At 40.9% G+C, this 57,671-nt stretch carries 52 protein-coding genes, 1 rRNA gene and 1 other annotated feature (1 of these 54 running past the window's edge); of the genes, 42 read left to right on the top strand and 11 right to left on the bottom strand.

Translation table 11 applies throughout. The features are described 5' to 3' along the window. The 7 genes from rrf to cls all read left to right on the top strand — a co-directional run. Nucleotides 1-85, top strand: a 5S ribosomal RNA gene (gene rrf / locus CSV75_RS11590); the annotation flags it as partial. Between the two features lie 422 nt (nt 86-507). Continuing rightward, entirely contained in the window at nt 508-1,314 is an 807-nt protein-coding gene (locus CSV75_RS11595) for a YihY/virulence factor BrkB family protein (protein WP_099675957.1), read from the top strand. Beyond that, a complete protein-coding gene (locus CSV75_RS11600; RefSeq protein WP_099675958.1) occupies nt 1,311-1,982 on the top strand; it encodes a response regulator transcription factor in 672 nt (223 codons plus the stop codon). Before CSV75_RS11595 ends, CSV75_RS11600 begins: the two co-directional genes overlap by 4 nt. Continuing rightward, nucleotides 1,979-3,358, top strand: coding sequence for a sensor histidine kinase (locus CSV75_RS11605; protein ID WP_099675959.1), 1,380 nt, complete (start codon nt 1,979-1,981; stop codon nt 3,356-3,358). The genes CSV75_RS11600 and CSV75_RS11605 overlap by 4 nt, the downstream gene beginning before the upstream one ends. Nucleotides 3,359-3,432: 74 nt before the next feature. Beyond that, the gene (locus tag CSV75_RS11610) at nt 3,433-3,837 is read left to right on the top strand and encodes a hypothetical protein (RefSeq protein ID WP_099673394.1); all 405 of its coding nucleotides are present in this window, start codon (nt 3,433-3,435) and stop codon (nt 3,835-3,837) included. A gap of 148 nt (nt 3,838-3,985) precedes the next feature. Further along, entirely contained in the window at nt 3,986-4,642 is a 657-nt protein-coding gene (locus CSV75_RS11615; RefSeq protein WP_099675960.1) for a hypothetical protein, read from the top strand. A 573-nt stretch (nt 4,643-5,215) separates the two neighbouring features. Further along, nucleotides 5,216-6,700, top strand: coding sequence for a cardiolipin synthase (cls, locus tag CSV75_RS11620; RefSeq protein ID WP_369825380.1), 1,485 nt, complete (start codon nt 5,216-5,218; stop codon nt 6,698-6,700). Nucleotides 6,701-6,786: 86 nt separating this feature from the next. Here the strand turns inward: cls and CSV75_RS11625 are convergent, their stop codons facing one another. Further along, nucleotides 6,787-8,925, bottom strand: a complete 2,139-nt coding sequence (locus CSV75_RS11625; RefSeq protein WP_099675961.1) for a type IA DNA topoisomerase — start codon at nt 8,923-8,925, stop codon at nt 6,787-6,789. Nucleotides 8,926-9,147: 222 nt separating this feature from the next. Between CSV75_RS11625 and CSV75_RS11630 the strand changes: the two genes are divergently transcribed. Continuing rightward, nucleotides 9,148-10,035, top strand: coding sequence for a stalk domain-containing protein (locus CSV75_RS11630; protein WP_099675962.1), 888 nt, complete (start codon nt 9,148-9,150; stop codon nt 10,033-10,035). A 59-nt stretch (nt 10,036-10,094) separates the two neighbouring features. On the opposite strand, the gene CSV75_RS11635 is transcribed toward CSV75_RS11630, so the two are convergent. After that, nucleotides 10,095-11,474 (bottom strand): alanine/glycine:cation symporter family protein, encoded by a 1,380-nt coding sequence (locus CSV75_RS11635; RefSeq protein ID WP_099675963.1) that lies wholly within the window; start codon nt 11,472-11,474, stop codon nt 10,095-10,097. Between the two features lie 293 nt (nt 11,475-11,767). Next, nucleotides 11,768-12,006: a binding site (T-box leader), on the top strand. 59 nt (nt 12,007-12,065) lie between these two features. On the opposite strand from CSV75_RS11635, the gene CSV75_RS11640 reads away from it, so the two are divergent. From CSV75_RS11640 to paaX, 21 genes are all read left to right on the top strand, one after another. Further along, nucleotides 12,066-13,652: a 2-isopropylmalate synthase gene (locus CSV75_RS11640; RefSeq protein WP_099675964.1), complete on the top strand. Its 1,587-nt coding sequence runs from the start codon at nt 12,066-12,068 to the stop codon at nt 13,650-13,652. Nucleotides 13,653-14,159: 507 nt separating this feature from the next. Beyond that, the gene (locus tag CSV75_RS11645) at nt 14,160-15,488 is read left to right on the top strand and encodes a phenylacetate--CoA ligase family protein (protein WP_099673400.1); all 1,329 of its coding nucleotides are present in this window, start codon (nt 14,160-14,162) and stop codon (nt 15,486-15,488) included. Nucleotides 15,489-15,518: 30 nt separating this feature from the next. Then, entirely contained in the window at nt 15,519-16,397 is an 879-nt protein-coding gene (locus tag CSV75_RS11650) for a branched-chain amino acid ABC transporter permease (protein ID WP_099675965.1), read from the top strand. Beyond that, nucleotides 16,397-17,434 (top strand): branched-chain amino acid ABC transporter permease, encoded by a 1,038-nt coding sequence (locus tag CSV75_RS11655; RefSeq protein ID WP_099675966.1) that lies wholly within the window; start codon nt 16,397-16,399, stop codon nt 17,432-17,434. The genes CSV75_RS11650 and CSV75_RS11655 overlap by 1 nt, the downstream gene beginning before the upstream one ends. A gap of 4 nt (nt 17,435-17,438) precedes the next feature. After that, nucleotides 17,439-18,218, top strand: a complete 780-nt coding sequence (locus CSV75_RS11660; RefSeq protein WP_099632050.1) for an ABC transporter ATP-binding protein — start codon at nt 17,439-17,441, stop codon at nt 18,216-18,218. After that, on the top strand, nt 18,215-18,955 hold the full coding sequence (locus tag CSV75_RS11665) for an ABC transporter ATP-binding protein (protein ID WP_099675967.1): 741 nt from the start codon (nt 18,215-18,217) through the stop codon (nt 18,953-18,955). The genes CSV75_RS11660 and CSV75_RS11665 overlap by 4 nt, the downstream gene beginning before the upstream one ends. 17 nt (nt 18,956-18,972) lie before the next feature. Then, entirely contained in the window at nt 18,973-20,148 is a 1,176-nt protein-coding gene (locus CSV75_RS11670) for an ABC transporter substrate-binding protein (RefSeq protein WP_099675968.1), read from the top strand. Nucleotides 20,149-20,403: 255 nt separating this feature from the next. Next, nucleotides 20,404-21,438 carry an NAD(P)/FAD-dependent oxidoreductase gene (locus CSV75_RS11675; protein WP_099675969.1) on the top strand — a complete coding sequence of 345 codons (1,035 nt, stop codon included), beginning with the start codon at nt 20,404-20,406 and terminating at the stop codon, nt 21,436-21,438. Between the two features lie 36 nt (nt 21,439-21,474). After that, on the top strand, nt 21,475-21,714 hold the full coding sequence (locus CSV75_RS11680; protein WP_099670376.1) for a ferredoxin: 240 nt from the start codon (nt 21,475-21,477) through the stop codon (nt 21,712-21,714). A 121-nt stretch (nt 21,715-21,835) separates the two neighbouring features. Further along, the gene (gene paaA, locus CSV75_RS11685; protein ID WP_099675970.1) at nt 21,836-22,789 is read left to right on the top strand and encodes a 1,2-phenylacetyl-CoA epoxidase subunit PaaA; all 954 of its coding nucleotides are present in this window, start codon (nt 21,836-21,838) and stop codon (nt 22,787-22,789) included. A 16-nt stretch (nt 22,790-22,805) separates the two neighbouring features. Continuing rightward, nucleotides 22,806-23,153 (top strand): 1,2-phenylacetyl-CoA epoxidase subunit PaaB, encoded by a 348-nt coding sequence (gene paaB, locus CSV75_RS11690; protein WP_099632044.1) that lies wholly within the window; start codon nt 22,806-22,808, stop codon nt 23,151-23,153. Further along, a complete protein-coding gene (gene paaC / locus CSV75_RS11695; protein ID WP_199171355.1) occupies nt 23,150-23,959 on the top strand; it encodes a 1,2-phenylacetyl-CoA epoxidase subunit PaaC in 810 nt (269 codons plus the stop codon). Before paaB ends, paaC begins: the two co-directional genes overlap by 4 nt. Before the next feature lie 24 nt (nt 23,960-23,983). Continuing rightward, on the top strand, nt 23,984-24,487 hold the full coding sequence (paaD, locus tag CSV75_RS11700) for a 1,2-phenylacetyl-CoA epoxidase subunit PaaD (RefSeq protein WP_099675971.1): 504 nt from the start codon (nt 23,984-23,986) through the stop codon (nt 24,485-24,487). Between the two features lie 14 nt (nt 24,488-24,501). Then, nucleotides 24,502-24,807, top strand: coding sequence for an EthD family reductase (locus CSV75_RS11705; protein WP_099632042.1), 306 nt, complete (start codon nt 24,502-24,504; stop codon nt 24,805-24,807). Next, a complete protein-coding gene (locus CSV75_RS11710; RefSeq protein WP_099675972.1) occupies nt 24,804-25,580 on the top strand; it encodes an enoyl-CoA hydratase/isomerase family protein in 777 nt (258 codons plus the stop codon). Before CSV75_RS11705 ends, CSV75_RS11710 begins: the two co-directional genes overlap by 4 nt. Nucleotides 25,581-25,594: 14 nt before the next feature. Next, nucleotides 25,595-26,368 (top strand): enoyl-CoA hydratase-related protein, encoded by a 774-nt coding sequence (locus CSV75_RS11715; RefSeq protein WP_099675973.1) that lies wholly within the window; start codon nt 25,595-25,597, stop codon nt 26,366-26,368. 14 nt (nt 26,369-26,382) lie between these two features. Continuing rightward, nucleotides 26,383-27,897: an aldehyde dehydrogenase family protein gene (locus CSV75_RS11720; protein ID WP_099632039.1), complete on the top strand. Its 1,515-nt coding sequence runs from the start codon at nt 26,383-26,385 to the stop codon at nt 27,895-27,897. 93 nt (nt 27,898-27,990) lie between these two features. Next, a complete protein-coding gene (locus tag CSV75_RS11725) occupies nt 27,991-28,863 on the top strand; it encodes a 3-hydroxyacyl-CoA dehydrogenase (protein ID WP_099675974.1) in 873 nt (290 codons plus the stop codon). Further along, a complete protein-coding gene (locus CSV75_RS11730; protein ID WP_099675975.1) occupies nt 28,860-30,065 on the top strand; it encodes a thiolase family protein in 1,206 nt (401 codons plus the stop codon). The genes CSV75_RS11725 and CSV75_RS11730 overlap by 4 nt, the downstream gene beginning before the upstream one ends. Nucleotides 30,066-30,101: 36 nt before the next feature. Further along, entirely contained in the window at nt 30,102-30,878 is a 777-nt protein-coding gene (locus tag CSV75_RS11735) for an enoyl-CoA hydratase-related protein (protein WP_099636094.1), read from the top strand. A 95-nt stretch (nt 30,879-30,973) separates the two neighbouring features. Beyond that, complete coding sequence (paaX, locus tag CSV75_RS11740; protein WP_099632067.1) at nt 30,974-31,834, top strand: phenylacetic acid degradation operon negative regulatory protein PaaX; 861 nt, start codon at nt 30,974-30,976, stop codon at nt 31,832-31,834. Between the two features lie 58 nt (nt 31,835-31,892). Here paaX and CSV75_RS11745 read toward each other — a convergent pair whose 3' ends face one another. Continuing rightward, entirely contained in the window at nt 31,893-32,420 is a 528-nt protein-coding gene (locus tag CSV75_RS11745; RefSeq protein WP_099675976.1) for a gamma carbonic anhydrase family protein, read from the bottom strand. 63 nt (nt 32,421-32,483) lie between these two features. Here CSV75_RS11745 and CSV75_RS11750 point away from each other — a divergent pair, with 63 nt between their 5' ends. Then, nucleotides 32,484-33,431, top strand: coding sequence for an NAD(P)H-dependent flavin oxidoreductase (locus CSV75_RS11750; protein WP_099675977.1), 948 nt, complete (start codon nt 32,484-32,486; stop codon nt 33,429-33,431). Between the two features lie 288 nt (nt 33,432-33,719). Here the strand turns inward: CSV75_RS11750 and CSV75_RS11755 are convergent, their stop codons facing one another. Further along, entirely contained in the window at nt 33,720-35,084 is a 1,365-nt protein-coding gene (locus CSV75_RS11755; RefSeq protein WP_099675978.1) for a sigma-54 interaction domain-containing protein, read from the bottom strand. Between the two features lie 255 nt (nt 35,085-35,339). Here CSV75_RS11755 and CSV75_RS11760 point away from each other — a divergent pair, with 255 nt between their 5' ends. The 6 genes from CSV75_RS11760 (at nt 35,340) to CSV75_RS11785 (ending at nt 42,116) form a co-directional block, all read left to right on the top strand. Further along, the gene (locus CSV75_RS11760) at nt 35,340-36,374 is read left to right on the top strand and encodes an NAD(P)/FAD-dependent oxidoreductase (protein ID WP_099675979.1); all 1,035 of its coding nucleotides are present in this window, start codon (nt 35,340-35,342) and stop codon (nt 36,372-36,374) included. Nucleotides 36,375-36,399: 25 nt separating this feature from the next. Next, nucleotides 36,400-36,648 carry a ferredoxin gene (locus CSV75_RS11765; protein ID WP_099673416.1) on the top strand — a complete coding sequence of 83 codons (249 nt, stop codon included), beginning with the start codon at nt 36,400-36,402 and terminating at the stop codon, nt 36,646-36,648. A 48-nt stretch (nt 36,649-36,696) separates the two neighbouring features. Beyond that, entirely contained in the window at nt 36,697-37,791 is a 1,095-nt protein-coding gene (locus CSV75_RS11770) for an aromatic ring-hydroxylating oxygenase subunit alpha (RefSeq protein WP_099675980.1), read from the top strand. Then, nucleotides 37,784-39,229, top strand: coding sequence for an aldehyde dehydrogenase family protein (locus CSV75_RS11775; RefSeq protein ID WP_099675981.1), 1,446 nt, complete (start codon nt 37,784-37,786; stop codon nt 39,227-39,229). The genes CSV75_RS11770 and CSV75_RS11775 overlap by 8 nt, the downstream gene beginning before the upstream one ends. 17 nt (nt 39,230-39,246) lie before the next feature. Continuing rightward, nucleotides 39,247-40,329: a tartrate dehydrogenase gene (locus CSV75_RS11780; RefSeq protein WP_099676130.1), complete on the top strand. Its 1,083-nt coding sequence runs from the start codon at nt 39,247-39,249 to the stop codon at nt 40,327-40,329. Between the two features lie 125 nt (nt 40,330-40,454). Further along, the gene (locus tag CSV75_RS11785) at nt 40,455-42,116 is read left to right on the top strand and encodes a BCCT family transporter (protein WP_099675982.1); all 1,662 of its coding nucleotides are present in this window, start codon (nt 40,455-40,457) and stop codon (nt 42,114-42,116) included. A gap of 437 nt (nt 42,117-42,553) precedes the next feature. On the opposite strand, the gene yedF is transcribed toward CSV75_RS11785, so the two are convergent. Beyond that, nucleotides 42,554-42,793, bottom strand: coding sequence for a sulfurtransferase-like selenium metabolism protein YedF (gene yedF, locus CSV75_RS11790; protein ID WP_099627815.1), 240 nt, complete (start codon nt 42,791-42,793; stop codon nt 42,554-42,556). Next, on the bottom strand, nt 42,783-43,991 hold the full coding sequence (gene yedE, locus CSV75_RS11795) for a selenium metabolism membrane protein YedE/FdhT (RefSeq protein ID WP_099675983.1): 1,209 nt from the start codon (nt 43,989-43,991) through the stop codon (nt 42,783-42,785). The genes yedF and yedE overlap by 11 nt, the downstream gene beginning before the upstream one ends. 427 nt (nt 43,992-44,418) lie before the next feature. Between yedE and CSV75_RS11800 the strand changes: the two genes are divergently transcribed. Continuing rightward, on the top strand, nt 44,419-45,933 hold the full coding sequence (locus CSV75_RS11800; protein WP_233191665.1) for a BCCT family transporter: 1,515 nt from the start codon (nt 44,419-44,421) through the stop codon (nt 45,931-45,933). Between the two features lie 111 nt (nt 45,934-46,044). Here CSV75_RS11800 and CSV75_RS11805 read toward each other — a convergent pair whose 3' ends face one another. The 4 genes from CSV75_RS11805 to CSV75_RS11820 all read right to left on the bottom strand — a co-directional run bounded on the left by CSV75_RS11805 (nt 46,045) and on the right by CSV75_RS11820 (nt 50,146). Next, nucleotides 46,045-46,614, bottom strand: coding sequence for a nitroreductase family protein (locus CSV75_RS11805; protein WP_099675985.1), 570 nt, complete (start codon nt 46,612-46,614; stop codon nt 46,045-46,047). Between the two features lie 117 nt (nt 46,615-46,731). Continuing rightward, nucleotides 46,732-48,264, bottom strand: coding sequence for an AbgT family transporter (locus tag CSV75_RS11810; RefSeq protein WP_099675986.1), 1,533 nt, complete (start codon nt 48,262-48,264; stop codon nt 46,732-46,734). 315 nt (nt 48,265-48,579) lie between these two features. Next, nucleotides 48,580-49,422, bottom strand: coding sequence for a YitT family protein (locus tag CSV75_RS11815; protein ID WP_099675987.1), 843 nt, complete (start codon nt 49,420-49,422; stop codon nt 48,580-48,582). A 289-nt stretch (nt 49,423-49,711) separates the two neighbouring features. After that, complete coding sequence (locus tag CSV75_RS11820; protein WP_099675988.1) at nt 49,712-50,146, bottom strand: hypothetical protein; 435 nt, start codon at nt 50,144-50,146, stop codon at nt 49,712-49,714. A 132-nt stretch (nt 50,147-50,278) separates the two neighbouring features. Between CSV75_RS11820 and CSV75_RS11825 the strand changes: the two genes are divergently transcribed. The 5 genes from CSV75_RS11825 (at nt 50,279) to proS (ending at nt 56,470) form a co-directional block, all read left to right on the top strand. Beyond that, the gene (locus CSV75_RS11825) at nt 50,279-51,184 is read left to right on the top strand and encodes a DMT family transporter (RefSeq protein WP_099675989.1); all 906 of its coding nucleotides are present in this window, start codon (nt 50,279-50,281) and stop codon (nt 51,182-51,184) included. Nucleotides 51,185-51,339: 155 nt separating this feature from the next. Further along, nucleotides 51,340-52,614 carry a sensor histidine kinase gene (locus CSV75_RS11830; RefSeq protein ID WP_099675990.1) on the top strand — a complete coding sequence of 425 codons (1,275 nt, stop codon included), beginning with the start codon at nt 51,340-51,342 and terminating at the stop codon, nt 52,612-52,614. After that, nucleotides 52,611-53,486 (top strand): response regulator, encoded by an 876-nt coding sequence (locus tag CSV75_RS11835; protein WP_099675991.1) that lies wholly within the window; start codon nt 52,611-52,613, stop codon nt 53,484-53,486. The genes CSV75_RS11830 and CSV75_RS11835 overlap by 4 nt, the downstream gene beginning before the upstream one ends. Before the next feature lie 98 nt (nt 53,487-53,584). Then, nucleotides 53,585-54,874 (top strand): cation:dicarboxylate symporter family transporter, encoded by a 1,290-nt coding sequence (locus tag CSV75_RS11840; protein WP_099675992.1) that lies wholly within the window; start codon nt 53,585-53,587, stop codon nt 54,872-54,874. 159 nt (nt 54,875-55,033) lie between these two features. Continuing rightward, nucleotides 55,034-56,470 carry a proline--tRNA ligase gene (gene proS / locus CSV75_RS11845; RefSeq protein WP_099675993.1) on the top strand — a complete coding sequence of 479 codons (1,437 nt, stop codon included), beginning with the start codon at nt 55,034-55,036 and terminating at the stop codon, nt 56,468-56,470. Between the two features lie 272 nt (nt 56,471-56,742). On the opposite strand, the gene CSV75_RS11850 is transcribed toward proS, so the two are convergent. Next, nucleotides 56,743-57,671: the end of a DNA topoisomerase III gene (locus CSV75_RS11850; RefSeq protein ID WP_099676131.1), read on the bottom strand. It continues 1,264 nt past the right edge of the window; the window shows 929 of its 2,193 coding nt (coding positions 1,265-2,193); its start codon lies beyond the right edge, outside the window; its stop codon occupies nt 56,743-56,745.

Here is a 57,671-nt window from a genome sequence, read left to right on the forward strand (position 1 = left end):
TTCCCATACCGAACACGGAAGTTAAGCTCTTCAGCGCCGATGGTAGTTGGGGGTTTCCCCCTGTGAGAGTAGGACGTTGCTAGGCATGCGAAGCCATTCCCTTTGGGGAGTGGCTTTTTTGTGTTTAATTATGTAAATGAACTAAGACCGAATTTGGGTGGTCATGGATCTTTGTCAGTCGCTCAATTAATCAGAGCAAGCGCTCTATCGTCTCGCTTATCTGCTCAACGAAGCATATCAAGCGCTCTTTCGCACTGCCTAACCGCCCAATAAAGCACGCGAGGTGCTCTATTGCACTGCTTATCCGCACAATAAGTCACGACTAGCGGCCATATTAGTCCCAGGCAAAGTCACATCAACCAATTACTATCCACGCGCTCATCCTTTTCACTATTTCTTCTAATAAACAATAAATTTCAATATAAACATTTCATTTAACCTAATAGTCTATAGCTTGTTGGGGTATATTGATAGTAAGACACGTACGATAGCAGAGGAGGGGATTCTATGATCATGACGATAATTAAACGCTTCTTTAAAGAACGCTTTTTTGATCAAGCGGCGCAGAATGCTTATTACTTATTGCTTTCAGTATTACCCTTTTTGCTTGTAGTGCTGTCTATTGTGCAATTCCTGCCTGTGGAAGAGGCTAGTATTTTAGCGTTATTACGTCCATTTGTGCCAGATGAATCTTTTCAACTGATCGAGCAAAGCGTCCAGTCCGTACTCTATAAAAGTCATGGTAAATTGCTTGCACTCAGTGTGCTAGCTGCATTATGGACGACATCGGTCGCGGTACAATCATTTGCCCGTTCATTGGACATTGCGAATCGGAGGCTTCCTCAGCAGCCGCTATGGATGAGTATAATCCGGAATCTTGGCGTAACAATTCTTTTCATGCTAATCGTACCCATGTCGCTATTTTTACCGTTGATTGAAAATCTCATGCATACCGTTATCGCATATTATGATGTACTAGACGCATGGGAAGGTTGGTTGTACATTTGGCCTAATATAAAATGGGGGCTAGGTACATTCTTTTTACTTTTGTTCTTCTTGTTATTTTATCAACTTATGCCGACCGGAAAGATGAGATGGAAAGAAGCGTTGCCGGGTGCATTACTTTCAGCATTTGGCTGGCAGTTCGTGTCCTTATTATTCGGTGAGTATGTATCACGGGTGGATTATTCAAGGCTATATGGACAATTAGCCGGAATTATCATGCTCGTGTTATGGTTTTATTTAACGGCAGTGATTATTATTCTTTCAGGGTTGTTGAATGCAGAGTGTAAAAGAAAGGGACGGTCTAAATGAAGATCTTAGTAGTAGATGACGATATACATATTTTGGAGTTAGTCAGTATTCATTTACGACAGGCAGGGTATACCGTTGTGAAGGCGATGAATGGACTTGAAGCGCTTGAGGTGGTAGATAAGGAATGGCCAGACTTAGCGGTGGTAGATGTGATGATGCCGGGCATGGACGGCTATACGCTAACGAAGAGACTCCGTGAGGATACGGAAATTCCAGTTTTGTTGCTGACGGCTAAAGGTGAGATGGAAGATAAGGAGCGTGGCTTTTTGGCCGGATCGGATGATTATCTTGTGAAGCCGTTTGAGCCGAAAGAGTTATTATTTCGGATCCATGCCATTTTACGACGGTATGACAAAGCAGTGGATCGGATGATTCAGGTCGGTCCTTTGGTGATCAATCGACAGAGTTATGAAGTGGTGCTTGGTTCGAAGTCATTGCTACTTCCATTGAAGGAGTTTGAATTGTTGTCGGTACTGGCTTCTCGTCATAGTCAGGTGTTTACACGGGAAGTGTTAGTAGAGCGTGTTTGGGGCTTTGATTATGAGGGGGATGAGCAGACGTTGAGTGTGCACATCAAGCGTTTACGCGATAAGCTCGAGAAGCTTACGAATCAAGTGAAAATTGTAACGATACGTGGTGTTGGTTATAAGCTTGAGGTTTCGGAATGAAGTCGCTGTATGGGAAGTTTCTTGTTATAACGGTTGGTACTATGCTGGCGAGTGCGATTGTAGCATTTCTGGCCGTCAATACATACTATCATCGATACTTAAAGGGTGAGAACGATGCGAAGAATGTTAAAGTTGCCGAGGAGATTGCATTGTTCATTGAAGCGAATGATGGTATAGATTTGCCGGCATACTTCGATATGCTGGCTGGAGTGGGTTATAAATTGCTAGTCAAACCGCCCAACGGCAACTCGGCTGTCTATGGAGAAGCGTTTCGCGATGATAATCTTGAAGATCAAGCGATTCAGAAGGTCTTTAGTGGTGAAGTCTACCATGGAATGCGGGAGCAGAAGGCAGAGACATTTGTAACGGGTTATTTCTCCAATGAGTCCGCTAATACAGTAGGTGTACCTTTTATGTACAAAGGCCAGACGTATGCACTATTTTTGCGACCGGATATTAAAATGCTTTTTACGGAAATTCACTATTTACTTGGCGGCATGGTCATTGTCATGGCGATTATTAGTATTCTCACGATGCTAGTTGTGGCTCGTAAGTTGATTGCACCAATTATCGTGTTGACAAGGGCGACGAAGAAGGTCGGTGAGGAGCAGTTTACGAGCGAGCTGTCGATTGAACGACGTGACGAAATTGGGCAACTGGCAAAAAGTTTTCAACAAATGGTTGATCGTTTGAGTGACAACGACCAGATTCGAAAAGCATTTGTAAGTGATGTGTCACATGATTTTCAGTCACCCCTATTGAATATTAAAGGCTATGCAGACTTATTATCGGACGAAGAGCTGCCAGCCAATGAACGCATACATTATGCAGGAATTATTCAATCAGAAACAGAAAGACTTTCAACTTTGACAAAGCAGTTATTATTGCTGACGTCACTCGATCAACTAGTCTCACCACTGCAGAAAAGAGTATTCCGTGTTGATCAGCAAGTAAAGGAAACAGTTCGGAAGTTCCAGTGGTTATTGCAAGAAAAAGAGATTTCCGTCATGCTCGAAACTGAAGAGGTCACGTATAAAGGTGATCCTGCCTTTCTTGAGAAAGTATGGGAGAATTTATTGTCGAATGCATTGAAGTATTCACCGGATGGAGAAACAATTGATATCCGACTGACTGAGAAGGCAAATGAAATCTGTTTCTCTATTGAAGACACAGGAATCGGCATGTCATCTGAAACAAAGAACCGAATATTTGATCGTTTCTATCGTGCGGATCACTCGAGAACGCGTGAAGTAGAAGGAACAGGCTTGGGATTATCTATAGTTGAACAAGTAGTGCGACTTCATGACGGCCGAATAGAAGTAATCAGTGAGTTAGGTTTGGGTACAACATTTATCGTGTATTTACCTACACTGTAACAGTCCGTTCATCTTCCGTTCATCTTGGAGTGTTAAGATAAATGTAGTAAAAGAATGACAGGAGGAAATATAACATGCAAGAAAAGTGGAGTTTACGATTGATTCGTATTGCGGCGATTTTTGGTTTGATTGGAACAGTACTCGGTTCTCATATGGCGGGGGCGGGTTCATACGCATTCCGTCCGATTCACGCGCATATTTTACTTGTTGGTTGGTTGTCAGTGTTTTCATGGGGTGTGTTTTACAAGATTTACCGAGTCCGTGCTAGAAAGCTACTAACATTGCAAGGCTGGACAGGGATCATCGGTGCAATTGGTTTAACAGCGGGTATGTGGTTGCAGTTCATGCAACCCTTCAATGTTAATGAAGTATTCGCACTTATATTATACATCGTTGGTGGCACTGTATTATTAGTAAGTTTTGCTTTATTCGTAGTTGTAACCTTTATGATCGAGAAAACAACTGCTACACGTCAATAAAAAACCAGGAATCCGGTTAGCGCCGGGTTCTTGGTTTTCTTGTCGAATTATATAGAAATGTTTTTAAAAATAATCAGTTGTTTCAACAAATATTTTATTACTCCTGTGACATAATTGAGCGACCTAACAGATGAAGGAGCGAAAGACTATGACTGCTCGCAATCGGTTTCACCTCATAATGATTTGTTTTACTGTCTTAATCGCTGGGACGTTGTTAATTAAACAAACGGCGAGTTCAGAACAACAGAAGATTGAAACGATAGGAATAGATTATGCTCAGATGAATCAATCTGTAGAAAAAGTGCTAAAAGATATGCCTGAAATAAAAGGAGAGCTGGCGTCTATTCAATCCGGCATCCATACTAGCCAGCTAGACCAATCATTTTCAACAAATAAGACGGAGTTCCGTTTACGCGTGAAAAACAATTTAACTGGACAAGAGCACTCTTCTCCATTTCTAAGGGGGATCGCAGAGAAGCAAACGGATCACTATCAAGATGCTTTGGCAATCGCGGAAGAAGCTTATGGGATTACAGTGACAGAAGATGAAATTGATGCATACATTAAAGAAAATGTTTCAACGATTTGGGATGCGGAAAAAAGAAAGTACGCGAAATCGCTACAATTAACATTAAATGAACTGGACTATCAGTTTGATCGAGACATCTATGTGATGAATGTTCTATGGGAAAGGGTATTACCTATCGTGATGCAAGAGTTTCCGAGGCAGCGTGGTGAAAGTGGACATGCATATGGAAAACGATTGAAAGAAGAATTTTTTAGCGGTACAGAAGATTCCGCATAGAAATTCAATAATAATGTCATTCTATAAAGAAGGATTCAGTTTATTTTCTTATACCTTTATCATGTCTAATATCAATTGAAAAACATTGGCTATTGCTATATTATTTCTCGGGAAATTTATTTGAGATAATTACTATCCATATTATTTTATTCAAGTACTACACCCTTCTATACTCAAGCGATACGGAAAACCGGCTTGGTAGTCAGGGGTGGAAACTGATAATACTTCAATGATAGTTCCGAGTATTCGTAACTTTAAAGAGAAATAAAACGAAAACTGTATAGATTACCTTCTTTTTTCATATATTATCACACACTAACAGGTTAGAATAACCGGACGACAATTGATCCGTGAGTATTCCCTTTACTTTGATCAACATGCAACAAGGGCAAGATTCTTTATAATATGTATGAAAAAAATGAATAGACCTTTAACTTTTATCATTTTTCATTTTTGAAAGTGTTCTGATTGCATGTTGAATTCTCTTCTCGATGAAATTCATAGAAATGACGGTGAGAATTCGGGCTGTATGCTATATTAAAGACTACTTTCTAATGAAATGGAGCGCAAAAAATGATAGGAATGGAAGGGATGTTGATTGGTATACAATTTGGTCATGTCCTTACGCTGCTCTTATCTATTGTTACGATACTCAATATCTTGCTATTATCATGGGTTTTGTTTATCGAAAGAAGAGATGTAGGAAATACATGGGCGTGGATTATGGTTCTAGTATTCATTCCCATCGTCGGTTTCTTTATTTATCTATTCTTTGGACGCAGTTTAAAACAGAAAAATTTCTATAATCTTTCCATTGCAGAAAGAAAGGCTGAGAAAACGGAAGTTGATAAACAATTATTGCCAGAAAACTTAGCTATACTTGAAAACAACACCTTACTAAGAAAATATACAGAATTAATCCATATGAATCTGAAGTCATCTCATGCATTACTTTCTAAAGATAATCATATTGAAATCTTTGACGATGGACATAAAAAGTTTGCTGCATTGTTTAAGGATATTCGCTCGGCTACAAAAGAGGTCAATGTCCAGTATTATATTATTCAGTCTGATTCTCTCGGAACCAAGCTGCGTGATCTATTAATTCAAAAGGCGAAAGAGGGAGTTAAGGTCAGACTCTTGTATGATGAAGTAGGCTCCAAGAAAACTCCCCCCAGATTCTATAATGAATTACGTGCAGCAGGAGGTGGGGTGGAGGTATTCTTTCCATCACTGTTTCGTCTGGTAAACTTTCGGGTCAATAATAGAAACCACCGGAAGCTTTGTATCATTGACGGAGAAATCGCGTATATAGGTGGTTTCAATGTCGGAGACGAGTATCTAGGACTTGATAGGAAGTTTGGTTATTGGCGCGATACGCACTTCAGGATTAGAGGCGGTGCGGTCAACCATATTCAAGCGAAATTCATTTTAGATTGGCATCAGGCCAGTAAAAAGGAACCGGGGGATTGGGGAGATTACTTATTTCAAACCGAAAAACATATAGGCACAAGTCCAGTGCAAATTGTCTCAAGTGGGCCGAATTCCGAAACCGAACATCTGAAGAATATGTATATCAAGTTATTATTGTCTGCTAAAAAAAGTGTTTACATTCAGACACCGTACTTTATTCCAGATACAAGCTTTATGGATGCCTGCAAAATTGCGTTGCTGTCAGGCATCGATGTACAGATAATGATTCCATGTAAGCCTGATCACCCGTTTGTCTACTGGGCTACTTGGTCGTATGTCGGTGATTTGCTTGATTATGGAGCAAAGATATTATTATATGAGAATGGTTTCTTGCATGCGAAAACGATTGTAGTTGATGAAGAAGTGGCGGTAGTAGGTACTATGAATATTGATTCACGTAGTTTCCGATTGAACTTTGAAGTGACTGCGATTGTCTATGATGACAAAGTAGCAGCGCACCTGACTGAGCTGTTCCGTCAAGACTCGGAACGTAGTTCTAAGTTGACGAGGGAACGTTATGAAGAGCGATCCTTACTGATTAAGTTTAAGCAATCGATTTCACGGTTGTTGTCTCCCGTACTCTAAAGCCGTTAGAAATATAATATACGTAATGAGAATATAATAAAATAGAAGCAGCTTTGTGCTGCTTCTTTATCATGTCAGTATATGATTTACATAAAGACCAAGTTCAGTTTCCCATCTTTTAACTCCAATGAAGCATCAAACTTTTTCCCGTCAGCGGACGTGAAGCCTTTGATGACATTTGTTTGCCCTTTAGTACATAATAATTTCACTTGAGGCACAGTGAGTTTCTTTTTCAGGAAGAGTCCTGGGAAGGTTTGCTTGCAACCATTTTTATAATTACTACAGCCGTAGAATTTAGGGTGTTCAATAATATTGCCTTTGCCGCATCTTGGACAAGGTGCGACTTCAGTTCGTGTGTACGAGCCCTTGCCTGAAGGAGACCGAGGAGGCAGCACAATATCAATCGTTTGTTTCTCCAGTTGGACAGGTACGTCTTCAATCAGTTTTTGAATAAATTTCGATACACTGCTTAGAAAATGTTGACCTGTCCCTTCACCAGTACCTATTTTCTTCAAGTATGTTTCCCATTTCGCTGTCATGGAAGGGCTGGCAAGCAGACTACCTTCGATGGTCTGACAGAGCACACGGCCTTTGTCAGTGATCGATACTATATTTTTTGTCACGGAAATATACCCGTGTTTTTTTATCGTCTCAATAATACCGCTTCGTGTAGCTTCAGTACCGAGCCCTTCAATCTCCTTTAGAATATCCGTTTCGCTTTGATCTTCCACCAACTTCCCGCACGTTTTCATCATAGCGATCAACTGGCCTTCTGTATAAGGTTTTGGTGGCTGTGTCGCACCTTCTTTAATGCCAATTTCACTTTGCACACGTTCCTCTTTTTCAAGTGGTGGTAAAGCCGACTCCTCGGAATCCGTTGCCTTCTTTGGTACAGCAAAAAGTTCTTTCCAGCCTTTGTCGCGTTCTGTTTTGCCCGTTGTGAAGAATGGCAGACCGTTGACGTCGGTCGTTACTTTCGTTTCTGTATATAAGTAATCCCGATGGAACATAGCTAATGTCGTTCGAATGACTTCTTCATAAAGATTGCGCTCAAGCGGTGACAACTTTGTCAGTGCTGCAGGAGTCGGTAGCTTTTTTGTCGGGATGATGGCATAGTGTTCCTGTACTTTTGAGCTGTCAACATATCGTTTTTTCGGTGTGTGTGAAACGATTTCAAATGGATGCTCAATTAGTTTTTGATAGTCTTTCACAGCCGCTATTAAGTAGTTGAATTCACTTGGCGTGATATGACGTGTATCGGTCCGCGGATACGATACAAGCTTCTTTTCGTATAAAGTCTGCATTGTTTTCAATACAGTCGCAGGGCTTGCCTTCCATCGTCTGTTGGCAGTTGCTTGTAATGTTGAAAGTGAATGCAACTGTGGCGGTGGCGTACGTTTATCTGTATGGGTCAGCTCACTAATAATCCCAGGCGTTCGTTTTGTAATTTTGCGGCTGTTGAGTGCTTCCGCAATTAATTCACGCTTAGGCTCCTTAAGTTTTGCCTTTCCTTTATACGTACCGTGCTCTGCAGTAAAAATGGCTTCCGCTTCGAAAAAAGGTTCCGATACGAACGTCTCGATTTCGTGCTGACGTTGATAAATCAAATAAACGGTAGGTGATTGAACACGACCGATAGGGAATACTTCTTGAACTCCTTTGGCTTTCAACAGAAGTGTATAGAGCCGAGAACCATTCATCCCTACAAGCCAGTCACTTATTTGTCGCGCCTTGGCTTCTTCATACAGTTGTAGATCTTGTCGATTATCCCGTAGGTTCTCGAAGCCTTTACGTACTTCATCCGATTCCAGCGAATTAATCCATAGTCGCTCAATCTTCTGGTTGCGAGCACCCGTCATATAGTAGATGGAATAAAATATATTTGAACCTTCGCGATCCACGTCACATGCGTTGATGACGTGATCGGTTGCGCGAATAAGCTTTTTAACGACCTGAAATTGCTTGTACTTTCCTGGCGCAACTTGAAATTCGTAGCGTTCCGGTAAAATTGGTAAACTGCCGAGTGACCAGCGTTTCCAGGCAGGATTGTATGTATGCGGCTCTTTTAATTCCACGAGATGCCCGACGCCCCATGTGATGAAGGCTCCTTGAGGGAATATGTCGCACGGTTGAATTTCAGTATAGCCGTCGTGTTTACGTGTAGTGAATGCATCTGCATAGGCCTTTGCTTGGCTAGGTTTTTCAGCTAGGATGACCGGTTTCATGCAATCGCCTCCATTTCGTTCGTAGTACGTTCGTTCTGTTAGTCGTATTATCTCATATTTTGGGGTGAGTGGCTATTAGGCATGTAGTGGAAAAGAGAGTTTTTTAGATAAACGAAACAGGTAGAAGCTCAATATAAAATCTAAAAAGATGTATTTACCTGTAACCTTTTACCGTCTCATACGAACTATTGTATAGAACCCATAGTGAGGAGCGGAACTATCATGAAAATGAATAAAATTGTAACCTTTGCGATATTAGCTTTGCTTATTGGCGGCGTAGCAGTACCTCAAGCGGTTAGTGCGAGTGATGAAGTGAAGGCTGAAGTGACATCTGATGAAAAAGCTTTTATTAAAGTAGAAGGAACAATCGAAGGCATAGAAAAGTACGATGAGTTAACACTTTACACGATTAAAGGAGAAGAAGAATCGCCCGTATTGGCCATTACAGAAGAAACACTGCTATTCGATAATACCGGAAAAAAGATAGAATTGAAGAAAGGTGACAAAGTGTCTGCTTATACCCGTGCGGATAAACCAAGGATTATGATTTACCCACCACAGTACACTCCGGATGCTGTCATTGTGGAAACAGATAAAAAGAACACCGCAGTAGTTGGAATATTTGATGACGAATTGGTGGATTCGTACTTGAAGCTACAGTTGAATATAGATGACGGTACAGACATTTCCAGCGCTTCAGGTAATAAAGTGAAAGCTGATGACTTGAAGAATAAAGACTTGCTAGTATTCTACAAAGAAACAACGCGAAGTATACCAGCTCAGACAATGCCAGAGAAAGTAGTTGTACTAGACGGAAATCCAGTAGATGAAGATGCTACTGTAGAACAGATCATAGAAGATGATCATTATATGGTTGACGGTGTGAAGATGGTACCGCTTCGTTTGCTTGCCGAGAAACTAGGCTATGTAGTGGATTCAACTGGTGTCGGTGCGATTGTATCAAAAGGTGCTCCATCTTATACGATTACTCGCGGACAAAAGGAATATGACTACAATAAATCATTGATGAAGTTCGAAGCGGCACCGGAGCTACTGGAACCAAGGAAAACCTATGTACCGGTAGGGTTAATTGAAGAAATGATGAAGTAATGAAACTATATAAAAACCAGGCAGGCATCCGTGGACATCTGCCTTGTTTGCCATTTACATCAAGACTTCTTTTTCACTTGTTTCTTTTCTTTCGGATAGAGGTTTGTAAAGTAATCGTTCGTAATGTCCCGTACTTGTCCACTTAAGAATAGGACCGCAATCACGTTAGGAATTACTACGATTGCGAGTAATAGATCAAGGAACTTCCAGACGAACTGCAATCCACCAAGTGCTCCGATGATGATTGCCGCGATATATGCCACGCGTATTACGATGGAGAAGTTGGATCCGAATAAGAACTCCGCTTGCTTTTCTCCGTAATAAATAATGACTACAATCGTTGTAATCACGAACAAGAATAATACAATGGATATAATAATTCCGCCTAGGGAAGCACCAAATATTGTACTATACGCTTCTGTCACCATGTTCGCCGCGTTGTCTGCGTCAATGACTTTCCAAACGCCTGTAGTTAGTATGACGAGCGCAGTCATAGTACAAACGATCAATGTATCCACGACGACTTCAAAGACGCCCCAGAAACCTTGTTTGGCAGGATGACTATTCACTGCAGCTGCGTGTGCAATCGGTGCTGTACCGATACCGGCTTCATTGGAATATAATCCGCGGGCGAGTCCCCATCGAATAGCCGCTGCGACACCGGCCCCTGCGAAGCCGCCTGCCGCTGATATCGGTTGAAATGCATGTGTGAAAATCAAGCCAAATGCTGCGGGCACTGCATCGACATGAGCTCCGATAATAATGAGTGCTGTTAAAATATAGACCACGACCATGGATGGAATTAGACGTTCTGTTACACGCCCAATCGCTTTAATTCCTCCAAATGAAATGAGTGCAACCAGTAACGCGACGAGAATACCTGTTACGATTGGAGATAAACCAAATGAACCTTCAAGGGTCGTAGCGATGGAGTTAGATTGCACCATAGTACTCGCCATAACTTCTAACATGAGGGCGAATGCAAAGATATACGCAACCTTTTTCCAGCCAAGTCCCTTTTTTATGTAATACATCGGACCACCGACATAATCACCGGCAGCATTCTTTTCACGATATTTGATACCGAGCACGACTTCGGAATATTTCGTACCGATTCCGATCAGTGCCACAATCCACATCCAGAAGATCGCGCCAGGTCCACCTAGCGCGATGGCTACAGGAACTCCGACGATATTTGCTGCTCCCATCGTAGAGGCAAGTGCAGAGGTTGTTGCTTGAAAAGGGGTTAGCGTACCGTCCCCAGAACCTTTAGACATAATCCTTCCGAAGGTTTGACGAAAAATGTGAGGCATATAACGGAACTGGAAGAATTTCAGACGAATTGTGAGAAACAATCCGCCTCCCAGAAGTAAAATGATGATGGGTAATCCCCATAAAAAATCCGAGACGATTTCTACCCATTTCGTAAACGTATTCATTGGCAACGACTCCTTTTGTAGTTTGATACTATTCAAACATCTAGTTGTTTTGTTTCGGTTTACGAATTAGTTGTCTACTATACTAGTGAATGTATGGAAGAAATGTCAAATGAAATTAGAAATGTGCTCATTTTTAGTACTTGAGTCATCGTTGATAGATACACGATGAAACGTACATTTGAAAGAGATACGATAAGCCATTTTGCCGTATACTACTGTGCGAAATATATGGAATTGTTTGAAATCTGTTGACAGACGGCTAAAGACCATGTAGTATTACGTTCAATATTACATTGCAGACTAAGAATGGAACTAGTAAAAATGTTTATGTCTATGCAGAGAGCTGATGGTTGGTGGAAATCAGCAGACGTACATTTTGAACTCATCCATGAGTCACTCCCTGAAAGTTCTACAGTAAGGGAAGTCGGTTTCCTCCGTTAACGGGATAGACAGTAATTGCTGTCGATAAGTGGATTTGCCAAGTATGGTGAATCAATTAGAGTGGTACCGCGAGTATAACCTCGTCTCTATATTTCAATATAGAGATGGGGTTTTTTGTTTTTATTTTTTTAAAAAAAGGAGTGCAAAGGGATGAGCAGAAAAATTTGGGTTTTTGATACAACATTACGTGATGGAGAACAGGTACCAGGCGCTAAACTAAATCTTTATGAAAAAGTGGAGATTGCACAGCAATTAAAGAAGCTTGGCGTCGACATTATCGAAGCTGGTTTTCCTGCTTCATCCCAGGGTGATTTTGAAGCGGTGAAAGCTGTTGCGCAGCGGATAGGCAACACGGATGACATCATGGTCACAGCATTGGCGCGCGCGGTTCAGGCTGACATCGATTCGGTTTATCATGCAGTTAAGTATGCAGAAAACCCGATGATTCATATGGTGCTAGGCACTTCAGATATTCACGTGGAGAAAAAGTTCAACAAATCAAAGGACCAGATCCTTCAACTAGGCATAGATGCGGTGAAATATGCAAAAACCTTAATGCCTCAAGTTCAGTATTCAACGGAAGATGCATCACGCTCGGAATTCGAGTATTTATGGCATACAATCGAGTCTGTTATGAATGCGGGTGCGACAATGATCAATGTGCCTGACACAGTGGGCTTTGCAGAGCCTGAAGAATTCGGTGCGATGATTTATAAATTAAATGACCGCATGAAAAACTTGAATCCGGATGTCTTATTAAGTGTTCACTGTCATAATGACCTAGGAATGGCGACGGCAAACACCTTAGCAGCGGTCAAGAATGGTGCGGATAAAGTAGAGTGTACAATGAATGGAATCGGAGAACGAGCAGGAAATGCTGCTCTTGAAGAAGTAGTCATGGCATTGAAAACAAGAAGCTCAATTTATAATGTGCGTACGCAAATCAACACAAAGGAAATTATGAATACTTCTCGTCTTGTATCTAGCTTCATGGGATTGGATGTGCAGGTAAACAAGGCAATTACAGGTGATAATGCTTTTGCGCATTCGTCGGGTATACATCAAGATGGCTTATTGAAATCCCGTGATGCCTATGAAATTGTTCATCCGGAAGACGTTGGATTAGATGATATGGAATTGATTTTGACAGCACGGTCAGGACGACATGCTGTGAAAAACGCTCTTGAAAAGCTAGGCTTTACTCATATGAAGCCAGAGGAGTTTGAAGGGGTTTTTGAAGGATTCCTAACATTGGCGGATATGAAAAAGGAAGTATATGACCATGATTTATATATAATTGTGGAAAACTATTATGAAAAGCATGATAAGGAGAACGTGACGAATTACAGCGGTCATTTCTTTGAATTTGAAGACTTACAAGTCGTCAGCAATTCTAGCTTCCCTTCAGCCAGCGTCAAAATTCGTAAAGGGGAAGAAATCTTCCAGTCGAGTGCTGTTGGCACGGGTCCAATCGATGCGCTGTATTCAGCAATTGCAGAAATTACAAAGATACAAGTTAAATTGATTGGCTATGACATTAGCAGTGTTTCTCGAGGGAAAGATGCATTAGGAAAAGTGAAAATTACTATTGCACATGAAGGAGAAAATTATATCGCGAAGGCAGCAGACACTGATATTTTGAAAGCAAGTGCACTGGCGTACATCAATGCAATCAATAGTGTAATCGTAGCGAAAATAAAAGGAACTTCTGCACATAAGTTAGCCGTGAATATTTAATTTAAAATAAAGAGGCAGCTGTTCGTTTCTGAATAGTTGCCTTTTCTTATGTGTAAATTTGAAGTAAACCAAAGAAGAGTCCTTAACCTTGTGAATAATATGAAATAATTAAATATAGTTCATTAAATTAATCTAACCAAGTAAATTTGATTTACGGTATTATATTCATAGACTCTAGTCTTTTTTTATAACAAATAGTAAATACACTACTTTTAATAAAAAATCAATTACTATAACACAATCAACACGGTTAACTATTTATCGTTATCAATAAATATATTAATTTTAAGAAATAGGAGTTACGTGTAAATACCTTTACATATTTATTCTTTTGTTTGCTAAATTACTACCTAGTGAAGGGCGCCTGAATAGAATATTCTGAAATTAGTGTTGACTTAATGAAAAATATGTATTAATGTATTGCTATATATAACGAATAAAGGTGACGCCGTTCAATACGCGTTATATTCGTATAAAGTAATATGAGAGAAAAGGGAGGATTTATCTATGTATAACCCAGAAATTGAAAGCGCACCCATTTCTGAAAAGCGAGAACTTCAGCTCAAAGGATTAAAAAAGACAGTGGAAAACGTATATAAGAATGTAGGGTTTTATAGACAGAAATTTGATGAATTGCAAATTAAGCCTGAAGACATTCAATCGTTGGAGGATATTAAAAAGCTACCTTTCACCAAGAAAAAAGATTTCCGTGATCAGTATCCATATGGACTATTTGCTATTCCTGTGGATGATGTTGCAAGAATCCATGGTTCATCTGGAACAAGTGGAAAGCCAACTATTGTCGGCTACTCAGAGCGTGATCTTAAGAACTGGGGAATTTTAGTGGCACGTGCTATCGTTGCTGCTGGCGGTAGAAAATCTGATGTTTTTCATAATGCGTATGGGTATGGATTGTTTACAGGAGGACTTGGTCTTCATCAAGGTGCCGATGAATTAGGTGTAGCTACAATACCGATTTCTGGAGGAAATACAGAACGTCAAATCACAATCATCAATGATCTTAAGCCACGTGGAATATGTGGTACCCCGTCTTACGTCTTGAGTATCATTGAGAAGATGGAAGAACAAGGAATGGATCCACGTGAGACAAATCTTGCTTACGGCATATTTGGAGCAGAGGCTTGGTCTGAAAGCGTGCGTCAAAAGTTAGAACAGAAACTAGGAATAAAAGCTGTAGATATCTATGGATTAAGCGAAATTATGGGACCTGGTGTTGCGTCTGAATGTCATGAAGCGCAGGATGGATTACATATTGCAGATGATCATTTCTTTGTTGAAGTAATTAATCCCGATACACTTGAACCCGTTGCCGATGGAGAATTAGGAGAATTAGTATTTACTAGTTTGCAAAAGGAAGCGCTTCCAGTTATCCGTTACCGTACGGGAGATATTGCATCAATTACTCATGAGAAATGTAAATGTGGAAGAACAACGACTCGTATGTCACGTGTTAAAGGACGAACAGACGACATGATCATTGTTCGAGGAGTAAATGTTTTCCCTTCCGAGATTGAACGGGAATTACTTCAAATAGAAGGATTGTCACCTGTTTATCAAATTCAATTAGTTCGCAAAGGCGTTATGGATGCAATTGAATTACATATTGAGATTGAGATTTCTCTATATGAACAAGTTGGCTGTGACCTACTTCATGAATCCATCACGAGTATGAAGCGGAAGATCCAACATAAGTTGAAGAATTCGTGTTTAATTTCAGTGGATGTTGTGTGTAATGAACCGAAAGCACTTCCAAGATCTGAAGGAAAAGCGACACGTGTTGTAGATAAGCGTGAAAATTCACCTGTAAGCGTATGACAATAACAACTGGATAAGGGCGTGAAGTGAGTGCAAGATTTTTTACAGTTCACATTAACGGGAATTACGATTGGAAGTATTTATGCAATTGTCGCCCTCGGTTTTGTTACTATTTATAGTGTGACGAAAGTTATCAACTTGGCTCAAGGTGAATTCGTCATGCTTGGTGGATTGACCATGTTTTCACTCGTATCAGTAGGCGTGCCATATTGGTTTTCCTTTATTGCCACGATACTCTTTGTGACATTCATCGGGTGGCTAATGGAGTTCCTTTTGATACGTAGAGCCAAAGGTGCTGACGCGATCAGCTTAATCATTTTGACTATTGGAACTTCGATCTTCATCCGTGGAATCAGTAGTATGGTATGGGGAAAAGATCAACATACAGTAGCACCTTTCATGGAGAATACCCCTGTTACAATTGGAGGCGCTTCCATTACCCCCCAATCCATTTGGGTCGTTTTGATTATGCTGTTAGTTGTCGGTCTTATGTATATGTTTATCGACAAAACAATGCTAGGCAAAGCATTCCAAGCATCCTCTGTAAACCCGATGGCTGCAAGATTAATGGGAATAAGTCCAAAAAGAATGTCTTCCTTTTCCTTTGTTTTAAGCGCTTCTCTTGGAGCTATTGCGGGCCTTGCGATCGCGCCAATTATTTTCCCGGCATATGATATGGGTGCTATGTTAGGCATTAAAGGATTTTCAGCAGCAATTCTAGGGGGACTAGGTAGTGCCCCCGGAGCTGTCATTGGTGGTTTGCTAATTGGACTATTTGAATCCATGGGTGCAGGCTATGTTAGTTCAGGAATGAAAGATATTATTACATTTTCAATATTTTTGCTTATATTGATCATTAGACCCAATGGTATTTTGGGTGAAAAAACTATTGGGAAAGGAGGGTTGTAATGAAGTTACAAGGCGTACAGCAGACGAAGTGGTGGGGCGTAGTTGTATTCATTGCTGCCATCCTCGTATTTCCATTAGTAGTTACTCAATCATTTTTTATTACACAGGCGACATTTGCAGGTATATACGCTATTATAGCCATCGGTTTAGGCTTGTTAATGGGTTATGCCGGACAAATATCTTTAGGACAGGCAGCATTTTATGGAGTGGGAGCATATACCACGTCGATTCTGACAGCTACGTGGGGATGGAGTCCTTGGCTTAGCTTGCCTATAGCTTTACTCGTTCCCGCTCTTCTAGCTTTTTTCATGGGATATACGATGTCACGTTTAAGTGGATATTACTTAGCTATGGCAACATTGGCTCTTGGTATAATCGTTCATGGTCTTCTGGTTGAAGGCAAAGGAATTACAATGGGAGCATCAGGATTTTATGGGATCCCCCAGCTGTCATTGTTTGGCATGACAATCAACCAAGGAGTTCCATATTACTTTCTAGTATGGTTTTTTGTTTTAATAGTTTTAATTCTTTCACTGAACATTGTTCATTCTCGGGTTGGACGTGCACTCCGTTCTATACACGACTCAGAAATAGCCTCCAGCTCGATGGGGGTTAATACGGGCAGGTATAAAATGCAGGTGTTTATATTGAGCGCTGCATTTGCGGGGCTTGCCGGCTGGTTGTTTGCCCACATGAGTTACAGTATATCTCCTTCTGCCTTTACATTTGATGCATCCATTCTTTTCTTAGCAATGGTCGTTCTCGGAGGAAGTGGAAGTGTATGGGGGGCATTAATAGGGGCTTTACTAATTCGTATGATCGGCATTACCGTTCATACACTTGGTGAGCAATTCTCGTTTATCACTAGTGATTCGGAACACGTGATTTATGGATTAATCTTAATATTAGTCGTTATCTTTATGCCAAAAGGTCTGTTTCCAACAGTAATAGACTGGTTTAAAAATACATCCATAAAAAGAGTAGAAAAAAAATCATCTGTACCAGTCACACCGATAGAACGAAGTGTTTCAGAATGAGAGGATGATGACATTGTTGCAAGTAGAATCAATTACAAAAAGATTTGGCGGAGTTGTAGCAAATAGCGATGTCAGCTTCTCTGTCGATGAAGGGCAAATTGTTGGGCTAATAGGACCGAACGGAGCAGGAAAAAGCACAATGTTCAATATGATATCTTCTATTTTTCCACCGACCGAAGGAAATATTTTGTTTTGCGGGAAGAGGATTGATCTCCTCCCTTCATATAAAGTAGCTCCATTAGGCATATCACGGACCTTCCAAAACTTACAAGTGTTTAAAAATATGACAGTGATTGAGAATGTCATGGTAGGCCAGCATATGAGAACGAAGCAAAATCTTTCAGGAGTTGCTTCCATGTTACTTGGCATTGCAAAAAATGAGCGCAAAGTGTATGAAGAGGCAATGGATATCTTACGTTTCTTCAATCTAGAACTACTATACGATCAAAAGGCATCCAGTTTGTCATTAGGTAAATTGCGACTATTAGAATTTGCCCGTGCTTACGCTACAGAACCTAAACTTCTTCTGTTGGATGAAATTGCAGCAGGATTAAATCATAGTGAGACGTCTGAAATGAGTGAGTTGATTAAAAGAGTAAGAGACTCTGGAGTAACCATTCTAGTCGTTGAGCATGATATGGATCTAGTCATGAGCATTTGCGATAAACTCGTTGTTTTGGATCAGGGTATGAAGATTGCAGAAGGAGCCCCAAAAGAAATTCAAGCGAATGAAGCGGTAATTGCGGCTTACTTAGGTGCTGAGATCGAGGAGGAAGTCGTATGAGTGAACAAAAGCTACTTGAGGTACTCGACTGTTCTGTAAGCTATGGACCGATTCAAGCATTGAATGGCGTATCACTGTCTGTTAAACAAGGAGAAATTGTCGCTTTGCTAGGTGCAAATGGAGCGGGTAAGACAACTCTTCTACAAACCATGTCTGGACTACTTCGACCGACAAGCGGCCAAATTATTTATCAAGGTACGGATATTACAGGAATGGAAGCAGAAAAGATTGTTGAGAAACACCTAATTCATGTACCTGAACATCGTCAAATTTTTTCTACAATGACTGTGTTGGATAATTTATATTTAGGTGCTTACCATCATCGTAAAACTACTAACAAGCAGGCAATAGAAGAAAACATCAAAAGAGTTTTCGAATTATTCCCAATATTGAGTGACCGAAAAGATCAAATGGGTGGAACGATGTCTGGCGGTCAGCAACAAATGCTTGCGATTGCAAGAGGTATGATGGCAGAGCCTGACTTATTGTTATTAGACGAACCTACATTAGGACTAGCTCCACTTATAGCGAAGGACGTATTAGAACTAGTCGGTAATTTACGTAAGCAGTTTGGAACAACGATTTTATTAATAGAACAAAATTTACATGCATCCCTTAAAGTTGCTGATCGGGGGTATGTCATTTCTCATGGTGAAATCATTAAGAGCGGCAGTTCAAGTGAATTATTGAATGATCCGGAAGTAAAAGAAGCTTATTTAGGCCACACAGTACATTAATGATGGGGGATGAGAAGATGTTCAAAAAATTAACTATGCTATTTCTAGCAGGCATAATTTCATTGGTGCTAGCCGCATGTAGCGACACAGACGCGAATTCTGAAAATGGAGAACCGACAGAGTATAAGATCGGTGCAATTTATTCAAAAACGGGTCCAAACAGTCCGTTAGGCGAACCTGAATGGAATGCAGCAAAACTACTAGAAGAGAAAATCAATGCAGATGGTGGAATTAATGGCATTCCGCTAAAGATCATCTTGGCGGATGATGAATCCAGCCAGGAAAAAGCAACACAAGAAGCTAATCGATTAGTGAACGACGAAAAAGTATTAGCGTTACTCGGGTCTTCAGGTAGTGGTGAAAGCCTTGCTATGAAAGGAATCGCCTTGCAACAAAAAGTTACTATGATCTCGGCTGCAGCAAGTGCGCATGTCGTTGAACCTGTTGAAGATGCAGAATGGGTATTTAAAACACCGCAATCGGATAGACAAGCAGTTGAACGGGTTTATATGTATTTAAAAGAACAAGGAATTAAGAAAATTGGTACGATTAGTGATTCTAATGCGTTTGGCTCAAGTGGCTTAGAGCAATTGGAAGCTTTAGCAGATGAATATGATATTAAAATCGTAGCAAAAGAAAGCTATAATACACAAGATCCTGATATGAGTACGCAAGTGACGAAGATTAATAGTGCAAAAGCAGAAGCAATCGTCGTCTGGGGAACGAATCCCGGACCTGCCGTCATCGCAAAGAATGCGCATGATCTAGGAATTAGTTTACCGGTATTTGGAAGTCATGGCATTGCAAATCAAAACTTTATCTCTTTAGCGGGAGAGGCTGCAGAAGGTGTAGTAATTCCAACTGGAAAGCTATTATTCCCAGACCAGATTCCTAAAGATGATATACAGCACAGTGTATTATCAGAGTTCTACAATGAGTATACAGAAAAGTACGGCAGTGAACCGACTAACTTTGGTTCTTATGGCTATGACAATGTGATGTTGACAGTGGAAGCATTGAAGAATGGTGCTACTGATCGTGAAGCAATTCGAGATTATTTAGAAGAGAATATTAAAGACTGGATTGGTACGACAGGAGTTTATAATTACACAGCTGAAGATCATAATGGGCTTGGACCGGAGAGCTTTGTAATGGCGACTGTGAAGGATGGAAAATGGACATATATTGAATGATGTAAAAAGCACTGCGTCTTAGCAGTGCTTTTTGTATGAAGAGTTTTTAAACAACTACATATCTACTAAGTAAAATACGTCCGTGACGCAATGCTCTGGAATCTCGAAATGAAAATAAATTATTCTGAATATATTCTTGACAACGCTTACACATTGATTTAAGATACTAAGTATAACAAGAAAAGCGAACAACGTATTTTATACGTTATACTTGAAAGGATCGATTTTCTTTCGATAGAGAGGAGAAGCCAGCATATGAGTAATGAACAGAAAGTTTATGATATAACAATAATTGGTGGCGGCCCTGTGGGTTTGTTTACATCCTTTTATGCAGGTATGCGTCAAATGTCGGTAAATTTGATTGAGAGTCTTCCGCAACTTGGCGGTCAACTAACAGCTTTGTATCCAGAGAAGTATATTTACGATATTGCAGGTTTCCCAAAAATCACTGGACAAAAACTTATTGACAATCTAGTTGAGCAGATGTCTCAGTTTGAACCAACTATCACACTTGAACAAGAGGTACGTGAAGTGACTAAGCAAGAAGACGGGAACTTCAAAATCCAAACGAATAAAGAAACACATTATTCTAAGGCAATTATTATTACTGCAGGAAATGGTGCATTTCAACCTAGAAAGATTGAAATTGAAAACGCTGAACAATACGAGGGTAAAAACTTACATTACTTTATTAAAGATTTACAATACTTCGCAGGAAAGAATGTTCAGGTTTTTGGCGGTGGAGATTCTGCGGTAGATTGGTCTCTAATGCTTGAGCCGATTGCCAACAAGGTAACACTCGTTCACCGCCGCGATAAATTCCGCGCACATGAAGCTAGTGTTGAGAACTTAATGAATTCCAAAGTAGAAGTTAAAACACCATATATTCCATCATTATTTATTGGTGAAGAACATATTGAAAAAATCGTTCTAAGTAAAATGAAGTCAGACGAGGTAGAGGAAATCGCAATTGACGAAGTGATAGTCAACTATGGTTTCGTGTCTTCACTTGGTCCTATCAAGGATTGGGAACTAGAAATAGAAAAGAACAGCATTGTCGTTAATTCGAAAATGGAAACGAACATTGAAGGTATTTATGCTGTAGGCGACATTTGTACGTATCCAGGAAAAGTTAAACTTATAGCTAGCGGGTTTGGAGAAGCACCTACGGCTGTTAGTAATGCCAAGGTCTACATTGATCCAACGGCTAAAGTTCAAGCAACACATAGTACGACATTAATGGAGAAAAAGGAAAAGCAAGATCAGAAAAAAGTCCCGGTCAACTCTTGAACATTTGACTAATTAGAATAAAGGAGGACACCTTTTATGGCTACACATACTATTGTTGATCAATCAACTTGCATAGCGTGCGGTGCTTGCGGAGCAAGTGCACCTGACATTTTTGAATATAATGATGAAGGTTTTGCATTCGTACATCTAGATAATAATGAAGGTTCAGCAGAAGTCGATGAGGATTTATTGGATGATTTGGATGATGCGGTTGAGGGCTGCCCAACTGACTCCATTAAAGTATCAGAACATCCAATCGTTTTGGAAGAGGTCTAGTATTTTTTTGAGACCAAGTATAACAAAATTTATGAAAAGACGTTAAGTTTGTTATATTTTATCGCTTAAATACGTATCTTGTGGTATTAACTTTTCAAAATCTAAAGGAGGAATTAGATAAATGGTAATGATGACAGCGATGACCGCAGATGAAAAGATGGAGTATTTCATGGAACGTATAGAAAGTGGCGATAAGATCCAGGCAGATGATTGGATGCCCGAAGAGTATCGTCAAACGTTAATTAAACTCATTTCCATGCACGGAATCAGTGAAATTATGGGAGCGCTCCCTGAGAAAGAGTGGGTACCTAAAGCGCCTTCACTATACCGCAAACTTGGAATTATGGCGAAAGTACAAGATGAAATGGGTCACGGACAACTATTATTACGCGTAGCAGAAGATTTAATGAAGCCATATGGTAAAACTCGCGGTGATATCATGCAGGATCTATTCAATGAGGATCTGAAGTTTCATAATGTATTTCATATGGAAACAAAGACTTGGGCAGATGCAGGATTGATAGGTTGGTTAGTAGATGGGGCTGCAATCATTACACAAACGAATATGCTAGATGCATCTTATGGGCCGTATGCAAAGGCCTTACAACGTATTTGTGCAGAAGAAGTATTCCATGCGCAGCACGGAGAGTCGATTATCATGGCACTTGCTGAAGGAACAGAAGAACAGAAAGCAATGGTGCAAGACGCGCTTAACCGCTGGTGGCCAGCACTGCTTATGTTTTTTGGACCTCCAAGTAAAGCTACGACAGGTGCATCAAAGCAAGAAGCTACTATTAAATATCGTATTCGTAAGAACACAAATGAAGAATTACGCCAGAGCTTCTTGGACAAATACATCCCGAGAATTCTATCGCTCAGTTTAACAATCCCGGATGATACATTGCATTTCGATCAGGAGAAGAAACATTGGGTTTATCAGCAACCCGACTGGTCAGAGTTCAAAGAAATTATTAAAAATAATGGACCAAAATCACAAGCGCGTCTTAATCTTCGCCGTTCATCATATGAGAACAATGCGTGGGTACGTGAAGCGTTAAGTGCAATTGTTGAATAAAGGAGCGGAAGAGAATATGTCAGAGAAAACATTTTATCAAGAGTTTGAAGTATTTAGTAAGCGCACCCATGCTGCGTCATTCCAGCACCAATTCGATTTACTAGCACCAAATGAAGATATGGCACTTATGATGGCACAAGAAAACTTTATGCGTCGTGAGCCGGTCGTTGATATATGGGTCGTAAATAAAAAAAATATCCGAAGTATGGATGAAGAAGAACGTCTTTCTTTGAGTCGTTTAGATAACAAAGATTACCGTACTACAAAAGGTTATGGTTACTTACGTAAAAAATGGCGTAAATACGAACAAGAAATGCTCGATGAGAAGGAAATCCTATCTTGGGCAGGAGGTAAAGAAAAATGAGTAATGTTGAAAAAATGATGAGTACGGAAGAGAAAAAAGCAGTAGAAACGCTTTTATTTCAGTTAGCAGATGATGATTTCCTGTTTTCATATCGTGGCTCTGAATGGTTGGGTCTAGCTCCGCATATAGAAGAGGATGTTGCATCATCTTCTATCACACAAGATTCCATGGGTCATGCAGCTATGTATTATAAGTTGCTAGAGGACTTAGGATTAGGTAAAGCGGATGATCTAGCTCACTTACGTCCTGCACTAGAGCGAAAAAATAGCGTTTTGACTGAACGTATTAATGGTGACGGCTATTATATGGACACACCACAATATGATTGGGCTTATACAGTAGTTAGAAGTTACTTCTATACACAAGCGAAACGAGCGAAGATCAATTCACTCAAAGAAAGCTCATATGAACCACTCCAAGAGATTGCTGTAAAAGTCAGTATGGAACTCTATTATCATGTGATGCATTGGAAGTTATGGTTCAAACAATTACTAAGCTCCACAGAAGAAGCGAAAACTAAAATGATGAGTGCAATTGAATTGGTTGTTGCAGACATGGGAGATCTATTCTCTTATGGAGAACAAAAAGAACTGATTGAACGCTTTGACTTGATAGATTCAGAAGAAAAAATACAAAATGCTTGGCTTGAAGCATTACGTCCAACATTTGAAAAATTGGAATTGGATTTACCGATAATTCCTGAACCTAAGTTGAATGGACGTAATGGACAACACACAGATGAGTTGCAAGCGGCAATCGATACACTTTCTGAAGTGTACAGACTCGATACAGCCACTAACTGGTAATAGATAGAAAGAGGTGTTTTGGAAATGGTAGCTCTTATAAAAAACTCACAAAACTTGGAGGTATGGAAGGTGCTTGAAAGCGTCAAGGACCCTGAAATTGATACAGTCAGTATAGTGGATCTTGGAATGGTGGAGAAAGTGGAAGTTGAAACCGAACAGATCAAGGTAACGTTATTGCCTACGTTTTTAGGTTGCCCGGCACTTGAAATCATCCGAACGAATACTAAGAATGCTGTGATGGGGCTATCTTTTGCCAAAAACGTTGAAGTAGAATTTATTTTCAGTCCTCCTTGGACATCTGATCGTGTGACGGAAAATGGAAAAAAAGGATTGAAAGAGTTTGGAATCGCTGCTCCACCGCGTCATCTGGAAGAGGATGGATCGTGGCACGTAGATTGCCCGTATTGTAATTCAACCTACGTCACGATGGAAAATATATTTGGACCAACTGCTTGTAGAAGTATTTTATATTGCAAGAGTTGTAAAACGCCGTTCGAAGCAATGAAACCTGTATCAACAATAATGTAATTGGAGGATTTTAAATGGCTAAATTAATCGCACTTTACAAACACCCTGAAAACAAAGAGGAATTTGACGAGCATTACTTCAATGTTCATTCACCACTCACAGCGAAGATTCCTGGCTTGCGTGAAATGAAAGTAACGAAATTCACTGGTAACCCAATGGGTGGAGAACCACCGTATTACTTGATGTGTGAAATGATTTACGATGATGCTGCATCATTAAAAGCAGGTTTGAGCTCTGATGAAGGAAAAGCTTCTGGAAAAGACTTGATGGGCTTTGCAGGTAAGCTAGTTACTTTGATGATTGGTGAAGACAGCGAATGACAGCCTTCAAATTCATAGAAACATCGGTTGATCAACAAATCGGCATCATTGAATTGAACAGACCTAAGCAATTGAACTCTTTAAATCGTTATATGGTAGGTGAAATTCTAGAGGCGCTGCAAGCGTTTGATCAAAATGAGGAAGTACGTGTAATTTTGCTAGTTGGCAAAGGAAAAGCTTTCTCTGCTGGTGCTGATATAGAGGAGATGGCCGAGGCAGATTCAATGAGTCTTGAATTGTTGAATCAGTTTGCTGACTGGGATCAGATTCCTCTTATCAAAAAGCCCATCATCGGTGCAGTTCATGGATTTGTTTTTGGTGGAGGTTTTGAACTTGCCCTTTGCTGCGATGTCCTATTAGCCGCTGATGGCACAGAGTTTGCATTCCCTGAAGTGACGTTAGGTGTTATGCCAGGAGCTGGCGGGACGCAACGCTTAACTAAGTTAGTTGGACGTGCGAAAGCGATAGAGTGGCTGTGGACAGGTGAGCGAATCAAAGCTAATGAATTACAAAAATACGGAGTGATCAATCGAATCGTCTCTCCAGAGCTATTGCGCGAAGAAGCTTTACGGTTTGCAAATAAGATCGCTAGCATGCCGCCACTTGCTATCCGAATGATTAAGGATTCAGTTAACAAGGCGGTTGACTATCCACTATATGAAGGTATGCAGTATGAGCGAAAGAACTTCTATCTCTTGTTTTCATCGGAGGATCAAAAAGAAGGAATGCAAGCTTTTGTCGAAAAGAGAAAACCGGTATATAAAGGAAGATAAGGAGACGACTTTCTATGTTTGAAACAATTCAATACGAGTTGAAAGATGGTATTGCTTGGCTTACATTGAATCGTCCTGATAAATTAAATGCATTCGTAGCTCAGATGAATCGTGAAATTAAAGATGCGTTGCGTATGGCATCAAAGGACGACAATGTAAGATGCATCGTCGTAACAGGAGCGGGTAGAGCGTTCTGTTCAGGCCAGGATCTGTCAGAAGTTGATGAACAAATGGATCACGGGCAAGTACTAAGAGATCACTACGGTCCAATGATTATGGAGATAAAGAAATCGGAAAAGCCGATTATTGCAGCAGTCAATGGAGTAGCGGCCGGAGCGGGTTTTAGTCTAGCTTTAGCATGTGATTTCCGTTTGATGTCTGAGAAAGCCAGCTACATAAATGCATTCATACATGTAGGACTCATTCCTGACTCTGGCAATCTGTTTTATCTATCGCAATTAGTTGGTTCAGCGAAAGCAGCAGAAATTTCAATTCTAGGTGAGAAAATCTCCGCAGCGCAGGCATTGGATTTGGGTCTAGCAACAAGAGTTTATTCTCAAGAAGATTTTGAGGTAGAAGTGAAAGCGTTCGCAAAAGGTATTGCCACGAAGCCAACTAAGGCTATTGGACTAATTAAAAGAGGATTGAATGACGTTCAAACACTACCGTTTGAAGAATATCTTCAACGTGAAGCAGAAAGTCAGCGAATTGCTGGCTTAACTGAAGATCATGTAGAAGGTATCGAAGCATTTAAAAACAAAAGAAATCCTGAATTTATTGGAAAGTAAGAGGAGGAAATAAAATGACAAATGTTCAAGAGCAAGAAGTAGCACAAACGATGAAGCGTGATTTCTATAAATTGTTTATCAACGGAGAGCAAGTAGAGAGCAGCAATGGTGCTCGGACAAAAGTCTATAATCCCGCAACAGGAGAGCTCCTAGCGGAAGTCGCAAAAGCAACTCAAGAAGATGCACAACGCGCTATTGAAGCAGCACGTAATGCATTTGATAACGGGAAGTGGAAAATTACCCCAACGGGAAAACGTGCTCGTGTACTTAATAAAATTGCAGCGATCATGAGAAGTCGTTTTAGCGAATTAGTAGAACTAGAAGTACTGAATACAGGTAAAACTATTTCGGCAGCACAAGCACAGATTAATCAGGCTGTAGAAGATTTTGAGTTTTATGCAGGGGCACTAGTTTCACACCGCGGCTCTGTAAATAACGTACCTGGTCAATTCCACAACTACACAGAAAAAGAGCCGGTTGGCGTATGTGCGCAAATCATTCCATGGAACTATCCTTTAATGATGGCAGCTTGGAAAGTTGCACCGGCACTTGCGGCAGGATGTTCTGTAATTATTAAACCTGCATCTCTTACACCGCTGACAGCAATTATCTTAGGAGAAATTTGCCATGAAGCTGGAGTTCCCGAAGGTGTAGTAAACATCTTACCGGGATCAGGTTCTGAAATTGGAAACTATCTGGTTGAACATGATTTGGTAAACAAAGTAGCTTTCACAGGCTCTACACCGATTGGTAAAGATATTATGGCACGTGCTTCTGGCACATTGAAGCGTGTCACATTAGAGTTAGGCGGAAAATCACCAAGCCTAATCTTTGAAGACGCGGATATTGATCAAGCAGTAGATTGTTCTATCTATGGTATTTACAATAACACTGGACAGTCATGTGACGCACGTTCACGAATTTATATACATGAAGATGTGTATGATGAGTTCGTTGAGAAATTCGTTGAAAAAACTAATCGTATCGTTCTGGGTGATCCGTTCAGCAAAGGAACACATGTAGGAGCAGTAATTGACCAAGGACAATTGGATACTGTAAAAGAATATGTACAATCGGCAATTGATGAAGGGGCAGAAATTTTGGCCGGCGGTGAGCAAATACACCCTGAAGGCTTTGAGAAAGGTTTCTGGTATGCACCGACAGTTATCGGTAACGTGACGCAAGAAATGCGCGTAGTACAAGAAGAAATCTTTGGTCCTGTTGTTGTGCTTTCCAAGTTCTCGAATGAAAAAGAAGCGATCGCATTGGCGAATGACTCGGTGTTCGGTCTAGCATCATCTGTTTGGTCTAAAGATGGCGCACGTGCAACACGTGTTGCAAATCAAATCCAAGCGGGCATCGTCATGATCAACTCACCATTCTCTGCTTTCCCTGGAACACCATTCGGTGGATACAAGCAATCAGGATTTGGACGCGAGTTAGCTATTGAAACATTGGATCTTTACTCCGAGACGAAGAGTATCATGTCTTACTATGGATCTCGCCCATTAAACCCATTCGGACTGTAAAAAACATTACCTTAAAAGGAACAGGGGCTAGTTTGCATGCCTCTGTTCTTTCTTACTATAAATATGAAATAGCTATTTAAAGGGGGAAGTAAAATGATTAAAAATATAGTAGTTGTTGGTTCTGGCGTGATGGGTAGAGGTATTGCTTATGTAAGTGCATTAGGTGGATATTCTGTCACTATCGTAGATATTAATGAACAAGCATTGGCTAACGCAGAGAAAGAAATTGAGTTGATCATTACAAAAGGTGTGGATCGACAAAAAATCACGCAACAAGTAGCGAAAGAGCTTCGTACAAATCTTCATTTCGAAACGGAGTTAGCAATCGCGGCAAAAACAGCGGATCTAGTTATTGAAGCGGTACCTGAAATTGCAGATATAAAAAAACAAGTATTCCAAACGATTGAAGAAAATGCACCTACATCCTGCTATTTTGCAACTAATACGTCAACTATGAGTCCAACTGAAATTGCATCGTACGGTCAGCGTCCTGAACGCACTATTGCCATGCACTTTTTCAACCCTGTACATAAAATGCCACTTGTAGAAATTATACGCGGGCTAGAAACAAGTGATGAAACAGCAGAAGTCATTAGAAATGTAGCTGTAAAAATGGGGAAAGAAACGGTTGTCATCAATGAATTCCCTGGTTTTGTCACAAGCCGAATTAGCGCACTAGTCGGAAACGAGGCTTTTTACATGTTGCAAGAAGGCTTAGGCTCACCTGAAGAAATCGATAAAGCAATTAAATTGGGCCTAAACTATCCTATGGGACCATTTGAATTAGTAGATTTAGTCGGACTAGATGCACGCTTGAATAACTTGAAATATCTCCACGAAAAACTGGGTGAAAAATATCGTCCTGCCCCTCTGCTAGAACAGTACGTTAAAGCTGGACGTCTCGGCAGAAAGAGTGGAAAAGGAGTCTATGACTACACGGATAACAAGGAGATGGTGAAATCATGAAGGAAGTTGTAATCGTTGATGCAGTACGTACACCATTTGGAAGATATAAGGGGGCGCTAAAAGCAGTTCGTCCAGATGATTTGGGTGCAACAGTAATTAAGGCCTTAATTGATAGAAATCCAAATCTTCCAACTGAAGACATTGAAGAAGTGGTCTTTGGAAATGCGAATCAGGCAGGCGAAGATAATCGTAATGTGGCTCGTATGTCAGCCTTACTTGCCGGCTTGCCTATAGAAGTGGGCGGAACAACTATTAACCGCTTATGTGGATCGGGTATCGATGCAGTTATGTATGCAGCTAGAGCAATCATGGCAGGCGAAGGGGATGTCTTCATCGCAGGTGGTACGGAGAGTATGACACGCGCGCCATTTGTGATGGGGAAGCCTGAAGTAGAGTACCCACGTGGAGACATGAAAATGTATGACACAACTATTGGATGGCGCTTTACTAACAAGGAATTAGAGAAAATGTACGGATCTGACACTATGCCGAAAACAGCGGAAAATGTAGCACAACGTTATAACATTTCGCGAGAAGAGCAAGATGCTTTTGCATATGAAAGTCAACGCCGAGCAAAAAAAGCAATTGAGGAAGATGTATTCAGTAAAGAAATAGTACCGGTTGTATATAAAGATCGTAAAGGCAATGAAATCATTGTGGATCGGGATGAACATCCACGTCCAGAATCATCTGTCGAGGCATTGGCAAAACTACGACCGATATTTGAAGGTGGCACAGTTACAGCAGGTAATGCATCAGGGGTAAATGATGGAGCAGCAGCTCTTTTATTAATGAGTGCGGAGAAAGCGAAAGAACTCGGATTAAAGCCACTCGCAAAGTATGTTATAGGAGCAGTGGCAGGTCTTGAGCCAGCGGTGATGGGACTAGGTCCAATTGATGCATCGCGCAAAGCTTTAAAACGTGCAGACTTAACAATTGATGACATAGGCCTAGTAGAATTAAATGAGGCATTTGCTTCTCAGTCGCTCGAGTGTATTCGCCAACTAGAATTAGATACACAGAAAGTAAATGTTAACGGTGGAGCGATTGCGTATGGACATCCACTCGGAGCAAGTGGGGCACGAATTTTGATGACTTTAATATATGAGATGAATAAGCGTGATACGCAGTACGGCCTGGCAACTATGTGTATAGGTGTGGGGCAAGGTATAGCAATGATCGTAGAAAAGCCAGAAGTGTAAGATTTATTACGCTTCACGCATAAAGGAGCTTGTATAATGAAACCAGTTTTATTAGAAATTAAAAACCGTATCGCTTATGTAACAATTAATCGGCCGGAATCTTTGAATTGCTTTAATTATCCGGCCTTAAAAGAACTACAAGAAATCGTAGAGACCCTCCATATTGCTCCTGATGTCAGAGTTGTAATTTTCAAAGGGGCAGGGGAAAAGGCATTCAGTGCTGGAGCAGATCTGAAAGAGCGTAAAACTCTTAATGAATCGGAAGTACGCCGTAATGTAAAAGCTATTCGTGATGTGTTCAATAGTATTGCAGAATTACCACAACCTACAATCGCTGCAGTGAATGGCCATGCACTAGGTGGCGGTTTTGAATTGATGCTAGCTTGTGATTTCTCTATCGCGGTGACACATGCTACGTTAGGTTTGACTGAAACTAGTTGGGCAATCATTCCGGGGGCGGGAGGCACACAACGTCTGCCCCGATTAGTTGGAGTGATGAAAGCAAAAGAACTGATATTTACTGCCAAACGCCTGACTGCAGCTGAAGCATTGGAGCTAGGTATTATATTAAAAGTAGTTGCATCAGATAATTTAATGGCATCTTGCGAAGAATTGGCAGAAGCTATTATGAAAAATGGTCCTGTTGCAATTAAACAAGCTAAATATGCAATTAATGAAGGATTAAATACTGATCTTCGTACAGGACTCGCAATCGAGACGAAAGCATACGAATTAGTCATCCCGACCAAAGATCGCGTTGAGGCTTTACAAGCATTCAATGAAAAGCGTGAACCGGAATTCCAAGGCACATAAGCTTGTCATCATTATTGGCCAAAGGTTATAATGGAGAGAAGGAACCGAATAATTTAATTGAAAGAGTGGTTTTTTCTATCTCTAATACAAAGTCTATGATATTTACGATTTTCGGTGATTATGTTCGCCACTATGGCAATAAAATTTGGATTGGTAGCCTGATCCAGTTAATGAAAGAATTTGGCCATAATGAACAAGCTGTACGCGTTGTTCTATCTCGAATGATGAAGCAAGGATGGTTTGAAACAGAGCGTGTAGGAAGAAAGAGTTACTATTACTTAACAAAACGTGGGGTATCTCGTATCGAGGAAGCTGCATCGCGTATTTTTAAATTAGAGCCTCATGAATGGGATGGTCAATGGCGTATGTTGATTTACAACATACCTGAAGATAAACGGCAACTCCGCGATGAATTGCGGAAAGAGCTTTTATGGAGTGGATTCGGTACCTTTACGAATGGTTGTTGGATTACGCCAAATGATTTGGCGAAAGAAGTACGCTTATTAATAGCAAAATATGAGATTGAAGATCACGCCGACTTATTTCTCTCCGAGAACAGAGGACCAAGGTCAAACCAAGAATTGGTTGCCAAAAGCTGGCCTCTTGAAGAGATTGAGAAAAAGTATGAAGAGTTTATTTCGATATACAGTCATAAATTCGTCGTGTCTACAAGTGCAATGGAAAGTGGTTTGTTATCGGATGCCCAATGTTTTGTAGAACGCACCAATTTAGTGCATGAATATCGTAAGTTTTTGTTTGTTGATCCCGGTTTGCCAAAAGAACTTCTTCCTGAGATGTGGAGCGGAACACACTCAGCTCATTTATTTGCACAATATTATAAGTTACTTGCGGAACCCGCTAATCGATTTTTCGAACATATATTTGAAAAAGATAATGATATAAGTAGAAAAGACGCTACGTACGATGCTGAAGACAACCCGATGATTATAAAATGATAGAAAAAAGCCGTGAGCATTTTATTTTACGCTCATGGCTTTTCTTAATGATAACCTATCAAGCATTCAATTCGTTCTGTAAAATAAGGTTGAAGTCTTTTCCTTTCTCAACGTACGTATCTATAGACAGCTGAATCAGTTCAAGATCTTGGTCATTCAATTGTCTAACGACTTTTCCAGGAGATCCGATCACTAAAGAGCGCGGTGGAATAACTTTTCCGGAAGGGATTAAAGTGTTTGCGCCTATAATGCATTCTTCTCCGATGTCTGCATGATCAAGAATGGTTGAACCCATACCAATAATAGACCGTTTTCGGATTCTACAGCCATGTAATACTACATTATGTCCAACAGTTACTTCGTCTTCAATTTCAACAGGTGCATTTTCATATAGATGAATTGTAGAATTATCCTGTATACTGCACCGCTTGCCGATTACAATAGCACCCTCGTCCGCGCGTAATACAGAGTTGAACCATATCGTAGATTCTTCTCCAACTGTTACGTCGCCTATCAGATAAGCACCGGGGGCAATGAAAGCGGATTCATTAATCAAAGGACTTTTGTTATTGTAAGGTATAATCAAGAATTTTCTCCTCCTATCGATGTAAATATATGATAAAGTATAACATAAAAGGGAGTGCATTGTATGAATAGGTTATGTAAGGAATTGTCTATACGATATCCAGTCATTCATGGTGGGATGGGAAATATCAGTAGCGTAAATTTGGCGGCAGCTATTTCCGAAGCTGGGGGTTTAGGCACAATAGGTTGTGGAACATCCGGATTAGATGAGGTAGAGCAAAAAATTGCCGATTTGAAATCTATGACTTCACGTCCTTTTGCTGTAAATATTGCTATTAATGTAGCACCTCAAGTCGAAGAATTACTAGCATTAGTTATTAAGCACCGAGTACCTGTTGTATCGTTATCGGCTGGCAATCCGTCGCCATACATTCAAACCTTACATGATAATGAAATAAAAGTTATGGCTATCGTAGCTTCTGTAAAGCATGCATTAAAAGCGGAAGCGGCCGGAGCGGATATTATAGTGGCGGAAGGGTTTGAAGCTGCTGGTATCAACTCGCCTCTTGAATTAACTACGATGACATTGATTCCGCAAATTACTAAAAGTATTCAAATTCCTGTCGTAGCAGCAGGTGGAATCGGGGACGGAAAAGGTTTAGCTGCAGCACTTGCTCTAGGAGCTGAAGGTGTGCAGATGGGTACTCGCTTTATAGCCACTCAGGAAATGCAAGCGCACGAACTCTATAAGCAACGTCTACTAGATGCATCTGACATAGAAACGAGAATCATTGGTCGTGAAGTGGGTCGTGTGAGAAGAGTACTAACTAACGATTATGTAATGAACCTAGAAAAGCGTGTAAAAGAGGGAATGAAGCTAGGAGAGTTTAATGAAGCGACTACCGAGGTACAGCATGTGTTAGGTGCCATAAAGGGAGATATGCAGAACGGCTATATCAATAGTGGTCAGGTCGCTGGATTAATAGAAGATATTCCAACGGTCCAAGAACTATTGGAACGTATGATGATAGAAGCGAAGGAAGCGTGTAAACGCACTGCAAATTTACTGTGAATCAATAAATAACAGATATAAAGCACTTGCTTATAATTGTTGAAAAGCAAGAGCTAGTATATCTGTTGGTTATTAAAAGATAGCGAGACAAAATACCGTAGTTTTTATATTCACTTACCCGTTTTGCGAAGAAAGTATAGTTGTTCGATTGATCACTCCATGAAATAGAAAATAGAATTTCCAGGGAAAGTCCTATAAAAACAATAATAAAAGGCTACCGCTCGGCAAAAAGTTACTCGTGCCGAGTGATGCCTTTTTATTATTGTCAAATTCATGATAATAGTTCTTTTACTCTTCATCCCGACAATAATCACGAATCAATCGGGATGCTTTCGACTGGCTGATCTGGAGGTCTGATGCCACACCCCTCGTAGAACCAAACTTCTGATAGGATCTTCTGACCATGGTAGCTGTTACATTATCCAATGCCTGGTCGAGCGAATTGGAATAGGCGAGTTCAGGTATATCTTTTACTTTTTCCAAGATTACTTCGGGTAAATCTTCTAAAGTAATGACTGCATCACTTGTAATTACAAGCCGCTCTATCAAGTTTTCTAACTGTCGCACATTGCCTGGCCACGAATAATGATAGAGTACATTCAAACAATCTTCAGAAATTATTTTAGTAGAGTTGTACTTATTGTTAAAATTATTCAGAAAGCTATAAGTTAAAGGGATAATATCTTCTTTGCGTTCATCCAACCGTGGCAGTTCGATGTCAATGACATTGAGTCGGTAGAATAAATCTTCGCGGAAAGTCTTATTTTCTACCATTTTCGGTAAGTCTTGATTTGTTGCGGCGATAATACGGATATCCACAGTCTTGCTGACGTTGCTGCCAATCGGAATAAACTTTTTGTCTTGTATGACTTGGAGAACTTTTGCCTGAAGCGGCAAAGCCAACTCACCGATTTCATCCAAAAATATCGTGCCGTTATCTGCTGCCTCGAACAAACCAATCTTACCGTCTTTTTTAGCACCGGTAAATGATCCTGCCGTGTAACCAAATAGCTCCGATTCTAACAGATCTCCGGGAATGGCTGCGCAATTTACATTAAGGAAAGGACCATCCTTTCTTTTACTCAATTTATGCAATTGATAAGCGATGACCCCTTTTCCAGTTCCCGATTGACCATGGATTAAAATAGTAGAATCTGTAGGTGCCACCTTTTCACAAAAGCGCAGTATTTTTCGCATTTTTGCGTTGTTCGTAATAATCGTACTTGCAAAAACATCATCTACCGAGTTTGTAAAGTTAGGTTCTTCCTTTTTGACAAGCCGTTTAAAATCTTGTATTTCTGTTGCTGTGCACACAATGTATTCAATCTCATTGTTCGAGTTCAATATAGGGAAAGCCCTAGTCAGCAATTCAGCGCCAATATGGGTTTGTTGGCGTACTGAAACGGGAGTTTTCTTTTCCAGTACGAGTGGAACGACGGAAGGCGTCCAGTATCCATCGTTAAAAAAGTCATCATTATACTTACCGACAACATCATCTTTTGTCATTCCATAATGCTTTTCACAATTTCGATTTACATAGACGATCCTTATCTCTTTGTCCAATACATAGATTTCATCTGATGAATAATCCAGAATTTTAAGCAATGTTTCTAAAGATAGACTCGTTTTCTCTTGTTCGTTCTCATAGGACATATTATTTCACCTTCCTACTAATTATTTCGAGTTAATTTTAAGAATATTTATACTTTACTGAGTCGCCATTGACTCAATTGTGAATCAATTGTAACAGCGTTTTATAAAAAAGACGAGAACAATCGTATTCCCATGCAAATCTCAAAAGTTGGCATGATACTTGCAATAGTATTTAGTAACGCGGCAAGGATGAGGGGATTCCCTGATCGCCCCGTAACTATATCTTTTATATAAATGACAATGAGGAGGCACAATATGAACAGATCAGCCGAAGTTAGTGACATAACAATTATTGGAGGTGGACCAGTCGGCCTATTTACTGCATTTTATGCAGGACTTCGACAAATGTCTGTAAAAATTATTGAAAGCTTACCCCAACTAGGCGGTCAACTTTCTGCATTGTATCCTGAAAAATATATTTATGACATTGCAGGGTTTCCTAAAGTCAGAGCTCAGGAGCTAGTAGATAATCTAGTTGAACAAATGAATCAATTTGAGACTACTATCTGCTTAGGCGAGACGGTAATGGAAGTCTTAAAGGAACATGACGGTGTTTTCAAGTTGACTACAAATAGTGGAGTACATTATTCACGAACAATTATTATCACTGCCGGTAACGGTGCTTTTCAAGCAAGGAAGATGGAAATCGAAAGTGAAGAGAAATTCCAAAATCAAAACATTCATTATTTTGTTCAGAACATGAATCAGTTCCAAGGCAAGAAAGTGGCTTTGTTTGGTGGCGGCGATTCTGCAGTAGATTGGGCATTGATGCTTGAGCCGATTGCTGAAAAGGCTTCCATTATTCACCGAAGAGATAAGTTTCGTGCACATGAACACAGTGTAGAATTATTGAAACAATCCAAAGTGAATTGCTTGACGCCATATGTCCCAGTTGAATTGGTGGGGGACGAGAAAGTTGAAAAGGTCATCATCAAGCATTCGAAAACGGGTGAGTTAGAAGAGCTTGAAGTCGATGACGTATTGATCAACTACGGTTTTGTCTCATCGCTCGGTCCTATCAAAGACTGGAGTCTTGAAATAGATAAAAACTCCGTAGTGGTTAATTCAAAAATGGAAACAAATATTGAAGGAATATACGCGGTGGGGGATATTTGTACGTATGAAGGAAAAGTTAAGCTGATTGCATCTGGTTTTGGAGAAGCACCTGTTGCGGTGAGTAGCGCAAAAGTATATATCGATCCGACTGCAAAAATGCAACCGCTACACAGTACGAGCGTTATGGGTGAAGCGGAAGAAGTGCCAAAGAAAGCGAAGGTTGGAGTCAACTGATTAATTTTAGATAGGAGGCTAGGAAATGGCGCAATATACAATGGTGGAGCGAAGTACATGTATTGCTTGCGGGGCATGTAATCCTGTTGCCCCCGAACTATTTGACTACACAGCCGATGGATTTGCTTTTGCTTTATTGGATGACAATGAAGGAGTTACGGAAGTTCCAGAAGATCTGATTGAGGATTTGGAAGATGCATTTGAAGGTTGTCCAACCAACTCTATCAAAATGGCAGAGACTCCGTTCTCTTGTCAGAAAATTATAGCTAGTTAATAAAGTGATTGATGAATTACAAAATATAACTCTGAAGGAGAATGAAAAATGGCTTATAATAAAGTACAGAACGCAACGGATAGAACTTTTGAAAGAACGATGCCTTACAACCTATTTACGGATCCAGAGGTATTGAAAAGAGAAAGAGAATTGATTTTCGCGAAGAGTTGGCAATTAGTTGGCCATGTAAGCCAAGTTGAGAAAAAAGGTGCATTTTTTACTGCTGAGGTTGGCGATGATCCACTTATCATTATTCGTGGAACAGATGAAGTTCTACGCGCGTTTTATAATGTTTGTCCTCACAGAGCGACGAAGCTGGAGAAAAGTGATTCGGGCAAAAAGAAAATTCTACAATGCTCGTATCATGGCTGGACATTCAAAACGGATGGCGCTTTAAACAAAGCACCGAACTTCCGTAGTGAAGAAGATGCTGCTTGCGTTCAAGATGCGTGCTTGCGTTCCGTCAGAATGGAAGTAATCGAATCTTTAATTTTTGTTAACTTGGATGACAATGCAAAGCCATTGGCTGAATCATATGGCGATTTCTTCGATCGTCTAGGTAAATTTGAATTCTTAAAGAATCTACAGTTTACTCACAGGAAGTCCCGTCATATTAAAGCGAATTGGAAAGCATTTATTGAAAATTATCTCGAGTGTGATCATTGTCACGTAGCACACCCAAGTTTTATTGACACATTGGACATGGATGATTATCAAATCATTACGTGTGAGAACTATTCAATACAAGGTTCTATGGTGAAGCCTGATAAGAAATACGGCGAAGTAAATCTAGATGAAGCAGAAATGCAAGGCGGGTCATTCTTCTGGTTATGGCCGAACTTGATGCTGACAATTTATCCGGGACCTGCAAATATGGCAACTATTCAGTTAGTCCCGATTGACGAAGAAAATACTGAAATCGTGTATACGTACTACTTTAGCGAAGACAGCTTGGATAAATTGACACAAGAAGAGAAAGACTTGATGACGTTCGCGGAGCAAGTTCGCTTTGAAGATATCGAATTGGTTGAATTAGAGCAACTCGGCTTCAAATCACGTGCATTCGAGAAAGGCCGCTACTCACAATCTGAACAAGCAATTGTACAATTCCACGAAATGGTTCTGGAGGCGCTCAATGAATAAATTACTAGACAGAACAACTAATAAACAATTAATGATTAATGGGGAATATGTAGAAGCACCAAGCTACGCTCCACTATATTCTCCATACTCTGATGAAAAAATTGCGGATATTGCTATGGCGGATCAAGCATTGACGGAACAAGCAATTGAAGCTGCGTATAATGCTAGAAAAATTATTGGCAACATGCCAGCATTTCAACGTGCTGAAATATTAGAAAACGTTGCAAAGATCCTGGCGGAAAGAGCGGAAGAAGCAGCGACTGTCATTTCAACTGAATCTGCCAAGCCTATCATGTTTGCTCGGGCGGAGGTTTCAAGAACAGTTGAAACATACAAATTCGCTGCAGAAGAAGCGAAGCGCATTCACGGAGAAACGATTCCATTTGATGCTGCTTCAGGCGGTGTAGGACGTATCGGTTATACATTGCGTGAACCGATTGGCGTAATCGCAGCCATTACGCCATTTAACTTCCCAATGAATTTAGTGGCGCATAAAGTTGGCCCGGCAATTGCTGCAGGGAACCCGATCGTTTTGAAACCGGCTTCCCAAACACCTTTATCTGCCTTATTCATTGCAGAAGTATTTAAAGACGCTGGTCTTCCACCGGGCGTGCTAAATGTCATCACGGGACCGGGCGGTGTGATCGGCGACGTTCTTGTCATGGATGAACGTGTTAAAATGGTTACGTTTACTGGAAGTCCAAGTGTCGGAATCGGAATCAGCAATAAAGCTGGATTGAAGAAGACGACATTGGAGTTAGGATCCAACTCTGCATTGATTATAGATAAGGATACGGATATTGACACGATTATCGATCGCTGTGTTATGGGAGCCTTCTCAAATCAAGGTCAAGTGTGTATTTCAACACAACGAATCTACGTCCACGAAGAACTATATGAAGAATTCGCGACTAAATTTGCAGCTGCCGCTAAACAGTTGAAGATAGGTGATCCGCTTGAGGAAGATACGTATATCTCATCGTTGATTTCAAAGAAAGAATTGGAGCGCACACTTAGCTGGATTGAAGAAACAAAGAATTATGACGCAGAAATTCTTGCAGGTGGCCATGCGCAAAATGGTGTCCTGGAACCTACAATCATTGCAAATGCAGATCATGCGCTAAAAGTTTCTTGCCAGGAAGTGTTTGCACCAATTGTCGTGGTGAATAAAGTAGATTCCGTGCAAACAGCTGTTGAGTTAGTCAATGACTCTCGTTTCGGTTTACAAGCGGGAATCTATACAAATAATGTGCAACATGCTCTGTATGTTTCGAAAAACTTGGAAGTGGGCGGCGTAATTATTAATGACGTACCTACTTATCGAGTGGACCAAATGCCTTACGGCGGTGTGAAAGAGAGCGGAACAGGACGCGAAGGCCTAAAATATGCCATTGAGGAAATGACAGAAATGAAACTCGTAGTCTGGAATCAAGGATGAAAGTGGTGGATCCGAAAATGAAAACGTATAAAATTGCAGTTATTGCAGGAGATGGTATCGGTCCCGAAGTTATTGACGAGGGGATTAAGGTATTAAAGAAAACTGCCGAACTAGACGGCGGCTTCGCATTTGATTTCACCTATTTCCCTTGGGGTTGTGAATATTACACGCAACAAGGACGGATGATGGCGGAAGATGGGATTGAGCAGCTAAAGGAATTCGATGCCATCTATTTAGGGGCAGTTGGTTTCCCAGGTGTTCCTGATCATATTTCCTTGTGGGATCTTTTGTTGATTATCCGCAAGAGTTTCGATCAGTATGTCAATATACGTCCTGTGACGTTGCTGGAAGGGGCACATACCCCACTGCAGAATATCGAACGTAAAGATATTGATATGCTGTTCATTCGTGAAAATACAGAAGGTGAATATTCGGGAGCTGGAGATTGGCTGTTTAAAGGTCAGGAGCATGAAGTGGTTCTGCAAAACGGTGTATTCTCCCGCAAAGGTACAGAAAGAATTATTCGCTATGCTTTTGAAACAGCTAAAAAACAAGGCCGTAGCCTGACAAGTATCAGTAAAGCGAATGCATTAAACTATTCGATGGTCTTCTGGGATCAAGTATTCGAAGAAGTGAGTGCAGAATACCCGGAAGTCAAAACTGCATCTTATTTAGTGGATGCTGCTGCGATGCTAATGATCACAGATCCAAAACGTTTTGAAGTAGTAGTTACTTCGAATTTGTTTGGTGATATTTTAACCGATGTCGGCGCAGCAATCGCAGGCGGAATCGGCCTGGCTGCAGGTGCAAACATTAATCCGGAGGGTACATTCCCTTCCATGTTTGAACCTGTACATGGCTCGGCTCCTGATATTGCAGGCAAAGGAATCGGTAATCCTTTAGCTACCATCTGGTCTGCGAGTCAAATGCTCGATCACTTCGGTTACGAACAATACGGCAAAATGGTTGTAGATGCCATCGAGCAATTATTGGTTGACGATGAAGTTCTCACGCCTGATATGAAGGGCAGTGCTTCTACTTCTGAAGTGGGAGACCGGATTGTAGATATCATAGGGAATTTGCAGTCAGTTAAAGCTTAAATTCGATTTAATCGGTGTTATGCAAATAACACCGATTAAAATTTAACAAATGCCCGCTCGTTTGGCTGTGTGTGGGGATACTCGACACATCCACACAAGTGGGTCTTTGAAATAGGAGCGGTAATATGAGAGATAAAAAAACAGTGTTTTATTCTTCATTGGCTGTTAGCTTAGTTTTAATAAGTATCGGTATTTTTGCGCCGAAGCAGCTAGAAAACTTCTCAAATTCCTCACTTAGTTTCATCTATAATAATCTAGGTTGGTTCATTTTGGGAAGCGTTTTCATTTTCTTCGTTTTTTGTATTTATATCGGGATGTCCAAATTCGGTCATATCCGGTTGGGAGATGATGACGATCGGCCGGAATATAAGACGGCCACTTGGATCGGTATGCTATTTAGTGCTTCTATAGGAATCAGCCTGGTCTTCTGGGGAGTTGCAGAACCGGTTTCCTACTACATAGACCCTCCGTTTGGAACGGGTTATTCGGAAGAATCCGCAAAAACGGCAATGCAATTCGTTTTCCTGCATTGGGGTGTTTCAGCATGGGCCTGCTATGCGTTGGTCGGTGTATCATTAGCATTTTTCCAGTACCGGAAAAAACTGCCCGCTTCTTTAAGTTCCGTCTTTTATCCGTTGGTCGGCGATAAAATTCGAGGAACTTTCGGCAAAACTATCGACGTCATCGTCATCCTGTCCATCGTCATTGGGATTGCGACTTCGCTCGGCTTTGGAACATTGCAAGTCAATAGCGGCATGAATTACCTCTGGGACGTACCGATCGGAATATCCACACAAGCGATCATCATCATAGTCGTTAGCATTATTTACGTGGCATCGACAGTTTCCGGTCTTCAAGGGGCGATGAAGCATCTATCCAACTTGAATATGTTACTGGCGTTCGTTTTATTGGGGTTGGTGCTTCTCTTTGGTCCGACACAGATGATTATGAAAATCTTCTTCCAAGGAATAGGTGATTATGCGCAGAACTTCATCAGCATGTCATTCCGTACGGATCCATATGGGGATGGTTCGTGGATTTCAAGTTGGACGTTGTTCTATTTCGGCTGGTGGATTGCATGGGCTCCCTTGGTCGGCAGCTTTGTAGGCAGGATATCGAAAGGCAGAACGATAAAGGAATTTATGTTCGGTGCGATTTTTATCCCAGTATTGGGATCTTTCATTTGGTTTTCGGCCATGGGTGGCTCGGCGATTACGTTCGTCCAGAATGCAGGCGCGACTGCACTTGCAACCGCGGTGGAATCAGATGTTACTTCAGCACTGTTTAAGTTTTTTGAATACTTGCCAATGACAGTATTTTTGAGTATTTTAGCCATGGTGCTAGTCATTGTTTTCTTTATCACTTCCGCAAACTCAGCAGTATTTGTACTTGGTATGATCAGTGAAAGTGGGAATCCGAATCCATCACATCTGACGAAGATCGTATGGGGAGTGATCATCGCAGCTATCTCTATCGTGTTGATCATGACAGGTGGCTTAGCAGGGCTGCAATCTGCACTCGTTGCCACAGCCATTCCAATCGCAGTCATGATGCTCTTCATGTGCTACTCAACATTTATTGGGTTAAAAGAAGAGGCTGCAATCATTTCTGGGGAAAAAGCGAAGGAGAAGGCGGAACCTTCTGAACCGGGGAAACCGGAACTTTCTAAACCGGTAAAGACGGGGCTTTCCAAACCAATAAAGCCGGTAGAGACGAAGAAAGAACCGGCGCTTTTGGCAGACGTGGAAGGGACACGGGAAGAGGAAATGGTAGTCACGAGTAAATAATTTCTCTAAAAAGCAATGGGTGAGCCATAAATGTTGTAAGCAGTAACATCGATTGATAAAGTAAGAGATTAAATGAAAAGGGCTGTTCCGGGTATTCATCACAAGGAACAGCCCTACTTCTGTTGCTTGGAGATCAAGGATAGTTATCGGACATAGCAGCGGTTATTACTGCATTGTCTCTGGTCTTCATCATCTTATCAATGATGGCTTCGTTTATAAAATGGGTGTGTCAGTATGTGAAAAGATGGAATCCATATTTATGAAGGGATACCTTATGACGAACTGGAAGAACAGATGGTGGAGATCACAATTGAAAAAGGAACAAGGAATAAAAAGACGACTACTGTCATTGAGAAAGAAAACTTGATTTAGACGTGCGGTTTTCAGTTTTAAGAATGTAAAAGGCAACTTCCCTTTCAGAGGAAGCTGCCTATTTTTCATGCGTAAATATGAAATATATATTCTTGTCCGTTCTTGACAGGATCTTGTGCAAATTTGTAACCGTGAGCAATTGCTTCTTCGGGTACGTTGCGGAAAGAGCCGGGGCAATCAGTGATGACTTGCAGCAACTCGCCTTTATTCATACCTTCGAGTGTTTCTAATGTGTAAATAACAGGGTAGGGACAAGACTCACCGCGAAGGTCGAGTGTGAAGTCCGCTTCTAATTTAGCTTGCATGTACCTTCATTCCTCTCTTAATTGCTAATTTCTGATGGTAGCGTTTTTCTCCATATACTGTTAACGCATATAGCCCACCAAGCATGAGGAGTGTGATGGAAATTGCTCCAATGGGTCCAAGTGTATCAAGTAGATTGATTTTCGCACCATTCTTAACTAATACATTATAAACACCGAGGTGATCCCATGCGTAGGCAAGGAACGTAGCACCGATAATATTGCCCAAAAATACCGGCAAAAATAATAATTGACCTTCCATCAAGCGATACATCATACCTGTTTCACAGCCTGATGCCATAACAATACCAAGTCCGAATAATGCGCCGCCGACAAATGTGCTAAGTGCCGCAATTTGTGTGATCGGTGTTACATCATAAATAGAAATGACAATGATCGTCAAAATAGAACTGACGGACATTCCGAGAATAATCGCTTTTGCCATGACACTGCGTCCAACGAGAAATAAATCACGGAATGCAGAAGTAAAACAAATTTGTCCGCGTTCGATTAGAATACCAAATGCGAGACCAAACAGTGCGCCTAAACCAAGCAGTTTTTGTCCTGACGCAAAGAAGTATATAATGAGTCCGATATAAAGTACGGCGATCCCTCCGCCGACGTACGGTTGGATAATACGTTTGTTAAGTCGTGTAGGCTTTGCACTCCCTCGAATCAACGAAGGCTTACCTTTCCACCAGTGTGTTTTTGTTAGTTTAGCACCGAAAAATGTACCTATACCTGTCGCCACAATGAAGATCCAAGAATGGAAAGAAAATTGCGGAACGCCTGTGAAGAAAGCAGCCAAGTTACAACCGAGTGCCAAACGAGCACCAAATCCTGCGATGATTCCACCAATTAACCCCTGTACATAACGTCGCTTTTGCTGTGGAAGACGGATCTTGAAGCTATTACTGAGCAACACCATAATGAGCGCGCCTACAAACATCCCCCAGACAATCCAGCCATCTGGCCTATTCCACGTTGCTCCTTGTAGATGTACCATATCAAAGTATTGCCAGTCTGAGATATCTACTCCGAATAACAATAAAATATCGCCACCAAGCCGAGTAAATTCACCGGTAACTGCCCAAACAGTTGATGTTAAACCGAAATATAGTGCACTCAGAATACCCGCCATCAATAAGACGAGATAGGGATTCCAATAGCGTTGAAAAATAGATTGTATGCTTGATTTCATATGATAGCCCCTTAAAAAGTTCTTTTTCTAGTGTAAACCTAAATGACGAGAAATCAAGTGCAATATAAATAAAGTTCATACAAAAACTCGGCATACTAGACATCGGGTATTCGATTAAAAGTCATGATGTGTAGAATATGTACTTCACTTTAAGTAAATAGAAATAAAGGTTATTAACAGATTAATTTGATATATATGTTAAGTTGACAATTTTAAAACAAGGTTATAGTCTGTAACGTAGGTTCTTTTGAGGTAGAGCATAACAAGAAATTGAATGTGTCTGGAATAATGAAAACTACTATAGTACGGGAACATTTTTCTTTATTACGTTCCGATACTTGAACTAACAATCACTAGATTATGACAGGTAAAGAGGGCTTTAGAAATAGAATGGAGTGGAAGTATAATAGAAGAGTATTGGCAGTTCATACGTAGAAAGATTGATTGGCCGGTGTTTGTATGTAGTGGAGGGGTATTGTTGGCGTTTGTATTGTTTTCACTTTTTGAAGTGGAAGCGGTAAATGCATTTGTAAATAAGGGATTTGAATTATCTATTCGCTATTTCGGGGCATATTGGCAATTCCTAATGATTGCGACATTTGTAGTCGGAGCAGTTTTAGCCATATCAAAGTACGGAAATGTACGTTTAGGAGATTCCCCAAAACCTGAAATGAGTTATTTTAAGTGGGTGGCCGTTATTTTGACTACCGGACTTGGAGCAGGTGGAGTTTTTTGGGCAGCAGCAGAGCCTATGTATTACTTTTTAGACGTTCCTCCGATGCATAAAGGAATCACAGAAGGAACAGAAGAAGCAATTGGACCTGCGCTTGCCCAAAGTTATATGTCATGGGGGTTTACTGCATGGTCAGTGTATGGAGCGATCAGTGCGATCATCCTCATTTATGCGCATAAACATAAAGGAATGCCTTTGAAACCACGCACTCTTCTTTACCCTATTTTGAAAGAAAAAATCCTGACAAGTAAATGGGGCACAGCAGCAGATGTGTTTTGTATAATCGGGGCAGCAGCGGGAACAATTGGTCCGATCGGCTTTCTAGGTTTACAAGTCAGCTATGGACTCAGTTCTATTTTCGGAATCACCGATCAATTTACTATACAGCTCGCAGTCATCGCTATTTTGACTGGAGTTGTTCTGATATCTACGCTTACGGGCATCAATAGAGGGATACAATTTTTAAGTAAGCTGAATGTCAATATGGTAGCTGTGATTGCTGTATTTCTATTGTTGTTCGGGCCGGGATTATTCATCGTCAATTCTTTCCTGACCTCTTATGGAACATACGTCAGTGAATTTATTACTATCAGTACGTTTCGCGGAGACAATGCGTGGCTTGGTTCATGGATGTTATTTTTCTTCGGTTGGTTTATCGGATTTGGACCGTTAGTGGCGTTATTCGTAGCCAGGATCTCTAATGGAAGGAAGATCAGAGAGATATTTGTTGTAGTAGCCATTATTGCACCAGTTGTAGCCAATCTTTGGTTCACAATCCTCGGAGGTAGCGGTATATTCTATGAGCTGAAAAATGCGGGGTCAGTGAGTGAACCGTTAACTGAAGGCGGCTTGCCTAGTGCAATTATTGCAATAGCAGAGCAGATGCCGCTTGGAACTATCATGCCATCCGTTTTCTTGATACTGACCACTTTGTTTGTGGTAACTACGGTGGATTCAATGTCTTACTCGATATCCATGGCCGTAACAGGTGTGGGCAATCCACCAAAATCAGTTCGTGTATTTTGGGTTATGATCATGGCGACAATTGCTACGATACTTATAAAGATTGGCGGGGGTGGAATTGGGGCCTTACAATCCTTTGTAGTCATCGCAGCTGTCCCAGTATCCATTCTATTACTTCCTGTTATCTGGTATGCTCCCAAGGTAGCCAAAGAGCTAGCGGTCGAGCAAGGAATAATCAAAAAGTAAATACTATATGTACTAAACTGGATTTCGATGAATGAATAAATGAGCCCCTCATTTCTCGCTTGCTGTTCACGGACAAGCAGGCAATGAGGGGCGTTGCTATTTTATTGGAAATCATTCATTGATAATTATAAGTAATTCCTCTACATTCTTCCTTTCCTCAGCTTTAGGAATATGTGCAGGATAACCAATCATCAATGTCCCAACAATTTTTTCATCAGGTGCTACATCGATTGCGTTTTTAAATACTGGATCATGCGTCCAATCATTGGTACGCCAGATTATACCAATACCGCGTGCCCATGCGGCGAGCTGGAAGTTTTGAATCATTGCGGAAATTGCAGCATAGTCTTCATCCCAGCGTTTTTTACGTGAGTCTTCTGGCATGATGGCAACTAAGTGAAGGGGAATGTCGCGGAAATATGCTGCTTTGTTCTTAGCTTTATCTGGTAAGGCACCGTCTTGTTCTTGTGAAGCCAGAAACGCTTCCACGAATTTTTCCTTGCCAGCGTCTGTGTATAACTGAAAACGCCAAGGTTGAGTCAATTTATGGTTAGGTGCCCACTTCGCAACATTCAATAATTCAATCACTTCATCTATATCAACCGGATCTTTTTTAAACTTCTTAATAGAGCGTCTGCTCATGATTGATTTTTCTACATCGTTTTTTCCTTCGTAGCCCATAATGTAAAACTCCTTTACTTAAATAGAATCACTCTAAATGAAAACTATTATCAACTACTATCGTATCATAAAAAAACCCGAAAGAGCAAAGAATGCTCTTTCGGGGTACTGATCGTCTTATTTCAAGTAATAAATAGGGGAGCCAGGTCCAAGATCAATTCCTAGCAACATCCAAATAATTAACGTGGCGCTCCAGAATAGTAAGAAGAACATGGAATAAGGGAACATAACGGAAACGAGCGTTCCAATCCCCATTTTCTTATCGTACTTCTGCGCAAACGCAATAATGATCGCAAAATAGGTCATGAGTGGTGAAATGATATTGGTTGAAGAATCTGCCACACGATATGCCATTTGCGTCAGTTCAGGGGAATAGCCGAGCTGCATCATAATCGGTACGAAGACTGGTGCCATCATGGCCCATTTTGCAGATGCACTACCGATGAACAAGTTGATGAACGCCGCAATTAGGATGAACATCAGTAACAATGGAATTCCCGTTAAATTAATGCTATCAAGGAAGTTTGCGCCGTAAACACCTAACACTAAGCCCATGTTTGACTCTGAGAAAAAGGCAACAAACTGACTTGCCGTGAATGACAAGACGATAAACATTCCCATTGCAGACATCGTCGTGGACATCATAGCGGCTACGTCTTTGTCATTACGAATCAGTTTCGTTACTCTACCGTAGACAAGACCCGGCACAAAGAACAGGAATGCAATAATCGGCACGAGCGATTTCATGAATGGTGATTTGATGATTGGCATATCCGCTTCATCCCCACGCAATGGAGCACCCGGGAATACGACAAGAAGGGCAACCAATGCTCCTGCAACAACGACAGAAACACCTGCTAAAATCAACCCTTTCTTTTCAAGACGAGTCAGCTTTTCAACTTTCTCACGGAATTCACCGTTATATTCGCCAAGACGTGGTTCTACGATTTTTTCTGTGACCCACGCACCAACGATAGTCAGAACGATAACAGAAAATGCGATGAAGTAGTAGTTCATGGCAATATTCATACCTTCTGCGTATTCAGGATTGATGATTGCTGCTGACATGATCGTCAATTCGCCAAGTAATGCATCAGTACCAGAAAGTAACAAGTTTGCACTGAATCCACCGGAAACCCCAGCAAAGGCAGCTGCTAGACCCGCAAGAGGGTGTCTACCAAGTGCTGCGAACAATACCGCACCTAGTGGCGGTAAGACAACATAGCCTGCGTCAGACGCTACACTCGACATAACGCCTGCAAACACTAATCCAAGCGTGATCATTCGTTTTGGAACAGACATAACAAAGCCGCGAAGTAAAGCACTGATTAACCCTGAACCTTCCGCAACACCAATACCAAGCATCGTGATGAGTACGACACCAAGCGGAGCGAAACCGATGAAGTTATCGGTCATATTCGTAATGATGTAATGAATACCTTCACTACTCAGTAAATTATTTACTTCAATCATTTCGCCTTCTTTACCCGGATGTTCTGCACTTACGCCGAAGTAAGAGACAACTGCTGAGATGACGATTACCAATAAAGCCAAAACAGCAAATAATGTAACCGGATGTGGCAATCGGTTACCGGTTTTCTCGATCATATCCAAAAACTTCTGGAAAAATCCTTTTTTCTGTTGATCCATGATAATTTCCTCCCACTTAAAAAAACACTATTCAATCTATCACGAAAAGGTATAAATTTTTTAGACAGTATCAAGTATATAGAAGAACTCTGTTGAGTGAAATGCTTTATTGAAATAATTAAATTGGAAGATAGTTGCGACTATTGCAAGGAGGTTGAATAGTCTAAAACAAAAATAAACCTACCGAATAATAGGCAGGCAGGGGCTGATTAATTATTATAACTTTACATAGAATACATTTCACGTTGATTAAAATCCTTTGCAAGCAAGTAAAATGACTGCGAAATTGCCTCTCTCATAGACTGTGAGAACAATTTATTTTGGTCGCCTTTCCTTGAATCCACGCTTAAAAACCTCTTGTACATTATTGATTGTGACATATGCATCTTCGTCTACTTTCTCTAAAATACGTCGCAATTGAACAATTTCCGTCTGGTTAATAATAATATATAAAATTGCTTGTCTCTCGAGCGTATAGCCGCCGCGTCCATCGAGAATCGTGACACCTCTGCCCATTGTAGTGAGCAATTCTTGGCGAATGTCTTCTTGGTGTTTCGAAATAATCATCACGGCTTTACGATCATCTGCACCGTCGACGATTTTATCGATCACTTTTGCACCCACGTAGACAGCAACGAGTGTAAACATTGCTTTTTCTTTACCGATAACAAAAGCCGACAATAAAATGACGGAAATATCAATGACTAGCATCGCTTTCCCAACGCTCCATCCGAGCCACTGCTGAAGCATCCGTGCCAATGTTGTCGCACCTCCGGAAGTACCGCCAACACGAAAGATCATTCCGAGACCACCACCAACAAATAAACCGGCAAACAACGCAGCCAGTAATGTGTCACTGCCTAATTGTTCGCCCCAATTCTTCGTAAGCTCAAGGAAAACGGACGAGAAAATGATGGTGATAACCGTATAGATTATCGTCCGTTTACTAAAGAATTTGTACCCGATTGCAACGAGCGCTAAGTTGATTATGAAACTGACGAGTCCAGGAGACCATTCGAATAAATAGTATGTAATGATAGTAATCCCAATAACGCCACCTTCAGATAGCATATTTGGAATCGCAAAATAGTTAATTCCAAGTGCAAATATAAAGGATCCCAAGAGTAAAGCGGCGTAATCTACTAGTTTTCGTTGCATGCAATCCTTCCTTTCCGAAAGAGGCTGGGACAAAACCTCAAAAGGTGTGAAGGAGAAGACACCTTCATACCTTTTAATTCACTAAAAACTTATTTATAAAGTTTAATTAGTTAGTAATCAAGAGTGTACCGAAGCGGTAAAAGGACGACTCCTGCGGGATTCAGTGCGAATGTTGAGACCCCACAGGAGCGCCAGCGACGAGGAGGCTCAAGCGCGCCTTTTGTAGCGTAGGGGAACGGACTGTTTTTTAGTTATGTCCCAGCCTCATCAAATGACTTCTTTATAGTTTTTAGTCCACATCAATGAAAATTCCTTTAATAACCGGTATATCTTCATCATTTTTCCCTACATACGTACCGTAAACGGAAACTTCAGAGCCTTCCAAAATATCCATACGTTCTCCAAGTCGAATATCATTCACATATACGATTTCATCCGAGGATTCATCAGCGTTGCTTTGCACAGTTAATGTTCCTTCGTTAACAGCCGTCACAGTTCCAAGAAACTTTACTTTGGAATTGACAGGTACTTGGTCATCAGCAAACGCAACGTATTTATGCTCTATTGTATCTGCTTTTAGCCCTTTTTCTACTTCGTCGCCTGCTTGTTCTCTCGGTACTGTCTCTTCAACTGGTTCTGTTGATTCAATCGGATCTTTTGGTTCATCATTGCTACAAGCTGCTAGAACAGCAGTAGTTATCATTATTGCGAATAGCTTTTTCAAGTAAATCGCCTCCATTAGTAATCATAAGGAACTTTTGTAAAAAAGAAAACCTTTGTCTTCGATTGTAGTCATAAAAAAGATAGCAGGAATAGACTATATCAAAATGGTAATTACAATGGAAAGGATGGGGGAGTGAACAAGCTATTCACGAAATCTTCCTTGGCGTTGGTGATTTTAGTAGGGATTTGGGGTGTCAGTTGGCCAATTTACAAACTATCGATTGTGTATGCACCACCACTAGTATTCTCGGGAATGCGCGCATTGCTTGGTGGTTGTTTGATTGCACTGTTAATTATAAAACTGCGTGACAGGTTGCAATGGTGTCAACATTGGCGGAAGTATTGTATATCGGCTCTTTTCAATACCGTCCTATTTTTCGGATTACATACAATTGGGCTGCACTATTTGCCGGGCGGGTTATTCTCTGTACTTGTATATTTCCAGCCTGTTCTTCTTGGTCTATTTGCCTGGATGTGGTTGGGTGAAAGTATGACGGCAATTAAAGTAACCGGCCTGTTGATTGGATTCATCGGAATAGTTGTAGTTAGTGTTGAACATTTCAGTAACCAGATTTCGTTGCTCGGTGTGATACTAGGTGTATTGACCGCTTTCTTTTGGGCAATTGGAGTTGCCTATGTGAAAAAAGTAAGTGAGGAAATTGATGCGTACTGGATGGTAGCGATGCAATTTACTATAGGGGGTGTCGTGCTGCTAATAGTCAGTGCCGCTACAGAGAGCTGGTCTGCAATAGAGTGGCATCCTATGTATATTTTCGGACTCGGATTCGGTGCAACGATGGGTATCCCGGTTGCGTACATCATTTATTATTCACTCATTCGTGCGGGAGAGGCAAGTAAGGTGGCTGTTTTTACCTTTTTAGTTCCCGTAATTTCTGTGTTGATCAGCACAGTATTTGTCAGAGAGCCAATGACGCATACGTTGTGGGTAGGCTTGTTGCTTGTCGTTGTCAGTATCTGCTTCGTCAATTACCGCAAGAAGGTTCCTGTTACACTGATGGATATAAGTAATAAAGGATAATGAATAGATTTGATACTATTTTCAGCCATTCGATATATAACTATAATAAATGGCTATCTAACTGTACCCATACCGTTAAATTCCAAAACTGTACATTGGTTTTTGGGTTGCTATAATACGTGTACAATTACTTATTTTATTAGGAGTAGAGACTTATGAATATAAAATTAATGTGGCGTCAATTCTATCAATCGGAAGCGGCCAGAATGGTGTTTATTGCAATCGTGACAGCCCTTACCGGTGAATTGAAAGTGATGCCGTTTGACGGAGAAATATTTCGTTTTGCGCTTGGCGGTATTTTATTCTTTTTACTGATTCTGATCTATCCACCTGTTTCTATTTTGCGCACAGGATTTGTTACAGCAGTTACCGTAGTTGTATTTCGCGTAACGAAAGAACTATGGCTGGGTGCTGCTTTATTTGAAAGTTTACAGATGCATGTACCGGTTTTTTTATTTTACTTTATCATCGCGGTCGGCTGGCACTTTGTTGGACTTGAAAAGTATAAATCTTTCCCACTTCGACTTGGTGCGTTGGCCTTCCTATTTGAAGTAATTAGCAACACGTCTGAGCATGCACTGCGTAACTGGTGGCTGCATAGTTCACTACTTAATAGTAAAGAATGGGGAATACTCGTAGGCGTCGCGTTATTACGTAGTTTCTTCACAGTGGGGTTATATAGTTCCGTGGCAATATCAAAAGAGAAGCAGCGTGTAGAAGAGATGCTCGGAGTAGGTTCGGAACTATATGCGGAAGCGTTGTATTTGCAAAAATCCATGAATCATATAGAACAAATCACCGCGTCAAGCCATGACTTATACCGCAAGCTCAAAAAAGAGAATCAAAAGGAGCTTAGCAGCCAGGCGTTACACATCGCGCAGGAGATCCACGAAGTGAAAAAAGATTCCCAGCGTATTTTAGCAGGATTGTCAAAGTGGACAACTCGGCAACAGATAGAGGCATTTTACTTATCTGATTTACTCGACATGGTCGTCACTGCGAATGAAAAATATAGTGAAATGATTGGTAAGGAATGTGTATTGGAAACTACAATTCACGTGGACTTCCAAACGGGTCAGCACGTACCTTTACTTGCCGTGTTGAACAATTTGACAGCGAATGCGGTAGAAGCGATTGAAGAGAAAGGCCATATATTCATTACAATTGACAGTGATGAGGAATGGGTGTGTTTTAGTGTACGCGATACAGGAAAAGGGATTCCTATTGAGCATGAAGACGTAATTTTTGAACCGGGTTATACAACGAAATTTACGGATCAAGGAACGGCAGCAACAGGTATCGGGTTATCGCATGTTTCCACTATTATTGACGCGATGCAAGGTACGATTGTTGTAGAACGTCTGGATAAAGGTCTGATCGTAACCGTGAAAATCCCTATGAAATCCATCATGAAGGAGATAGAAACATGAGATATTTTATCGTAGATGATGACAAAGCAAGCCGTGTGATGCTGAAAAACATCTTGACTGAGGCGGAAGAGATGGTAATTGGAGAGGCGGATAGCGGAGTAAAAGCTATTCCTCAAATCTTATCCTTGGCTCCAGACGTTGTATTGATTGATTTATTAATGCCGGAACTTGACGGAATTGAAACGATTCAACAATTGAAAACAGAAGGCTACAGCGGCCAATTCATTATGTTGAGCCAAGTCGTCAATAAAGAAATGGTTGGAGAAGCTTATCAAGTCGGGGTAGAGTTCTTCATACATAAACCAATCAATCAAATAGAAGTCCAAAGTATAGTGCGACGTACAGCAGAACAGCTCCGCCTGAAAAACTCCTTACTCACGATTCGGGAATCATTGGCACAATTCGCTTCCGTCGAGCAGCCAAAAGTACAGCAACCGGTAAAAGATATTGTACTGAAAAAGTTACACGATATGGGAATCTACAGTGACAGCGCGAGCCGCGACATCATAGCGATCATGGAAGTCTTGACTGAACAACGAGCTATTCAGCTACCGCCTTTAAAAGGATTATATGAAGATGCCCTAACTAAACTAGGTGTACCTGATCAAGACATCCAAAAGGAAAGTAAGGCAATGGAACAAAGAATTCGTCGGGCGATCCTTACTGCAATGGAACACTTAGCATCACTTGGCGCAGTGGATTATACAATCGATGAATTTGAATACTATGCACCGCGCTTTTTTGATTTCCAAGAGATAAGCCTGCGAATGAAACAGATTCAAGAAGAAACTTTCGATAATAAGCCTATCAAAGTGAACAGTAAGAAGTTTTTGCATGTTTTATATATGGAGACGGTAGATAAACGAAAATAGTTTTTGTAGGATGCCGTAGAATTTTGTAGGCCCCCCGTAAGATATGAATAAGTTACTGAAAGAAAGCGTTTTCAGAGAACGTTAAAGGGGGATTATCGATGAGAAAGATATTTAAATTGTCTTTAGCTTACCAAATATTGATTGGATTGGTTTTAGGTATTGCAGTCGGTGCAATCTTCTACGGTAATCCTAGCGTAGAAAGATATTTACAACCAATCGGCACGATGTTCATCAATATGATTAAAATGATCGTAGTACCTATTATTATTTCAACGTTGGTAATTGGAGTAGCAGGTACAGGTGATATTAAGAAATTAGGAAAACTTGGCGGTAAAACGCTTTTATATTTTGAAATTGTTACAACGATTGCGATTATTGTTGGTCTTATGTCAGCGAATATTTTCAAACCGGGTGACGGCATTGATATGTCTTCTCTTGAGAAAGGTGACATTTCGCAATATGTTCAAACAACGGAAGAAGTGCAGAATGGCGGCTTCATGGATGTGTTGGTTGGCATCGTACCAAGTAATATCGTAGACTCGATGGCGAATGGTGATATGTTGCCAATCATTTTCTTCTCTGTATTATTTGGATTAGGCGTCGCGGCAATCGGAGAGCGCGGCAAACCGGTACTGGATGTTTTCCAAGGGGTCGCGGACGCGATGTTCTGGGTAACGAATATGATTATGAAATTTGCACCATTTGGTGTATTCGCGTTAATTGGTGTAACCGTATCCAAATTCGGTTTGGAATCACTCATTCCGATGGGTAAATTAATGGTTCTTGTATATGCAACGATGATATTCTTCATCATCGTCGTGTTAGGTGGAATCGCGAAGATAGTCGGCGTGAACATCTTCCACCTCATGAAAATCCTAAAGGACGAGTTAATTCTAGCGTTTTCTACGTCCAGTTCGGAAACCGTGTTACCGAAAGTGATGGAGAAAATGCAAAAGTTCGGTTGTCCAAAAGATATCGTATCTTTCGTGGTGCCGACCGGCTATTCGTTTAACCTAGACGGATCTACACTTTATCAGGCATTGGCGGCAATGTTTATTGCACAAATGTATGGAATTCAGTTGAGTATTACGGAACAAATCACATTGGTTTTGGTGTTGATGATTACGTCTAAAGGAATTGCGGGCGTACCTGGCGTTTCTTTCGTCGTGTTACTTGCAACGCTTGGAACAGTAGGCATTCCGCTTGAAGGATTGGCGTTCATCGCGGGTATCGACCGTTTGCTAGATATGGCACGAACAGTAGTAAACGTAGTCGGAAACGCACTTGCAACAGTTGTATTGTCGAAGTGGGAAGGTCGCTTTGGTGAAGAAACTGAGAAGGTAGAACGCGAACCAAAATTTGTCTTTGCAGAAGAGAAATTAGTTTAATCGAAGGCTGTCCTCATGAGTGAGGGCAGTTTTTTTGTGGTGTTTATGATGTCGGACAAGCATTATGACGGCATTCAATTGTAGGAATGCTTGATTTGTTATATGATTAACAGTATGAAATAACAAGAGTGCGGTTTTTACTAAGGAGGAAATGAAGTAATGAGCAATCAGCAAAATGATTTTACAAAATGGTATATCGACACAATCCAGAAAGCGGATTTAATGGATTATACACCAGTGCGTGGATGTATCGCATTTAAACCAGACGGCTATGAAATTTGGGAGCATATTCAAGATGAAATGAATCGTCGTTTTAAAGAAACGGGTCACCGTAATGCATATTTTCCCATGCTAATTCCGGAGTCGTTTTTCGAAAAAGAAAAAGATCATATCGAAGGGTTTTCTCCAGAATTGCCATGGGTAACAGAAGCTGCGGGCGAGAAATTGGAAGAACGTTTAGCGCTACGTCCGACGTCTGAAACGATGATTGGTCATTTGTATTCCGACTGGATCAAGAGCTATCGTGATCTTCCTGTATTGATCAACCAGTGGGCAAACGTATTCCGCTGGGAGAAAAAGACGTTACCATTCATTCGGACATCAGAATTTTTATGGCAAGAAGGACATACTGCACACGTAGATGAAGAAGAAGCGCGCCATGAGACGATGCAAATGTTGGAAATCTACAAAGATGTTGTAGAAGACCTACTTGCAATTCCTGTATATGACGGTCAGAAAACACCATCGGAGCGTTTTGCGGGTGCTATTGATACATTCTCGATTGAAGCGATGATGAAAGATGGTAAAGCAGTACAAGCCGGAACTTCACATTACCTCGGAACAAAGTTTGCGGAAGCATTTGATATCAAATACTTAACAAAAGAAAATAAGCATCAGTTCGTGCATACGACATCGTGGGGGACATCCACACGCTTGATCGGTTCTGTTATCATGGTACATGGTGACGAGCAAGGTCTTGTATTACCTCCGCGCATTGCACCGACACAAGTCGTGCTGATCCCAGTGGGTCCTTGGAAGAAGAATCCTGCCATCATGGAAAAGCTAGACGAAATCTACGCTGAATTGAAATCTAAAGGCATTCGTGTTCGTTTAGACGATTCTGACCAGTCTCCAGGTTTCAAGTTTAATGAATATGAATTAAAAGGTGTTCCAGTACGTCTAGAACTAGGACCACGTGATCTTGATAACAATCAAGCATTAATGAAAGCGCGTGACGGCGGCGAGAAAGTAGCAGTTGACCTGACTGAAGCTGTAGCGAGCATCGAGCAAGAACTACAGACGATGCAGAAGCGATTGCTTGAAAATGCTCGTACGTTCCGTGACGAACATTCCCATACGAACATCGATACGCTGGATGAGTTGCAGAAGCATATTGAAGATAGTGCGACAAACGAAGTAACTCCAGGCTGGATCCTTGCAGGCTGGTGTGGAGATGACGCATGTGAAGAACATGTCAAAGATGAAACGAAGTTTACAACACGTAATATTCCATTCAACCCACCGGCAGAGAAATCCACTTGTATTAATTGTGGAAATGAGTCGAAGCATACGGTTTGGTTTGCAAGAGCTTACTAATAGAGAAATTAAAAGCTGTCCCACGAAGTTTTGTGGGACAGCTTTTTTAGTGATGTTTAGTTTAAATGCTGTAGAGAGTGAATTTGTGAGTTTGATGGGATGGAAGCTCCAGCTGGGGACGCTTTCCGGAGGGCGTGGCTTACTCAAATACTAGCAATAAAAGCGAAGCGTTAGGAGCGTATCTTTGCACTAGTCGAACTGGTTAGCTCATCGCGGCCCATCCGAAGCGCCAATTCCTACCCCAACACAAATATCAGCCATTCTTTCTGGAGTTAGTCGTCCAGCTTTAACCCTTTCAAAGCATCTGCAAATGGATTATTGACAGGCTCATCATCATTGTTTTTCTTTAAATACTTCTGCACATCGCGCTTATTGACCTTACCTTTTGAATTCTTCTCACGTCGCGCTTTAAACGTAGAAAGCTTTTCACGATAACCACACTTACATGTAAAGATCTGTCCGTCGCCTTCGCCTCGTAGCTCCATTTTCTTTTTACATTGTGGACAGCGTGCGTTCGTGACACGGGAGACGTTTTTACGGTGACCACACTCACGATCCTGACAAACGAGCATCTTGCCGTGCTTGCCATTTACTTCAAGCATCGGCTTGCCGCAGTCTGGACATGTTTTCGTAGAAATATTATCGTGCTTAAACTTCGCTTCGCTCGCTTTAATCTCTGAAACAATTTCCTTCGTATAGCCCTTCATTTCATTAATGAAATCTTCTTTTTTCAGCTGACCTTTTGCAATCTTCTCTAGTTTCAATTCCCACTCCGCTGTCAGCAAAGGAGATTTCAATTCATCCGGTACTAATTCGAGCAACTGTTTTCCTTTGTTCGTGACGTGGATGTCTTTTCCGCGTTTTTCGATCAGGAATGAGTTAAAGAGCTTATCGATAATATCAGCACGCGTTGCCACGGTTCCTAGTCCGCCTGTGGATTTCAATGTATCAGCAAGTTTCTTATCCTGTGTACCTATATATTTCGTTGGATTTTCCATTGCAGATAATAATGTAGCTTCATTGAATCGGGCAGGGGGCTTCGTTTGTCCAGAAGTTTCTTTGATAAGTTTGATGTCTAGCTTATCGCCTGCTACGAGCTTAGGTAATAATTGTTCTTTTGTGTCCTGTTCAGTTTCTTCTTCATCGAATTGGTTATTATAAACTTCTTTCCAACCAGCGGCCAAAATGGTTTTTCCGCGTG

The organism is Sporosarcina sp. P18a (assembly GCF_002743135.1).
In the GTDB taxonomy this organism is placed as follows: domain Bacteria; phylum Bacillota; class Bacilli; order Bacillales_A; family Planococcaceae; genus Sporosarcina.

What these genes read in the sequence shown, in the direction of transcription:
- CSV75_RS11775 (WP_099675981.1), top strand. Translation starts at nt 37,784, where the DNA reads ATGAATAAATTACTAGACAGAACAACTAATAAACAATTAATGATTAAT.
- CSV75_RS11680 (WP_099670376.1), top strand. Translation starts at nt 21,475, where the DNA reads ATGGCTACACATACTATTGTTGATCAATCAACTTGCATAGCGTGCGGT.
- CSV75_RS11760 (WP_099675979.1), top strand. Translation starts at nt 35,340, where the DNA reads ATGAACAGATCAGCCGAAGTTAGTGACATAACAATTATTGGAGGTGGA.
- CSV75_RS11595 (WP_099675957.1), top strand. Translation starts at nt 508, where the DNA reads ATGATCATGACGATAATTAAACGCTTCTTTAAAGAACGCTTTTTTGAT.
- CSV75_RS11665 (WP_099675967.1), top strand. Translation starts at nt 18,215, where the DNA reads ATGAGTGAACAAAAGCTACTTGAGGTACTCGACTGTTCTGTAAGCTAT.
- CSV75_RS11715 (WP_099675973.1), top strand. Translation starts at nt 25,595, where the DNA reads ATGTTTGAAACAATTCAATACGAGTTGAAAGATGGTATTGCTTGGCTT.
- CSV75_RS11840 (WP_099675992.1), top strand. Translation starts at nt 53,585, where the DNA reads ATGAGAAAGATATTTAAATTGTCTTTAGCTTACCAAATATTGATTGGA.
- paaB (WP_099632044.1), top strand. Translation starts at nt 22,806, where the DNA reads ATGTCAGAGAAAACATTTTATCAAGAGTTTGAAGTATTTAGTAAGCGC.
- CSV75_RS11780 (WP_099676130.1), top strand. Translation starts at nt 39,247, where the DNA reads ATGAAAACGTATAAAATTGCAGTTATTGCAGGAGATGGTATCGGTCCC.
- CSV75_RS11755 (WP_099675978.1), bottom strand. Translation starts at nt 35,084, where the DNA reads ATGTCCTATGAGAACGAACAAGAGAAAACGAGTCTATCTTTAGAAACA.
- cls (WP_369825380.1), top strand. Translation starts at nt 5,216, where the DNA reads ATGATAGGAATGGAAGGGATGTTGATTGGTATACAATTTGGTCATGTC.
- CSV75_RS11610 (WP_099673394.1), top strand. Translation starts at nt 3,433, where the DNA reads ATGCAAGAAAAGTGGAGTTTACGATTGATTCGTATTGCGGCGATTTTT.
- yedF (WP_099627815.1), bottom strand. Translation starts at nt 42,793, where the DNA reads ATGCAAGCTAAATTAGAAGCGGACTTCACACTCGACCTTCGCGGTGAG.
- CSV75_RS11835 (WP_099675991.1), top strand. Translation starts at nt 52,611, where the DNA reads ATGAGATATTTTATCGTAGATGATGACAAAGCAAGCCGTGTGATGCTG.
- CSV75_RS11615 (WP_099675960.1), top strand. Translation starts at nt 3,986, where the DNA reads ATGACTGCTCGCAATCGGTTTCACCTCATAATGATTTGTTTTACTGTC.
- CSV75_RS11630 (WP_099675962.1), top strand. Translation starts at nt 9,148, where the DNA reads ATGAAAATGAATAAAATTGTAACCTTTGCGATATTAGCTTTGCTTATT.
- paaD (WP_099675971.1), top strand. Translation starts at nt 23,984, where the DNA reads ATGGTAGCTCTTATAAAAAACTCACAAAACTTGGAGGTATGGAAGGTG.
- CSV75_RS11750 (WP_099675977.1), top strand. Translation starts at nt 32,484, where the DNA reads ATGAATAGGTTATGTAAGGAATTGTCTATACGATATCCAGTCATTCAT.
- yedE (WP_099675983.1), bottom strand. Translation starts at nt 43,991, where the DNA reads ATGAAATCAAGCATACAATCTATTTTTCAACGCTATTGGAATCCCTAT.
- CSV75_RS11670 (WP_099675968.1), top strand. Translation starts at nt 18,973, where the DNA reads ATGTTCAAAAAATTAACTATGCTATTTCTAGCAGGCATAATTTCATTG.
- CSV75_RS11600 (WP_099675958.1), top strand. Translation starts at nt 1,311, where the DNA reads ATGAAGATCTTAGTAGTAGATGACGATATACATATTTTGGAGTTAGTC.
- paaX (WP_099632067.1), top strand. Translation starts at nt 30,974, where the DNA reads ATGATATTTACGATTTTCGGTGATTATGTTCGCCACTATGGCAATAAA.
- CSV75_RS11735 (WP_099636094.1), top strand. Translation starts at nt 30,102, where the DNA reads ATGAAACCAGTTTTATTAGAAATTAAAAACCGTATCGCTTATGTAACA.
- CSV75_RS11660 (WP_099632050.1), top strand. Translation starts at nt 17,439, where the DNA reads ATGATGACATTGTTGCAAGTAGAATCAATTACAAAAAGATTTGGCGGA.
- CSV75_RS11725 (WP_099675974.1), top strand. Translation starts at nt 27,991, where the DNA reads ATGATTAAAAATATAGTAGTTGTTGGTTCTGGCGTGATGGGTAGAGGT.
- CSV75_RS11765 (WP_099673416.1), top strand. Translation starts at nt 36,400, where the DNA reads ATGGCGCAATATACAATGGTGGAGCGAAGTACATGTATTGCTTGCGGG.
- CSV75_RS11675 (WP_099675969.1), top strand. Translation starts at nt 20,404, where the DNA reads ATGAGTAATGAACAGAAAGTTTATGATATAACAATAATTGGTGGCGGC.
- CSV75_RS11770 (WP_099675980.1), top strand. Translation starts at nt 36,697, where the DNA reads ATGGCTTATAATAAAGTACAGAACGCAACGGATAGAACTTTTGAAAGA.
- CSV75_RS11830 (WP_099675990.1), top strand. Translation starts at nt 51,340, where the DNA reads ATGAATATAAAATTAATGTGGCGTCAATTCTATCAATCGGAAGCGGCC.
- CSV75_RS11730 (WP_099675975.1), top strand. Translation starts at nt 28,860, where the DNA reads ATGAAGGAAGTTGTAATCGTTGATGCAGTACGTACACCATTTGGAAGA.
- CSV75_RS11710 (WP_099675972.1), top strand. Translation starts at nt 24,804, where the DNA reads ATGACAGCCTTCAAATTCATAGAAACATCGGTTGATCAACAAATCGGC.
- CSV75_RS11655 (WP_099675966.1), top strand. Translation starts at nt 16,397, where the DNA reads ATGAAGTTACAAGGCGTACAGCAGACGAAGTGGTGGGGCGTAGTTGTA.
- CSV75_RS11705 (WP_099632042.1), top strand. Translation starts at nt 24,502, where the DNA reads ATGGCTAAATTAATCGCACTTTACAAACACCCTGAAAACAAAGAGGAA.
- CSV75_RS11815 (WP_099675987.1), bottom strand. Translation starts at nt 49,422, where the DNA reads ATGCAACGAAAACTAGTAGATTACGCCGCTTTACTCTTGGGATCCTTT.
- CSV75_RS11805 (WP_099675985.1), bottom strand. Translation starts at nt 46,614, where the DNA reads ATGGGCTACGAAGGAAAAAACGATGTAGAAAAATCAATCATGAGCAGA.
- paaA (WP_099675970.1), top strand. Translation starts at nt 21,836, where the DNA reads ATGGTAATGATGACAGCGATGACCGCAGATGAAAAGATGGAGTATTTC.
- paaC (WP_199171355.1), top strand. Translation starts at nt 23,150, where the DNA reads ATGAGTAATGTTGAAAAAATGATGAGTACGGAAGAGAAAAAAGCAGTA.
- CSV75_RS11720 (WP_099632039.1), top strand. Translation starts at nt 26,383, where the DNA reads ATGACAAATGTTCAAGAGCAAGAAGTAGCACAAACGATGAAGCGTGAT.
- CSV75_RS11625 (WP_099675961.1), bottom strand. Translation starts at nt 8,925, where the DNA reads ATGAAACCGGTCATCCTAGCTGAAAAACCTAGCCAAGCAAAGGCCTAT.
- CSV75_RS11810 (WP_099675986.1), bottom strand. Translation starts at nt 48,264, where the DNA reads ATGGATCAACAGAAAAAAGGATTTTTCCAGAAGTTTTTGGATATGATC.
- CSV75_RS11645 (WP_099673400.1), top strand. Translation starts at nt 14,160, where the DNA reads ATGTATAACCCAGAAATTGAAAGCGCACCCATTTCTGAAAAGCGAGAA.
- proS (WP_099675993.1), top strand. Translation starts at nt 55,034, where the DNA reads ATGAGCAATCAGCAAAATGATTTTACAAAATGGTATATCGACACAATC.
- CSV75_RS11785 (WP_099675982.1), top strand. Translation starts at nt 40,455, where the DNA reads ATGAGAGATAAAAAAACAGTGTTTTATTCTTCATTGGCTGTTAGCTTA.
- CSV75_RS11605 (WP_099675959.1), top strand. Translation starts at nt 1,979, where the DNA reads ATGAAGTCGCTGTATGGGAAGTTTCTTGTTATAACGGTTGGTACTATG.
- CSV75_RS11640 (WP_099675964.1), top strand. Translation starts at nt 12,066, where the DNA reads ATGAGCAGAAAAATTTGGGTTTTTGATACAACATTACGTGATGGAGAA.
- CSV75_RS11635 (WP_099675963.1), bottom strand. Translation starts at nt 11,474, where the DNA reads ATGAATACGTTTACGAAATGGGTAGAAATCGTCTCGGATTTTTTATGG.